The following is a 57,671-nucleotide window of genomic DNA, read 5'->3' on the forward strand; positions in this document are numbered from 1 at the left end:
TTTCTTTATCAACAATCAAAAACTAAGCTATACAGATCGGGACGATATAATAAGAGAAGCAGTGGAAAGTGACTTTGACGTTTTGTCACAATATAGTAACGTAAAAAGCATTTTTTTTGATGAAGAGCCAGTTAATAGAATGGTCAATGAAATGGAAAAGTTCAATTTACGATCTTCAAGAGCTGCAAAAGAGGAGGTATCAGATAATTTCAACGGTAAGGTAGTGAGTTTAGACTCAATTTTATATCTTTCTCCCGATACATGGAAAATATGGGTAAATGGAAAGTTGTTTATAAACACTAAGGATTTAAAAGTGCACTCAGTCACTGAAAATTATGTAACTTTTGTATGGACCGTAGATCAAAAAGCAATAAAAAAGCATGCGAATGATTCTCAAAATGTATATTTTGGATATGGGAGTATTATGTTTACGCTTTATCCAAAACAAAAATTTGACTTGGATAGCTTATCTATTAAATAATTTAGTATATGGCCAAAGTGACTTACGACAATTTGAAAAATCGTCATCCCGCTGCTTGTTAGCTGATGAGATACCGCGGCGGTATGACGGTCCGCTACGTGTTAGCGGGATCTAGAGATACCGCAGGTGGGTAGCTATACATGCGCTTGTAGCTCAGTTGGATAGAGCATTGCCCTCCGGAGGCAAAGGCCGTGGGTTCAAATCCCTCCAAGCGCACTTTTAATAAAATTTGACAATAGTACTTTCATATAAGATAATAAAGGGATTTATTTAGAACATAATTATGTCTGGTGGTACCATAAACAAAGTCATACTAGTTGGTAATTTAGGAAAAGATCCTGAAATTAGGACTACACAAAATGGAAAAGAAATGGCAAGTTTTTCAATAGCCACATCTGAAAGTTGGACTGACAAACTTTCCGGTATGCGCTCTGAAAAGACAGAGTGGCATAATATCGTAATTTTTAGTGAAGGATTAGTAAAAATCGTCAAAGATTTTGCACGTAAAGGCAGTAAAGTTTATGTTGAAGGTTCTTTGAGAACTAGAAAATGGACTGACCAAAACGGTAGTGAAAGATACACAACAGAGGTGGTTCTATATAATTTTAATAGCGCTCTTACTCTCTTGGATTCACGAAATAGTGCGCCAAATCCTGATTACAAGCCAAGTGAATACAAACAAGGTGAAACAGAACAAAAAGATAAACACGAAAGTTTTGACAACGATATAAAAGATGAACTACTCGACGATGAAATACCATTTTAACAATTTAAATTGAAATCTACATTTTTATGGACTGCTTGTGTTACTCCTTTTAATTGCAATGGGGATAGCATAGATTATAGCAGTTTGCAGCGTTTACTGACAATGCAAGTTAAAGCTGAAAATGGCGTAGTGTTGCTAGGTAGCACAGGTGAGAGCCTATCGCTTACTGATTCTGAAAAGCGTACATTAGTTGAATTCGTATGTAAGCTAAAATTAAATACGAAAATTATAATTGGCGTACCAGGAGTGAATCTATATCAGACTCTTGAATGGCTTGATTTTTGCAAGGGTATGCCTATTCACGGCTATCTAATGACAACTCCCATTTATGCAAAGCCCGGAATTATGGGGCAGACTTTATGGTTTGAAAAGCTACTTGAAAAAGCACATGTGCCGGCTATGTTTTACAATATTCCATCGAGAGCAGGAGTGAGTCTTCACGCTGAAACTGTACGCAACTTATCCAGTCACGAAAAATTTTGGGCTATCAAAGATTCAAGTGGCACTGTTGATACTTTAACTCAGTATAAGAAAGTTGCACCAAATATTGAGGTCTTTTGCGGAGATGATAATATGATATCTGATATGGCCGCTTATGGTGCGGCTGGCCTGGTTTCCGTTGCTGCCAATGTTTGGCCACGCATAGCGCATGAATACGTTAAGCAATGTCTGAACGACGAACTCTCTTCACTGTCATTCCAGCGCGTGACGCTGGAATCCAGAAGGAAACCTGTTCAAATGACAGGAAATGACATGAAAAGTTCAACAGATATCTGGCAACAGGCTTGCGAAGCGTTATTTACTGCCAGCAACCCAATACCTACTAAAGCACTTTTGCATGATATTGGTCTTATAGAACATCAAACTGTCCGCCTACCGCTCAGCACAGAAGACTTGCCGTCTGTTGATGAGATAAAAAAAGCAACCGAAATAATTCTAAATTTGGAGAAAGTTAATCATTGTTGTCATCCTATGGCTTGACCCACAACTGTACGAACACTGCAATATGGTACGATATCACATAGTAAACGACGTCATGAAGGTAGCTGACACTGGTTCCTTTATGACGGCAGTGCTTGACACTGGGATGGCTTTGTTGCATCGCACCTTATGCGGTAGTAATTTACGATAAATTCATGTAGGTGTATGGTCCCAGAGTGTGATGGTGTGGATTTAGTATAAATAATTCTGGAGACTGTGTCCACTGATAACATATAAATTCATAAGGAGTAAGACCCTTAAGAGTTTTGAGTCTCTTTGCATAATTATAAGCCATAACAAAGTTATAAAGGTGTTCTTTAAGTTGCTGGTGCGATTGATAGTAATACTTCTTAACTGTAGCATCCTTTAAAGTTTTATTCATACGCTCGACTTGCCCATTCGTCCAAGGATGGCTAACTTTTGTCAAACGATGTTCAATAACATTCTCTTCGCAAACTCTATCAAATATATGTTGTAGCACTGTTACGCAACTCAACATAGGTAAATTTGGATGTCCTATCAATAGCAACAAACAAATGTAATTTGCCCTCCTCAGTTCTAACTTCAGCAATATCAATATGAAAGTAACCGATAGGATATTGTTTGAATTTCTTTTTTGACTTAACTTCTCCATCAACAGTTGGTAATCTGCTAATGTTGTGTCTTTGTAAACAACGATGCAAGCTAGAGCGAGTCAAATGCGGAATTGTAGACTGCAGAGCGTAAAGGCAATCATCTAGTGGCAGTAGTGTATACTTGCGAAATGTAACTATTATAGCTTCCTCTTCTAGCGTTAAAACAGTCGATCTTGGACGCTTTGGACCCATATCAGCATCTTTCGTAAATGAACGTTTTCTCCACTTAATAATAGTTTTTGGATTAAGGTTATAATGCTTGGAGAGTTTTGCTACGCTCTCTTTTCTATTTTGTATTGCTCTACGAATCGTCTGTGTTGTTTTGGCGCACCCATGTAATATTTGTCCCATAACTCCTCCTTTGATGGTATTTTTTTCTCATATTTTATCATACCATCACACTCTGGGACTGTACACCTAGAGGTAGTATTCATATCTTCTGATAATAACTGGGTAGCTTATTGCCATAGCTCCTGTAAAATGACTTCTAAACAAACTATTTCTTAAGTAATTTACACTTCAGAGTTTATCTGCTTTAAAGTTTACTCTATTCTGTTTCAGCATTTGTCATAAATCCTTAATTGTTTCTGACTTTTTAGTTCAGTTTTTAACCATTCTTTCCTTAACTTAATGGCAGTGGACCTCGTCATCCCGCTACTTGTTAGCGGGATCTCTTGTTAGCGGCTGAGATACCGCGAATGAATCGCGGTATGACGGTTCGCGGCGGTATGGACGTAGGAAAACCTTTCTTGGGTCAGCTATAGAGACTCTCATCTTTAGCGAGCTTCAAGGTAATTGGTTGCTATTTGCGAAAATATTCGCATAATTTAAGTAACATTACTTAATAAAAATTAACTATGGAGCTTAATAAGATTGCAGCATCGATTTTACTTTCTGGGCTAATCATTATGATAGTTAGTAATGTAGTTGATATGCTTTACAGTCCAGAAGAATATAAGATTGAACACCAAACGATAGTAGCTGCTGGCAGCAATGAGTTCCAGCAAAAAATCGAGCAAGTGGCGCTTGATATTGGAGCGCTCATGCAGAATGCTAGCTTTGAGAAAGGTAAATCAGCAGCAAAAAAATGTATAGCCTGCCATAGTTTTGAGAAAGGTGGAATGAATAAAGTAGGACCAAACTTATGGAACATAGTTGGAAATAAAAAGGCCCATCTTGGTAACTCATTCAATTACTCAAAAGCAGTGCTTGAAAGAGGTGGAAAATGGGGGTATGAGGAGCTATTTGCCTTTTTAAAGAACCCAAAAGCCTATATAAAAGGTACACGTATGGCATTTGCAGGTATTTCCAATCCACAAGAAATTGCAGATCTAGTTAGTTATTTGCATCAATTGAGTGATAGCCCGGTTGCTTTGCCAAAGTAGTATGGATTATTGTAAATTGTTTGATGGAAATAATGGTCACATAGCATATCGAAAGCTACAAGGAAAGAAAGCTTCTGTAGTTTTTTTCGGTGGATTTGCATCCAATATGGATGGAACTAAAGCAACTGCTATTTACAAATTTTGCCAAGAAAATGACGTAGCACTTGTGCTATTTGATTATTTTGGTCACGGTCATTCAAGTGGTAATTTTATTGATTACACGATAAGTGATTGGCAAAAAAATTGTGCTAAAGTAATGAGTGAATTAACTAGCGATAAACAAATAATTATAGGTTCAAGTATGGGAGGATGGCTGATGTTGCTCACTGCCCTTCAATTTCCAGAAAAAATTGCAGCACTAATTGGTATATCGTCTGCTCCCGATTTTACTGAAGATTTGATATTCAAGCAATTGTCAGGCAAGCAAAAAGAAGAACTAGATTCTAAAGGTGTAATAGATTTTACTTCAGAGCATTGTACATACAAAATAACTAAAAATTTGATCGAAGATGGCAGAAAGAACCTTCTTTTAAACAAAAAGACAATAGATATAAACTGTCCTGTGCGCTTGCTGCATAGCATTAATGATAAAGATGTTCCTTATCAAACTTCATTGAATTTAGCTGAAAAAATTAAGTCAACCGATGTTGAAGTACACTTAATAAAATCAGCAGAGCACAATATGTCTGACAATCATTCACTGGAAGTTTTATTTAAGACCATTAGAGAATTTTGTAACCAGACTGCATTCTGTGATTTTTAGCAAAACACGATTTTTCATTTGAGCTTTCTTCAACTTAAAATAAATACAGAAAATTGCTGCCTATAGCTAAACTGACTTAGATTTACCGACAATTTGAAAAACCGTCATCCCGCTACGTGTTAGCGGCTGAGATACCGCGGCGGTATGACGGTTCGCACCATCACACTTTGGAACCTTACAGATATTGAGCAAATCCAATAATATCCTTGATTTCTTTTATATTATGGGTTGCAATTTCTGCTGCTTTCTTTGTGCCTTTTTTTAATATTTCATGTAAATGGAATTGGTCTTTTAAAAGATCATTCATTTTCTCACGTATGGGTGATATAACACTGATAATTAAATCAGCTAACTCTTTTTTGAAGTGCTTCATGTCATGTTTGTTCACTTCTTCACATACTTTTTCCGCATTTACATTACTAAGCACTGAATAAATGTTTATCAAATTGCTTATTTCTGGTCGGCACTCTAAAGTAGCAAAGCCTAGAATTGAATCTGTTTTTGCTTTTTCTATTTTTTTAACAATTAAGTCATCCGTATCATCAAGGTTAATGCACGAATATTCTGAAGGGTCAGATTTACTCATCTTGCTTGTACCATCTCTTAAGCTCATTATCCTTGATGTGCAATCCAAAGTTAAGATTTCAGGTACGATAAAATGATCCAGCTTATAATGATTGTTAAAAGCTGATGCAATATCACGTGCAAGCTCCAAATGCTGTTTTTGATCATCACCAACAGGAACGTATTTAGTTTGATACAACAATATATCTGCAGCCATAAGTACTGGATAACTATATAATCCAAGAGAGGCTTTTTGTTTATCGCTGCCAGCTTTATCTTTAAATTGAGTCATGCGATTAAGCCAACCAATTGGTGTATAGCATCCAAGCAGCCAGCCCAGTTCTGCATGACCACTAACTGTGGACTGACTAAAAATAATGGACTTTTCTGGATCTATTCCGCATGCAATATAAGCTGCTGCTGTTTTGAAAATATTACTTTTTAATTCACTTGCGGGAAGCTTATTTGCTGTGATTGCGTGTAGGTCGACAATACAAAAAAGAGATTTGTATTTATCCTGTAAGTCTATCCACTGTTTGATTGCACCAAGATAATTACCTAAATGTAGTACGCCACTTGGCTGGATACCTGAAAAGACAATACTTGTCATTATACATTTACCTCATGCTAATCGCTTCCACAATCAGCAGATTTCTTAGAAAGAATAACCATTGCAGGACGGAGCAACCTATTTTTGATAGTATAACCAGTTTGTAGTACTTCTACAATGGTGCCAGGCTTTTTTTCATTGTCTTCTCTTTCCACAACAGCTTGGTGTAAATTACTATCAAAAAGCTCACCAAGTGGATCTACTTCCTCTATTCCATGTTTTTTTAGATCATTTATAATTTTTTGATAAGCTACTTTAATCCCCTCATGAACAGGATCACCGTCTTTCAAAATTTCCATTACTCTTTTTAAATTGTCGCACGAGTCGATCATATCACGTGCAAGTTTTGTGACTGCGTAGTCACTTGCATCGCTAATTTGCTTTTGCATTATACGTTTGATGTTTTCATTATCTGCAACAGCACGGCGTAAATGATCTTCAAGCTGAACTGCACGTTCTTTTAATGTATTGAGATCTTCATTTAAATCATCAGTTTGCTTATGGTTATCACTTTGTTGGTCGTCACCTTTCTGCCTACTTACCATATCAGCAAACTTCTTCTTTTTCTCCTTACTGCTATCTGACATATCATTACCCTTAAGAATCTAATAAATATATAACAATTAATCTGAAAATATCAAGCGCCAGCTACATTCGTCTTTCTATGCTCGCATTTAAAAAGTTAATTAAAGTAGTTTTATAAAAAGAATCAGAAAAAGTACTAATATCATTTTGTGCCATATTAATGTAGTGTCTAGCTTTTTCCATAGAAAGCTGAATGGCATTATGGTGATTAATATAGTGTAATGCTTGGTCAAAATTGTGTCTAGCTGAAGAAAAGCATTTTTCCCAGAATTTTTGCTCTGCTGGACTGCCCTTTTCGTATGCTATAATAGCAGGTAAGGTGACTTTACCTTCGAAAAAGTCTTTTCCGACTTGCTTTCCAGAAGTGCCTTGATTAGCAGTATAATCGAGCATATCATCAACTATTTGAAATGCCATACCAAAATTAAAACCAAAATTCTTTAGCCTCTCTGTTTCGTCATTTGTTGCACCAGATACTGTTGATGCAGCTTCACAGCATGCAGAAAATAAAGATGCTGTCTTTTCTCCAATGATATCAAAATAATTTTCCCTGACTGTGTGGGGGTCAAAGCGTGCTGTCATCTGCTTTATTTCACCCTTCACAAGTAAATGCGATGCTTTAGATAAAATAGAGAGAATATTTAAATTTCCACACTCTATAAGCCATCTAAATGCTAGAGTCAACAATAGATCACCAACTAAAATGCTTGATTTATTTCCCCAAATCTTATTCGCTGTTTTAACTCCATGGCGTGCCTCACTTTCATCGAGCACATCATCATGAAGTAAAGTAGCATTGTGTATAAACTCTACCGATGCAGCAACGTTGATCCTATTCTCCCCAGAATAGTTTAACATTTTACATATAATAAAAACTAGTTTAGGCCTTATTTTTTTTCCACCTGACCTAACAAGATGAGATATAATATCAGTAGCAAGCTTAGCATCTTCATCATTGACATTTTTGAAGACAAAGTCATTCATAGCTGACAAATCAGAAGATACAATATCGTCTAATTTATCGCTGTTTGTTAAATCAGTATTTAGCATTTTAAGAGACTTATGCCTCTTGCCCTTGTGCTTTCTCGTTCTCTACTTTCTTCTTTTCTGTTTTCTTTGGTTCTGTTTCTAAAGTTACTATGCCTTTTTTGATAAACCACAGTACTCTTTCAGTTGCCTGCGCGCCTACACTTAGCCAATGTTTTAATCTATCAGCTTTCACCACAACACGATTTTTATTGTCTTTTGGTAACATTGGATCATATTGTCCTATTTTCTCAATAAAACGCCCATCTCTTGGTGCTCGTGAATCAGCTATAACTATCCTATAAAAAGGGCGTTTCTTTGCGCCAAACCTCGCCAACCTTATTTTAACTGCCATGTTAACCTTTATTCATATATTAGCCACAATTTTATACAATGAGCCGTTTTAAGTCAAATGAATTATACAACTTTTGCACCTTATAATATAATTACCAATAATGTAGGGCAGTGCCGGGTGCACAGCTATACGAACATTCATTTTTGAAGGTAAATTGCACAGCAAATGGTGTCATTCCAGTGCTTGACACTGGAATCCAGCCTTTTTTTAATCATTAAAACGTTGTATTTTAACATAAAACGGCTACTTTTATGCTTACCAACTTAATAAAATTCCTGGATCCCAGTGTCTGGGCACTGGGATGACATCCTTTCTAGTGAAGATTGCTCTCAAATCGCAATGTTCGTACAGTTGGTGCGACCCGAAAGTCGTGATTTTGTGATGGTTAAATTCCATCTTCCCTAGGCTCTGTGGACAAAAAATATGAAAAGAGAGAAAAAGATGGTAGTTTAGCCTAATAGGTAAAAAATGGAGAAACTACCATATGCAATATTACATCAAAGAGGAAAATTGGAAACAAATTTTAGAGTTCATAAAAAGCGTAAAAGGAATGCACAGCAAAGATGAAAAACGTTTAAGAATATTCATAGAGGCAGTGTGGTACATAGTGCGAAGTGGTTGCCAATGGAGACTTTTACCAAAAACTTATGGTAATTACAGGAGTATACATAAGCGATTTAAAAGATGATGTGAAAGAGATGTCTGGAAAAAATTGCTTGAATATACTAAACAAGAGCCTGATTTAGAAGTTGCTATAATCGACGGTACGATCATCCGAGGCCATCCATGTTCATCTGGATATACAAAAAACTCCAAGGATCAAGAAGCTTTAGGGAGGAGCAAAGGTGGCTTTACAACTAAAATACATGCGCTTGTCGATGCACTTGGAAATCCACTTAAATTTACTCTGACTCCTGGTCAAAGAAATGAAATTACGCAGGCACAAGTGTTGACCGAAAGTATCTATAACTCTACTGTAGTAGCTGACAAGGGCTACGATAGCAATGCCTTTGTTACAAGTCTTGAAGACAAGGGATGTACAGTAGTTATTCCGCCAAAACGGAATCGAAAAGTGCAAAGGTATTACGATGAGCATATCTACAAAGAACGTCATTTGATTGAGTGTTTTTTTGGTAAAATTAAAAATTTTAGGCGCATTTTTTCCAGATTTGATAAAACTGCTGAGGTTTTTATGGGTTTTCTCAATTTTGTTGGAGCTCTTGTATGGCTTCTCTAAAATTTTGTCCACAGAGCCTAGACATCGGGGATAATGTATGTCTCACATTTTAGAGAGTGGCAACCTCTAGGATGCAAGCATGAGATAAAAGCAGGTAACACTAAACCTTATAGTGAATCCCTGCAAACAGAGTTAGATATGGTTACGAGAGGAACCAATGCCTGAATTGTCGTAACGAACGATATGCGAAATAAGGTTGGTTAACGCATAGACCAAAAGGTACGGAGAAAGTGGATAATTAGAACTTGACTGGTCTGATTAAGATGTTTCCCATCTCCCGGCAAAAAGTTGGAACCTAAGTCTAACATGAAACAATTTCATGGAACGGAGTAACATTATAGATGCTCTTATTCTTTAAGCAGGGAGCCACCCGTATGCACCTATAATGAGGGATTGTCTAAGAAGCCAAGGCCTAAAATAATGTTTAGGATATGCTGACGTGGACACTGTAATTTGGAAGGTAAAGTTGTGAGTAGTGGTTAATATGTTATGAGCCAACATTAAGTGTTAGGTATGAATGAATACGACTTCTCTAGTAATATAGAGAATGCTGTATTTAAGCTATAAAAACAAATTTACCAAGCTTTGAAATGTTAATTACATGGAGAAGTATGTATGACAAACACCAAGTTAGAGAGAAGCCGGATGTGGTGAAAGTCACAAGTCCGGTTTTGAAGTCGAGTGGGGAGAGGTGACTTTCTCCACTTAGATAACTGTGTCTGGGCACTGGATGCGTTTGAAGCAACTTATAAGATTTTTGATTATATATCATCAAGTATAGCGTGATTAACTTCGACTTTATACTTTGATTCCAGATAGCTAATTAATTGCTCTTTTAGCGATATCATCACACGTTTTCCGGTGTCAAGCGTGTTTAATTTGCCATTTGATGAATGCATTTCTTTTAGAACACCTATTATAATTTCATTATTGTATTGAATAGGATCTGTCACTGAACCAGTTGTTTTCATATTGAAAATCTCTTCTACAAAAGAAAAGGGGTAGTTTTGTTGATCCACTTTATTGCGGTGCATCTGCTGACCTTTAACTAATTCCACACCTTGAATTTCTTCCAAATCTGTTTTTTCTCTTAGTTGAACTGCAACCTCTTGTCCGAATTTAAACATTCTTTCTTTTATAAACTCACTACGCCAAAGCTCTACCGCTAATGCCTTGCCTTCTTCAAAACTTTGCAATTTGGGTGGAACGATATCGACGATTTTTACACTAACAACAGCGTCCCCAACGCCCTTAAAATAACCTTTCTGATCCTTTTCTCGCGAAAAAATGAAAGAAATCAAATCACCAGAATCTCCTACGTTATTACCGCTTTGATCTTTTCCACTCGCATCTACTGGACCAATAGTTTGTATAGGTAAATTATATTCACTCAATATTTCTTCAATTTCTGAACCATTGTATATCTTATAGTTCACTTGGTTTATGAAATCATTGACTCTTTCAAAAGACTTTTGGTTAGTTAGAACTGACTTTATGTCTTTTTTTAAATCAACTAAGTCTTCATCAGAGATTTGATGCGCACTTTCCACTTTTACTATGTGCCAACCAAAACTGCTTGCTAAAACTTCACTTACTTCACCTACTTTGAGAGCAAATACTTTCTCTCTCACGTCTTCTGGTAAAAAATCCTTAGTTATATTATTTACTCTAGTTTCCTCAAGTTTTGCTTTGCCAAACTCTTCTACTATCTGTTCAAAGCTTGTTTTACCCTCCTCAAATGCTCTTCTTGCTGTCTCAGCTTCTTCTTTGGTAGAAAATATTGCATTGAATATATCTCTTTGATCTTTAAGTTCTTGTTGTTCTATTATACCATCAACTTCTTCATCTGAGATCTTGATTTGATCTTCAAAATACTTTTGGCCTAGGGAAATATATTGCGCAGTTCGATACTCAGGATAATAAAAATGGGATTTATTTCTTTCGTACAAATCAAGTAAGGCTTGATCATCTGGTTCAGGAATGTTTGTAACTGCATCTTCAGTTATTTTAACAATATCAACTACTCTAGTTTGGTAGCGACTTTTGTATATCCGCTCATCAATTTTCTCGCCAAAAGTTACTGGATAATTATCTTTAAATAATGAAGTCATGAACATCATTGCAGGCAGGACTTTCTCTAGCTTTGCTATATACTCTTTCTCTGTCATATGCAGGTCATTTAGCGTTTCATAGAATTTATTTTTGTCAAATTCACCTTTATCATTTTGAAAGTATTTGGTGTTTTTAATATGGTTTTTTATAGATTCTTCTCCAACTGTCAACCCCAGCTCACTAGTTAGGTTAAACAATAGTTTTTGCTCTATAAGTGCGTTAAGCAAATCATATTTCAGCTTTTTTACTTGTTCTCTACTCGCATCAGATCCAGAAATTTGCTTTTCATAATTTTGATATAGTGATTTATACTCATCTGACGTTATAACTTCTTTTCCAACCCTAGCTACCTCTTCTTTTTCATCATCACCTGATAAAAGGTTGCCAATTCCCATGAAGATTAACAAGCAAGCTAAAAGGACAACGGTTACTTTAGTGAAAAAATTTTTAATATTCATTTTAAACCCAGTTAATTAATGATTAATTATAGAATAGTGATAATTTAATGCTTGTAAACCTGTTGCTTTATTAGCTAATATATATAATATTACAATATATTAACTTAAAATTTAACTCTCTAATCTTAAATAGGAACATATGTTTAACTGAGTTATACTATACCTTAGGAAGGGGAAATATTTTGTTTGAAATATGCTTAAAGGTAAGCGCATTTAATTAACTTAAGAGGTGGGAAGTGACAAACAAAAAGTTATTGAATGACAAAATTAATGCTTTTTTAGTTTTAATAGCTTATATTTTAGCTCTGTATAACAGTAAGGGATACTTTAAATGGGAGATGCTTTTTTGATGTCAATGGAATCTTCTAAGGGCAATAACGATAGAAATAAACAGTTTCTAATGCAAATAGCTGCTTGGTTAGTAGACAACACTGGTTTAACTTTTAATCAAATAGCACAATGCTGTAGGTTGGCCCTTGAAGAAGTACAAGACATAGCTGATGAGGAAATAGAAGTTGAAAAATATAACCCTATTATTTCTGGGGTAATTACTGAAAAAGAAATCGATGATTGCAAAAAAAATTCAAACCGTGTACCAAATTTGATTATAAAAAATATAAAAAAAAGGAGTAAAGCGATTGGTAGCATTTTTGGCTTTACCTCTACGGCAAGGCGTAGAGATAAACCTGATGCGATTTATTATTTAGTAAAAAAATTTCCTATCTTGGACAATAACGTTATAGCTAAATTAATTAGTACAACAAATTACACAGTTGAGCAGGTAAGAGATGGATCTCATCATAACATGCAAAATATAAAACCCCAAGATCCTGTACTACTCGGCTTATGTAGTCAAGAAAATTTAGAAGCAGAAGTGGAAAAAGCAAAAGTAGAAGAGGAGAAGCAAGAAAGGTTAAAAAAATATAAAGAATAGCTATTGAAAATCCTCAAATTTTTGTGCTTTGTTAACATTAAATTAACTTGACTTGCTAGTGTTTATTAGTATAATGTAAGTAAAGTACGGGGTTTAATGATAATTAAGCTTAATACGCACCGAAACTAACTCAGCCTAATTTATTATCTTATAGTCACATTTTAGGTTAGTAAGCATCAATTAAAATTTTTGGAGGATTATGACAACAATCAATGAAGATGTTTTTGCAAAAGGAAAGGTTACAGCTCAACCTGAAAAAAGTGAGCAAATTTACAATAATGATACAGTAAAACAGATGGTCAATGAAGGTACTGAGAAAAACAGAAAAACATTAGATCTGAGCGAATTAAAAGAGAAAACAGCAGAAGAATTGTTAGAGTTAGCTGAAGAAAGAAAAATTTCAACTAACGGTAAAAGCAATGGTAGAATGCTAAAGCAGGAAATAATATTCAGCTTAATGAAAAAAATGAGTGAAGAAGGAGGCATAACCACAGGGAGTGGAATAGTGGAAATATTGCCTGATGGTTTTGGTTTCTTACGTTCAGCAAGTGCAAATTATGCCCCAAGTACCGATGATGTTTATATTTCTAACGGGCAAATAAAGAAGTTTATTTTACGTACAGGAGATATGGCATATGGAGAAATAAGGCCACCTGGTGATAAAGAGAGATATTTTACTTTAACTAAGGTTCAAAGTATAAACTCTACTGAAGTAAGTGAATTAAGAAAGTACGTCCATTTTGATAATTTGCTTCCTCTTTATCCTGAGGAAAGCATAGTACTTGAGTGTAATAATGGTGATGATAAAAAAGGCTTAAGCATGCGTGCTATAGATATAGTAGCTCCTCTTGGAAAAGGGCAAAGAGCGTTAGTAGTTGCTCCACCTCGCACAGGAAAAACTGTATTGCTTCAGCAAATGGCTAACTCTATAGCTATAAATCACCCTGAAGTAGAATTAATAGTGTTACTTATAGATGAAAGACCTGAAGAAGTAACAGATATGATACGTTCTGTAAAAGGTGAGGTAGTAAGTTCTACGTTCGATGAGCCTGCTTACCGTCACGTACAGCTTGCTGAAATAGTAATAGAAAAAGCTAAAAGAATGGTTGAGCATAAAAAAGATGTGGTAATTCTACTTGACAATATTACTAGACTTGCACGTGCTTATAATGCGGTTATTCCTTCGTCTGGGAAAGTTCTAACTGGTGGTGTAGATTCAAACGCACTGCAGAGACCAAAACGCTTTTTTGGAGCAGCTCGTAATATTGAGAATGGGGGTTCTTTAACTATAATCGCCACAGCTCTTATAGAAACTGGCTCAAAAATGGATGAAGTTATTTTTGAAGAGTTTAAAGGTACAGGAAATGCTGAGATCATACTTGATAGAAAACTTTCTGATAAACGTATATTTCCAGCTATTGATATTACAAAATCCGGAACAAGGAAGGAAGAGCTATTAGTTGATAAGGCTATACTAAATAAAATATGGGTGGTGCGTAGGATACTCAATCCTATGGGACCCGTTGAAGCAATGGAATTTTTACGTGACAAACTACTTTTAACAAAGAGCAATGCTGACTTTTTTAACTCCATGAATCACTAAAAGTAAGCCAGTTATGATGGATATGCTGAGCAAAAAGTAAAACGCTCTTATAGCTAAAATAATTTGGATTTACCAAAATATATTTATAGTTAAGTTGGCAATTTACCTTAAGTTAGCGCGTGACACTGGAATGACACCCTTGGTGGCAGACAGCTAAAGGAAAATATCAACTAGGTTTATAATCTATCACTACCGTGTTTGCAATTTTGTCGTGAAAAGCTTGTTTATGTTCATCACCTACTGCACATACTAAAACTAAGATTAGTATAGCTAAAAGTAAAATAGGATTATAAAGCGATATGCAGTAAATTAAGAAAAAAGCGATGGTTCTTTTTATTGCTTGTATTAGAGTGATCTGCTCAAGTGTATCTTTGTCTTTTACACGCATGCTAAATAACAAGTGTCCTGGAGTGCCGCCAAATTTTACTAGCATGAATATATGAAATATACATGGTATCATTAAAAATAAAGAAAATACAATCGTGGTGATTACAATTATTGCACCCATGATCCCTTGTATTGCGTGTGTAAGTGAGAAACCCACCACCATTAAACCAAATGGTATTGCGATAAATAAAATACAATCAACTATAAATGCTAGAGTACGTCTTGTCATCGTTGAGTAGTTTACTTTTTTATCCATGTACTACCTATAAAGAAAAATATCAACTAGATTTATAGTCTATCACTACTGTTTTTGCAATTTTATCGTAAAAAGTCTGTTTGCGTTGATCAAATACTGCAAACAAAAATAAAATTAGCACAATTAAAAGATATAGAAAAGTATAACCATGATAATGCAGATGAAGCAAAAAGCGAAAAATAATCCAGATGCTTCCCTTAGAAATACATCTTATTGTTGCTTGCATAAGGGTAACATTTGTAAATGTATTAGCATCTTTAATATGCATACCACACAATAGTTTTCCTGGGGTACCACCAAGTTTTGTTACCATTAATATTTTGGATATTGTTAGTACTAATGTTGCGACTACTGTAGAAACTATAAATGGTATTTCTGTTGCTAGTTGTGCAAGTTCCTGAAAAGAGTCTTTATCTTGATCTTGTAATGATACGATGAATACACCATAGATAAAACCGAAGATAAAATGAGGGGAAAATATGATGAGGTCAAGTATTTCTGCTACAATACGCCTTGTAAATCCTACATAATTTACTTTAACATTTATTTCAGTATTCATAACCCCACCTATATTTCATAATATCATCATATAATATAAAAATACGTTATTAAATAACCGTAAATATACTAACTTGGGTAATATTAGCTACTTGTGCCATTCTATTATTTAAATTAATATTAAATCATTTATAACTAGGGAAGTTATGTCAACACCAATCACAGTTGCATATGGCGACGGTATCGGACCAGAAATCATGGAAGCGGTGCTGTCGATATTGCGCGAAGCAGAAGCGGAAATCTCAATAGATATTATTGAAATAGGGGAGCGTGTTTACAGTAAAGAATGGTCTCACGGAATTTCTCCAAGTGGTTGGGAATCAATTGAAAGGACAAAAATATTATTAAAATCTCCGACAACAACTCCTCAAGGTAAAGGCCACAAAAGCTTAAACGTTGCACTCAGAAAAAATCTAGGGTTGTATGCAAATATCAGACCATGCATTTCATATCATCCTGTTATAGAAAATAAATTCGATAAGTTTGATATCGTAGTGATACGCGAAAATGAAGAGGACGTTTACACCGGAATAGAGCATAGGCTCACTGGTGACTCTTACCAATGCACTAAAATTATTACTAAGTCTGGCTCAGAGAAGATATGCAGGTACGCTTTTGAATACGCGAAAAAACACAACAGAAAAAAAGTAACTTGCCTGACTAAAGATAACATCATGAAAATGACTGACGGAACTTTCCATGCCGCGTTTGATCGCATTGCAAAGGAATACCCAGATATAAAGGCAGAACATTATATAGTTGATATTGGAATGGCGCGTGTTGCAACAGAACCGGAGAATTTTGATGTTATAGTAACCGAGAACTTATATGGCGACATATTATCAGATATAGTCGCACAAACCTCTGGATCTGTGGGGCTTGCCGGAAGTAGCAACATCGGGAATGAATACGCAATGTTTGAAGCAGTGCACGGTTCTGCCCCTGATATTGCAGGAAAAAACATAGCCAATCCTTCTGGTCTTTTAAATGCTGCAGTGCATATGCTAATTTACATAGGTCAAGTGGGTACTGCAAAACTAATCTACGATGCATGGCTCAAGACTTTGGAGGATGGAATACACACTGCCGATTTATATAAGGAGAAAAGAAGTAAACAGAAAGTTGGTACCAAAGAATTTGCAGAAGCTGTTATAGATAATCTAGGAAAGAAACCTGCTGAGCTTATAATTGGCAGTAGTTCGGATAGTAAAATAAATAAAGTACAAGATAATTACGAACAAGATTACAAAGTTAAAAAGCTAGTGGGTAGTGATATAACTCTCGCTTGGGACAAATCCAGTAATGTTGATCAAATAGTAGGATTATTTGAATCAAGTAATCTGCAAATGATAGCAATATACTCAAAAGGACTTGCGATTTGGCCAGGAAACTCAAAACCTTCAAGTGACCAAATAACCTGTAGGTTTATCGCAAATAATGAAAAGCAAGCTATTACAAATAGTGATGTAAATAACTTGCTAATCAAACTCGAAGAACACAATTTTGACGTGGTGAGAATGGACAAATTGTATTTGTATGATGGGAAAGAGGGGTTCTTCGTTTAAATATTTAAAAGAGGTGTGGTAAATGAAATGGACTCAAAAAAAGTAGAACTAATATTTGAAAAGTTTCAACAATCAAATCCTGCGCCAAAAATAGAGCTAAATTATACCAATCATTTTACGTTACTGGTTGCGATAGTTTTATCAGCGCGGACAACTGATGTAAGCGTTAATAAAATTACAAGAGAACTATTTAATATCGCTGATACGCCAGAAAAAATGCTGAGCTTTGGGCAGAGTGAGCTGAAAAAATGCATAAGCAGTATTGGTTTATATAATTCCAAAGCAAAAAATATAATCGGGCTTAGTAAAATATTGGTAGAACGATACGACAGCAAAGTGCCTACTGATTTCGATGATTTGGTGTCTTTGCCGGGAGTGGGGAGAAAGAGCGCTAATGTGTTCTTAAATTCGGGGCTTGGCATTCCAACATTGGCAGTTGATACTCACGTTTTTAGAGTGAGCAATAGAATCGGGCTTGTGAAAGAAAAAGATGTGTTTAAAACAGAACAATCTCTTTTAAATGTGGTTCCCAAAAAATACCTGCTTTATGCTCATCATTGGCTAGTTTTGCATGGTAGATATGTTTGCAAAGCACAGAAACCTTCGTGTGAAACGTGCATAATTCATGATTTATGTGAATTTGAGTGCAAAAGGTATAAAGTCTAGTATTTCTTTTTTTGTCATCCAAGTAGCTATAGAAACGAAAAAACTTACTTGACACATTTTGCTGGAATGATACAAGTTATTATTCAAACAACAGTTATGCAAGAGATCTGATTACATCTAAGCTAACAATGGACCACTAGATATATTACTAATCACGTTGACCTGATTTAATATTTTATTAGTGGGATTGAAATAATTTTCTATAAATTCCTTATATATAGCTGTTAACTTGTGTATATCGTCTACTAATACGCATTCATTTGTCTGATGTGCGGTTTTGTTGATTATACCAAATTCAATCACTGGACAAACATCTTTGATAAACGCAGCGTCAGATGTGCCACCACTTGTGCTAAGTATAGCATCAATGTTGGTAACCTTACTTATTGCATCAAGCATAATATCAGTATTTCTATCGGGAGTAGAGAGGAAAACGTCCCTGCTGCTATGCACAGAAAGTTTATAATCGCTAGTTACACTGGAGCATATTTCATCAATCAGCTTATATAAGCCACCCGGTGTTTGTTCATTGTTATATCGAATGTTAAAACGTGTAGTTGCTGAGCCAGGTATTAGATTGCTAGTATTATTTCCAACATCAATAGTAGTAACTTCGCAATGTGAAGGCTGAAAATATTTATTACCATGATCAAAAGTAGTATTTTTTACCTTACTCAATATCGATATTACCTTATATATTGGATTATCTGCTAGGTCTGGGTAGGCAACGTGCCCTTGTTTTCCATGGCAAATTAATTCAAATGTTACAGAACCTCTTCTGCCTATTTTTATGGTATCACCTAATTTCTCACTACTGGTTGGTTCGCCAACCACACAAAAATCTATCTTTTTCTGCTTATTTTTCATCCATTCCAAAACTGCCTTTGTTCCATATTCTTCCATGCTTTCTTCAGCACTGGTAATCAATGCACTTATCGAACCATTAAATTGAAACTTCTCTGCAATCAAATTTACCATAGCAGCAATAAATGCAGCTACTCCGCTTTTCATATCAGCGGCCCCTCTTCCATATAGCATTCCATCCCTCACTTCTGGATTAAATGGACCAAATGCCCAATCTTTTAACTGACCCGGTGGTACAACATCAACGTGCCCAGCAAAGCACAAATTTGGTACTCCATTTATATATTTCGCATAAAGATTTTTAACTTTATCACCAAATTCTAAAATCTCACAATCAAAGCCGCTCTTCTTGAAGATTGTTGCTATATACTCTATTGCCCCGCTGTCTTCTGGTGTTATACTCTCAAAAGAGATCAATTTCCTAGTTAGCTCTACAGGGTCAATTTTCATGTCAATCTTAAAATACTTATACTGCTATATTGTAAACACTCTATGCACTATTTAAAACAAATATTACATCAAACCGAACAAACTTTTCTAAGGGAAGTAATAACAGATTACTACCTTGCTGATGATATCTATGAAATATGCACACGACACGGAAATGACGTCTTTCTAGTTGCAGATAAAAATACAGCAAAACTTTTAAACAAAAACGTACTTAATAAAATTCCTAACTTAATTATTCCAGCTCCACCTGTCATTCCAGCGCGTGACACTGGAATCCATAAGTTGTTTTCCTGGATCCCAGTGTCAGCTACTTGCATGACACCAAGCAGAGCTGCCTCTCTTGAAACCGTAAATCTAGTTAGAAACAAAGCAAAAGACAGTGACTTAATAGTTGCATTTGGTAGCGGCACTGTTAACGATATCTGCAAATATGCAAGCTACCTCGAGAAAAAAGATTATATATCGTTCCCAACAGCCGCTTCTATGAATGGATATACCTCTGCAAATGCTTCAATATTAGTAAATGGATATAAAAAATCGTTCAAAGCACATCTTCCAAGAGCAGTATATATAGATATAGACATACTTGCCAATGCACCACTGCGTCTCACATTAAGCGGATTTGCAGATTTCATTTGTCGTTCAACAGTTCAGGCTGACTGGCTACTATCTCATTTGTTGCTTGGCACAGAATACAATGAATTACCTTTTACACTTGTTCGCGATTTGGAGCAAATTTTGCTAAGAGAGTATACGGCGCTTACTAAAAGAAGTAGAAAAGTGGTCCTATTACTTATGGAAGTTCTACTAATTTCAGGACTTGGAATGGTAATATCAAAAGGCAGCTATTCTGCAAGCCAAGGAGAGCATATGATAGCTCACGCAATGGAAATGGTAACAAGAGATCATTCCTTACTACATGGCGAAAAAATTGCTGTTACGACGATTACCATGGCTAATTTGCAGGAAAAGATATTATCAATACAAAACCCGATTATCAAACCGACCACTTTAGATGTAAAACATATAACTCAGTGCTTTGATAATATCGAATTTGTAAGAACTTTTGAACAGAAGCAAATTATGCAGCAAAAAATCCAAGAGATTATTTGTAAAGAATGGCATAATATTTCCAGTTTAATTAAGCAAAATTTACTACCTGCAAAACACCTGCAAAAAATATTTGAAGATCTATCAATTCCACACTTACCAGAGCACCTCAGTTGGAATAAAGAACAATATTGTAAAGTGGTCGATCTTGCGTTTACAACAAGAGATAGATTCACCTTTCTTGACTTAGCTAACTGCATAGAAGAAAGTTAAGTTTTGTAGTGAAATTCTGTCATTTAAAGAGATCATAGGCCAAAAGCTAAACCCTTTTCACAATCTCTTATCCATTGTCTCCTCACCTGGGTGGATATACAACTCATTCCAAGTAACTAACACTGGGTTTCACCAATAGCACTGCTTTGCTAAACATAGTTTAGTTCGAGTGGCTGAGGAGGGACTTGAACCCCCGACCAAGAGATTATGATCCTCCTGCTCTATCAACTGAGCTACTCAGCCTAATTAAAAACCTTATTATACACACGATCTATATGTTTCGTATAATACTTCAAATCAAACAAAGATTCAAGTTTTTCCGAGTTAATAACCTTAAGTAAGGGTTTATCTTGTTTCAATTCGGCCAGAAAATCACTGTTGTTTTGTTTCACTTTCATTGCATTGCTCTGAACAATTTTATACGCCTCTTCCCTCGCCAAACCACTATTTACTAACTCAAGCAATACACGCTGTGAGAAAACTAAACCTTTTGAAGAATTTAAGTTCTTTTCAATGTTTTCCTTATTGATCACCAATTTATCTATCAAATCTGTTAATCGCACTAAAGCAAAATCCATTGTTATACAAGCATCAGGAGCAATGCATCTTTCCACAGACGAGTGTGATATATCACGTTCGTGCCACAATGCAACATTTTCTAACGCAGGAAAAACATAACTGCGTATTAAACGTGAGAGTCCAGTCAGATTTTCACTTAAAATAGGATTACATTTGTGTGGCATAGCAGAGCTTCCCTTCTGCCCAGTGGAAAAATGCTCAGAAATTTCGCCGATTTCAGTTCTTTGCAAATGACGAATTTCAACAGCAACATTTTCTATTGAGCTTGCAATCACTCCCAAAACCGAAAAGAACATGGCATGTCTATCACGAGGAATGACTTGAGACGATATGGTTTCAGGTATGAGTCCCATTTCTTTCGCTACATACTCTTCAACAAACGGATCAACATTTGCAAAATTACCTACTGCACCTGATATTTTACAAATTGAGATCTCTTTTTGCGCGCTAATTAATCTCTGATAATTGCGTTTAAATTCAGCATAAAATCTAGCAAATTTTAATCCAAGAGTTGTTGGTTCTGCATGCATTCCATGACTGCGCCCAACACAAACAATATCTTTATAATCCTCAGCTTTTTTTTTCAATGCTGCAAGTAAATTTTTTAGATTCTCGAGTAAAATATCACATGACTCTTTCAACTGCACCGCAAGGCATGTATCCAAAACATCAGAACTTGTCATTCCATAATGAAGATAACGAACATCAACTCCCGCTTTTTTAGCAATATATGTCAGAAAAGCTATAACATCGTGTTTTACAATGGATTCAATTTCGTTGATACATTCAACATCAAATTCAATAGCACCAGAGAGGTTCTCAGCAATATTATTCGGAATCACTCCTAACTTTGCTTGAGCTTCACACGCTAATTTTTCTATTTTAAGCCATATATTAAATTTATTATTTTCCTCCCAAATGGAAGACATTTCTTTTCTGCTATAGCGGGGAATCATTTTTGATTTATTCCAATAATGGTGTCATTCCAGTGCGTGACACTGGAATCCAGATATAAAAGTATTTGCAAATTATTCAATGGACAACGGATTCTAGAAGCATAAAATAATGTCCATGATGAAATAAACTGGATCCCAGTGTCACGCATTGGGATGACACCAGCTTAGCCATGGCAGACATTTCTTTACGACTATAACAAGGGATCATCTTTGATCAGCTATCATCACCATCAGTAGCTTCTTTATTCGCATCTTGCTCTGCTTCTTGTTGCTCAGACTTCTGATTTTGCAATTTTACTTGCCTTAGCTCATTTGCATCTGTTTCGGATTTCACGACGTATATAGTAATTGGTACTACTACTTCACTATGTAATTCTACGTTTACTTGGTATTCACCCAAGTTTTTGATGCTTACTCCACCAAAAGATAAACTACGGTGATCTATCACATGTCCTTCTTGTAGTAAAATTTTCGCAATTTCACGTGTTGTTACAGAACCAAAAATTTTACCATCCTCTGAAGCTTGCTTTATCAATACCACAAACTTATCATGTAGTGACAATGCAAGCTCTTTTGCTACATTTAATCTTTTTATATTCTCTTCTTCCAGTAATAAACGTTGCTCCTCTAGCTTTGTTAAATTTTCCTTGGTAGCTTTCACCGCTTTTCTTTGTGGAAAAAGAAAATTACGTGCATAACCTGGTTTAACTTTGACAACTTCACCAAGCTTACCTAAAGTCCTTATATTTTCCTTTAAAATTATCAACATAAATTACCTAAACTTTTTTAGTACAGTAAGGAATAAGAGCTAAAAAACGTGCCCTTATGATCGCTAAGCGTAACTTCCTTTGTTTTTTTGCACATACGCCTGTTAATCTTCTAGGTAATATCCTACCATAGTCAGAGGTAAACTTGGATAATAAATCTGTATTCTTATAATCTATGTCTTCATCTTTAGACGCAGCAAGAGGGCAAACTTTAGAACGCCTAAAGCCAGTCCTGTTATTTACAGATACGTAAGAATTATTAAAACTATTTCGTCTTTTCATCATTATGCGCTTTGCTCCTCAATTTGTTTATTCATCATATAAGATTTACCTTCAAAAAATTTATCAACTCGCACAGACAAGTGGCGAATAACGTTCTCATTAAGTTTCATTCTACGCACAAATTCATCCAAAATGCTTGCAGTAGAACTTATGCACATTATACAATAATGACCGCTCTTCATTTTATTTTTGTGATATGCAAAATCCAAAAGACCCCAATGTTCATACTTGATTAATCCTGATGCTTCAATGTTTTTCAAAAGCATTTCCAACGCTTTGCTCGATTGAGTTGGACCGTTTATTCTAAAATCTTTCAAAATATCTTGAAAAATCTTTATTAGATGTTCTGAAATATTTCTCTTCAAAGCATTTACTGCGTTATGGATAAACGCACTTTTAGTACTGCCTCCTAGAAATTTTGTAAAATCTTGCGTTATTCCTAAATCTTTTAGGTCATCTTTCAACTCTTTATCGATTTTTGACTTCACTTCTTTCAAATTTGAAAGATCTTCTTCCAATTCAACCCATAAAATTTTTGTAAGATCTTCCAAGAAATCAGAGTAAGCAACTAGACCTTCTTTAATGTTTTCAGCACGCACTTCTACCTCTTGTGTTGTAAGCTTGTCATTTCCTTTTTTCAGAATATCCCTGATTTGCTGGAACATAACATCTGCTTTAATATTTTTCAATGAAACAGCTAGCTCTTGGACCATCTCCTCTACTTCTTGCTGTAATAATCCTTGTTGTGTTATAAAAGTAAATTCATAAAGATTCACTATATCTTCCTTTAATACCGATTAAATATTTCATTATATAAAGCTTTTTTATATAAGCAAGTTATTTGTATTAATTTCTACGCCTTTAATCCAGCTTAAGTGAGATATTTCATAAATAACTTGAGGAGCAATTGAATATGCACCTGGTAATAAGATGCTCACTTTATGTTTTTCGAGAAGAAGTTTTAGCATTATTTTGGTTCTGCCTTCATCTTTCAATATTGTGTTTAATTCCATAGCGGCTTTTTGCGAATCCGTGCACTCAGTGGTGAGAACTAATTCTTTTATTGTAGAAGTGACTCTTTTTGTAAACTCAGATATATCCTTGCCTGCTAATCTTGTCGTATTTTCCGAAGCTTCAAGATCAATTATCACAAATGTTCCTGGTGAAAATAAATCTCTTTTTTCTTCTATTATTTCATTATTATAGAATGCTATTTCAGAAACGTTATGGGGATCAGAAAGTGTGAGGATAACAAACCTTCCACGCTCTGAAGTTCTCATACGTGCATTTAATATTACCCCAGCAGTTTTTGCTGTTCTATTTTCTCCGATAAACCCAATATTTAACTTTTCCAGAAGAGTTCTAAATTTTTCAAGTGGATGGTTAGTTAAATAAAATCCTAGTGAAAATAACTCATGTTCTAATTTTTCCTCCTCATCAAAATCTTCCACATTCTCAAGTTTCGGTTTGAGGACATCAAGACTACCAAACAAAGCAGCTTGACTTGATTCTCTATCCTGTTTGTTTTTATTTGCAAAGTAAATCAGCGTGTCCATTGACTCATATAGCTGCTTTCTGTTCTTATGCACGCTATCGAATGCTCCGGATTTAATCAGGCTTTCTAGCGCTCTCTTATTTATTGTATGACCTGAATTTTGAATGAATTCCCATATGTCCTTACAAGCGCTTGAACGTACGTTCACTATTCCTTCCGCTATAGAAAAACCAACATTCCTCAAGGCAGCAATACCATAACGTATGCGTTCATCCTCTATTGAGAATTCAGCTTGAGACTTGTTTATATCAGGTGAAAGAACGGTAACGCCACTAAACTTTGCTGCATGATAAAATAAATTCAGTTTATCTCTATCATCAATATTCAGATTCATTAGTGCTGTAAAAAATTCTAATGGATAATTAGCTTTAAGGTAAGCCGTTTGATAAGATATCACCGCATATGCTGCAGCATGAGATTTATTGAACCCATAACCAGCAAATTTTGCAACAAGGTCAAAAATATAACTTGCCCTGTCATAATCAACGCCATTCTTTGTTGCCCCTTGGATGAAAAGTTCACGTTGTTTATCCATCTCTTCCTTGATTTTCTTACCCATGGCACGTCTCAGCAGATCTGCTTCCGCTAAGCTATACCCGGAAAGAATACGGGCTATTTCCATCACTTGTTCTTGGTAAATTATTACCCCAAATGTCTCTTTTAATACTTCCTCAAGTAACGGATGAATATAATCTGGCTTTTCAAGTCCGTGTTTTCTTGCAACATAAGTTGGAATGTTATCCATAGGTCCTGGACGATAAAGGGAAATTAAAGCGATAATATCTTCAATGCAGTCCGGTTTTAGTTTAATTAAAGCTTCTCTCATTCCCGAACTTTCAAGCTGAAACACTCCAATTGAATCACCGCTTGAGAGTATCTCATAGGTTTTTTGGTCATTCAAAGGAACTGAAGAAATATCAATCTTTTTTCCATCACGATTAATTAAACGACATACATGATCTATTAGCGTTAGCGTACCAAGCCCAAGAAAATCAAATTTTATTAGCCCAGCTTTCTCCACATATTTCATGCTGTATTGAGTGATTGGCAAAGCTGAATTTGGATCATAATACACAGGAACAAAATTTTCCAACTTTTGATCACATATTACAATTCCAGCAGCATGGGTTGAAACGTGACGATATATTCCTTCAAGCTTAAGAGATATATCAAGAAGCTTTGCAATTACCTCATCACTATCCCGCTCTTTCTGCAGGTTTTGATCAAACTCTATCGCTTGTGATAAAGTTACAGGATTTACTGGATTAAATGGAACCATTTTAGATATTTTATCCACTTGAGAGTAAGGCATTTGCAATACTCTACCAACATCACGCAATACTGCCCTTGCCTGCAATTTACCAAAAGTGATTATTTGAGCAACATAACCGTACTTTTTCTGAACATAATCAATAACCAGGTCCCTTTTCTCTTGGCAGAAATCGATATCAAAGTCAGGCATCGATACACGATCAGGATTCAAAAATCTTTCAAATATTAGGCCAAACTTTATTGGATCAAGGTCTGTAATCTGCAAGCCCCAAGCAACAATTGATCCAGCACCAGAGCCTCTTCCTGGACCAACTGGAATGCCATTTGCTTTGCTCCAACGAATGAAATCAGAAACTATCAAAAAGTAGCCAGCGTAGTTCATCGAAGTTATCACACTCAGTTCGTAATTCAGCCGATCGTAGTATTGTTTAAGGTCTATGTCTGTCTCATTCGCAATACGGAATTCTAATCCTGCAACTGCCTGCTCCCTCAGTTCTTCATTCTCAGTTTTATTTTCTCGACAAGGAAATTTAGGCAAAATAGGCTGCCTGCTTCTTGGCATGTAAGAGCACCGCTTAGCTATCACTAAAGTGTTATGAATTGCTTCGGGAATGTCGCTGAACAACTCCTCCATTTCTGCCACAGATTTGAAGTAATGCTCGGTAGTTAACTTCTTTCTGTTATTCTCCAGGGCATAACTCCCCTCCGATATACACGTTAATATATCATAAGCCTCATAGTCAGACCTATTTGGAAAAAATACATCGTTCGTTGCAACTAGTGGTATATTGCGCTGATAAGCAAAGTCTATCAAAGCTTCTTCAAGCTCTAGCTCTTTATTCAACCCATGACGCTGCAATTCAACATATAAATGACCATTGAATGCTGAAAGCAGTTTTTCAACCGTTTCTTTATCTTGCCCCAACAATAGTTGAGCCAAACATCCACCGGTTAAAGCGATCAGACCCGTACTTAAATTCAATAGCTCATCAAAATCAACGTAAGGAATATCGCTGTTATTCTTGCGCTTTCTAAAAGACTCACTCACCAAAGTGACTAAATTAGTGTACCCTTGCTCATTTTTTGCAAGCAATAATATAGGTAAATTTTGTTCTGAATGTTTAACTATAATATTGCATCCTATTATTAGCTGTATTCCCCTACTTGCCGCATATTCTGAAAACTCGAGCGAGCCAAACAAGTTACCTGAATCAGTAATTGCAACCGCTGGCATTTTATTTCGCAAACAAAGGCCGATCAGCTCCTCAATTTTAACCGAGCTTTCAAGCAGCGAATAAACACTATGAACACGTAAGTGTATGAACATAAGAAACTTTAGATCAACAAAAAAGGATAACATTAATTTACTCATGAGAACATAATTTTCATGAGAACAAAAGCCTATAAGATTTCTCAAATCTAAGGTTAAAATACAAAAAACTTACTTGACAAACTCTGCCAGCCCCCTTATCATGATGCTGAAGGTATTGTATTTGCTTTCGCCAATCTGCAGATTAAAAGGTAAGGATTACTTAATGTATCGGCGTCTTATGTTTAATTTTTTGCAGTATATAGATACTGTATGTCTTTACAAAACTTCATCTACATCTAGATTTTTATCTAAATAAGCTGAACGCGCTTATAAAGCGTTACAAGACATCAAAAAATGCCAATACTCGACAGAGATAGTAAAAGACTAGCTAACTCGGGGATTCTTTGTCTTTTTTTCTGCTTAGTAAATTTCTTAAACATTTGCAGCGTAGGTTAGTTGCAATTAAAAGCAGCTGAATTTCGCTTGTCAAGCGTTTAAAACATAAAAAACGCCAATATTTTAAAGCGGATAATAACCCCAGGGCTTCTTTTGCCTTTTTTTTCATTTGGTAAATTTCTTAACGTTTGTAGCTAAAAGAGCCCAAGAGAGGTCAGTGCTCCTTTTTTTGTCATCCAAGTAGCCTCCTATGGTGTCATCCCAGTGCCCAGACACTGGGATCCAGTTGAGCTATTTCAACAAAAATACTGCATTTTGAGATGAACGTTTATTTTCACCAGATTATTTACAAGTATAACAATTAAAGTCTGGATTCCAGTGTCAAGCACTGGAATGACACCGTCTTGGATGGAAACCAGTGTCGGCTACTCGGATGACATCATAGGGGCGCTGGAGTGACACCCTGACAATCGTCATCCCGCTGCTTGTTAGCGGCTAAGGGATACCGCGAATGAATCGCGGTATAATGTAGGGATTGCATTAGCTATAATTCTTTAGTTTTCACTTTTCTTTTAACCTTGCAATGATATTTTCTTTGCCGATAAAAATTAATAGTTTAGCGAGCTCTGGTCCTGTTTCTGTTCCTGTTAAAGCTGAACGCAACTGCGTAAATAGGTTTTTTGCCTTTATATCCACTGTTTGTCGAATAGTTTTGACCCATTCTGACAACGTGTTTTCATTACAATCACCTTGGGGCAATGCATTGAACGCAATTTTTATAAGCTCCTTATCAAGAATCACAGGCTCTATATCAGATTTGCATATTTTCCACCACTTGGCCACCTCAGAAAACCTTTCTATATTGTTCCTTATAAAATACCAAAACTCTGAGGAGTCCACTCCAATTTGATTTAAACGGTCTTGCACCATTTCAAATGGCATTTGTTGCAGAACTTTGCTATTTAGCTTATATATTTCACTCAAGCTGAATTGTACAGATGCTGAGCTAAATTTTTTAATGTCAAATGAGTCAATTAAAGACTGTATGTCAACATAAGCTTCTATCGGATCAGATGTTCCGAGCTTCACTAAATAGCTAGTTAGCGCCATTGGTTCAATTTCATCTTCTCTTATGGACTTGATATCCAGCCCGCCTTTCCGTTTCGATATCTTGCTATCATCAAAATGTAGCAGAGAAAGGTGAGCAAACATAGGAATTTTCGCTTTTAATGCTTTAATCATTTGGATTTGCACTGCGGTATTAGTTACATGATCTTCCCCACGTACAACATGGGTTACATTAAAGTCAACATCATCGATAGCAGAAGGTAACATGTATGTGTACATTCCATCTTCTCTTTTTACCACAGGGTCGCTGATGCTATTGGTTGCAATATTTATTTCGCCTTTAACTTTATCATTCCATTTAACAACCTCATTTCTATCCAACTTAAATCTAAAATGTGGTCTTCTTCCTTCTTGCTCATAACTAATTTTCTCTTGCTCAGTTAGAAGTAACGCGCTTCTGTCATATACAGGGGGAAGTCCTTGTTTTAACTGCAATTTTCGTTTAATGTCTAACTCTTCTCTTGTTTCATAGCATGCATAAATATGCCCTTCTTTTATTAACTGCAAAAACACCTCATTGTAACGCTCAAAGCGCTCTGATTGCTTGAAACTTGCATCCCAATTGATACCAATCCATTTCAAATCTTGTATGATATCATTTATATATTTGACATCTGAACGCTGAAGGTCAGTATCATCAAAACGGAGTAAAAATTTTCCATTTTGATTGCGTGTGTACATCCAACAAACCAAGGCAGTTCGTACGTTTCCTACGTGGAGGTAGCCAGTTGGGCTTGGAGCGAATCTTGTTAGCATTTAAACAACAATATTGTTTACTCTAATTTATTTTAATTTTATATAAATATATGGCTAAAGCAAGTGAGATCTGCTAATACAATTGAGCGAGAGAAGAATAAGTATGGCTATAGCATTGTGGCACCTTTGATATTTGATGGATTAAGACCATATGATAAATTCAAGAAAATTCACAGCTTGACGACAAAGGCTAATGTAGCATTATATTGGTATCATGACTAACTTAGAAAAGATGAGAGAAAAACTGCAAGATCAAATAAATTATCATAATGTTTTGTATCACCAAAAAAATAAGCCAGAAATAAGTGATGCTGAATATGATGAACTGAAGAAAAAGTTAGCTGAAATAGAGCCAGAAATTTATGCAACACAAGATAGTGTTGGTGCTCCACCTGATGAGAGGTTTTCTAAGGTGGAACATCAAGAACCTATGCTTTCCCTTGAGAATGCTTATGATGAACAAGGTGTAGAGAAATTTTTGTCTAAAATAAAGAGGTTTTTAATTGAGGACAAAATAGAGATATTATGTGAACCAAAAATTGATGGGTTGTCGTTTTCTGCAATTTATGAGGATGGAAGATTTGTTAAAGCTGCAACTCGAGGCGACGGTTTTGTAGGAGAAGATGTCACTCACAATGTTGCAACAATAAAAGGCTTTCCTAAGTTTTTGCAAGGTGTGCAAGGAAGACTAGAAGTAAGAGGTGAAATATACATCAGTAACAGCGACTTTTTAAAGTTAAATGAAAACGATGAATTTGCCAATCCTCGAAATGCAGCCGCTGGTTCTCTAAAGCAATTGGATGCAAACATTACAGCAAGTAGACCTCTTAGATATTTTGCTTATTCTTTAATTGGTGGGGCAGAGAAAAGTCAAAGTGAAATACTAAATAAGCTTGAGGCACTTGGTTTTTGCGTAAATGAGCATCAGTCCTTAACGAGTAGTTTAGATGGAATGCTGAAGTTCTATAACGAGGTCTATAACTGTCGCTATAACTTGGATTATGATATTGATGGAATAGTCTATAAAGTAAATGATTTGGTACTACAAAATCGTCTAGGGAATACTCACAAAGCACCGCGCTCAGCACTTGCATACAAGTTTTCTGCGGTTTATGCAAAAACAAAGTTAAACAAGATATTTATACAGGTGGGCAGAACAGGGGTTTTAACTCCAGTTGCAGATTTAGTGCCAGTCAATGTTGGTGGGGTGCTAGTTAGTAGAGCAAGTCTGCATAACCAAGATGAGATAAAACGTAAAGACATAAGAGAGGGAGATATTGTAACAATTAAAAGGGCAGGTGATGTAATTCCCCAGATCGTTGAAGTAAGCAGAGATTCTCGTCTTCCAAATACACCTGAATTTGTGTTTCTTGAAGTATGCCCTGAATGTGGTAGTAAAGTACGTCAGGTTGAGGGAGAGGCAGCAGTAAGATGTCCTGAGGAATTTGCCTGTAAAGCTCAAATGATAGAAAAACTAAAGCATTTTGTATCGAAAGATGCATTTGACATTGTTGGCCTTGGTGATAAGCAGATAGAGTTTTTTTACGACCTTGGTCTGATAAAACAAATCCATGATATTTTTACTTTAGAAGAAAAATTGGATGAATTTAATCTGGAAGAACAGTCTGGTTGGGGCAAGAAATCAATAGCTCATTTATTAAATGCTATACAAAGCAGAAGGGTAATAACTCTAGATAGGTTTATATTTTCTTTAGGTATTAGATTTATTGGCCAAGTTGCAGCAGAATTGCTTGCAGATTATTATGTTTCTTATGATAATTGGTATAATTCGATGATTGAACTGTCATCAGATAATACTGAGCTAGTAGGTATAGACGGCATAGGAAAAAAAGTAGCTGAATCTTTGGAATCATTTTTTTCTAAGGAACATAACATCAAAATGTTAAATGATCTTACTGCTTGTCTTCAAATTCTTCCTGTGAGCTCCAACTCTAGTAACTCTGTTTTAAATAATAAAATTATAGTGTTTACTGGTAAGCTACTTGCTATGAGTAGAGGAGAGGCAAAAGTAAGAGCCAAAACTCTAGGAGCAAAGGTCAGCTCACATCTTTCTGCTAAAACTGACTACCTAATTGCAGGAGAAAAACCAGGATCCAAATATAAAAAGGCAGTGGAATTAGGTGTAGAAATTTTAGATGAAGACCAGTGGCATAAAGTGATAAGTTTGGGAGTGTTCAAATGATACTTGGATGTATCCGTTCAGGATAGCGGCAAGACCATAGAGTAAAAGTGAGTTTACAACAAATGGTGTCATGCAAGTAGCTGACACTGGAATGACACCATTTGTTGTACAAACTACCTTTGCAAACAAATGTTCGTACATCTGTGTGTCATGCACTTTGCTTCAATATTTGTACATTAGCCACTCCCCTGAACAGACAATGGCGTCAACTTAAGGACACATTTTAGACTTCTTTGTTGAAATAAAACAGAAACAAAAGTGCTGTTTATCGCACTCTTTGGATAATTTAATGATAAAAAATTTAGAGAGAAATTTTATACACTATCGCTGATATTTTTCCTTAAGTTGACGCCATTGCCTGAACAGATACAATCAATTTACTGACATTGGTATGGCTAAATTCGAAATGGCTAGGTGTACAGTCCCAGAGTGTGATGGTATGATAAAATATGAGAAAAAAATACCATCAAAGGAGGAGTTATGGGACAAATATTACATGGGTGCGCCAAAACAACACAGACGATTCGTAGAGCAATACAAAATAGAAAAGAGAGCATAGCAAAACTCTCCAAGCATTATAACCTTAATCCAAAAACTATTATTAAGTGGAGAAAACGTTCATTTACGAAAGATGCTGATATGGGTCCAAAGCGTCCAAGATCGACTGTTTTAACGCTAGAAGAGGAAGCTATAATAGTTACATTTCGCAAGTATACACTACTGCCACTAGATGATTGCCTTTACGCTCTGCAGTCTACAATTCCGCATTTGACTCGCTCTAGCTTGCATCGTTGTTTACAAAGACACAACATTAGCAGATTACCAACTGTTGATGGAGAAGTTAAGTCAAAAAAGAAATTCAAACAATATCCTATCGGTTACTTTCATATTGATATTGCTGAAGTTAGAACTGAGGAGGGCAAATTACATTTGTTTGTTGCTATTGATAGGACATCCAAATTTACCTATGTTGAGTTGCGTAACAGTGCTACAAAACCCATAGCTGCTGAGTTCTTACGTAATTTGATTAGAATTTTACCGTATAAAATCCATACTATTTTGACAGATAACGGTATACAATTTACAAACCAGAAGCGTCATAAGTATGCTTTCCAACATATATTTGATAGAGTTTGCGAAGAGAATGTTATTGAACATCGTTTGACAAAAGTTAGCCATCCTTGGACGAATGGGCAAGTCGAGCGTATGAATAAAACTTTAAAGGATGCTACAGTTAAGAAGTATTACTATCAATCGCACCAGCAACTTAAAGAACACCTTTATAACTTTGTTATGGCTTATAATTATGCAAAGAGACTCAAAACTCTTAAGGGTCTTACTCCTTATGAATTTATATGTTATCAGTGGACACAGTCTCCAGAATTATTTATACTAAATCCACACCATCACACTCTGGGACCATACACCTAGAGTTCTCTGATATCTGTAACCATTAGTATTTGTCCTATTCTCTCCATAAAGCATATTAAACCTACCTAATAATTTACTAATATAATTATGTAAAAGAAAAGGAAAATTGCAAGCGATTTATCTATAGCTAACCCAAGAAAGGTTTTCCTACGTCATACCGCGATTTATTCGCGGTATCTCAGCATAGATTCCGCTAACAAGTAGCGGAATGACGAATTTTTGTTTTTAAAATTATCGGTAAACTTAAGTCACTTTAGCTATAAAATCCTAATTCTGAGTTAATTAATTACGACTCCAAAAACTTCTCTGCATCAAGTGCAGCCATGCACCCTGTTCCTGCTGCAACTACTGCCTGACGATATACCTTATCTTGAACATCACCTGCAGCAAACACTCCTGCCCTACTAGTTAAAGTTGTTCCAGGTTTTGTAATGATGTAACCCTGCTCATCCATTTCAACAAAGCCTTTAAAAATACCCGTATTTGGTGCGTGTCCAATTGCAATAAACACTCCATCCACTTTTAATTCTGTTGATTTAATTATAATACCAGTAACTTTTTTCGGATTTTCTTCTCCAAGAATCTGCTCTACGGTATGGTTCCACATTACTTTTATTTTATCATTTTTAAAGAGTCTATCTTGCATTACTTTTTCCGCTCTTAATTTATCACGCCTGTGTATTAATATCACTTCTTTGGCAAATCGAGTTAAAAATATTGCTTCTTCAACAGCGGTATTTCCACCACCAATCACGGCTACAACTTTATTCCTAAAAAATGCACCATCACAAGTTGCACAAGCTGAAACTCCGTAACCTTGAAATTCCTTTTCACTCTCCAAACCAAGCCATTTTGCTTGCGCACCGGATGCAATTATAATTGCATCCGAGTAGTAGTCATTGATATTACCAGAAGATCTAAATCTATACTCATTAAAGTCCTCAAGTTGTTCAACGCTTTTTATCTCATCATCTATTATTTTTGCTCCAACCTTCTCTGCATGCAACCTCATCTGCTCCATTAGTTCTGGACCCTGTATTGAAACAAAACCAGGATAATTTTCAACATCTGTAGTAATTGTAAGCTGACCACCAGGCTGCATTCCCGTTACTACAACTGGCTCTAAGTTTGCACGTGCTGCATATATAGCAGCAGCATAACCCGCTGCCCCGGATCCAATAATAAGAACTTTTGTACTAAATCTATAATTCTTCACTGTATGAGTTTAGATAATCAGCTACTCCTTCATCGCTTGCCTGCATTGCTGGCTTACCTTTCTTCCACCCTGCTGGACATACTTCACCATGCTCCTCATTATGTTTAATTGCATCAACGATTCTAACGAATTCATCGATATTACGCCCTAAAGGCAAATCATTTATCGATTGATGACGTACAATAAATTTATCATCAATAACGAAAGTTGCTCTCAGCGCAATTGAGTCATCATATAAAACCCCATAGTCTCTTGATATAGACTTTTTGATATCAGACACTAAAGTGTAGCTAATCTCTCCAATACCACCATCATTAACTGGAGTGTTTCGCCATTTATAATGTGAAAATTTTGAATCTACACTTACTCCTATAACTTCAATACCACGTTTTGAAAAATCCTCTATTTTATTACTAAATGATATCAACTCAGTTGGACAGACAAAGGTAAAATCAAGTGGATAGAAAAAAAGGACAGCATACTTATTTTTTATGCGCTTACTCAGACAGAAATCATCAACAATTTCTCCGCCAGAGAGAACAGCTGAAGCAGTAAAATCGATAGCAGATTTTGTTACAAGATTCATAATTAACCTATTCTTTTAAAATAACTTTAATTTTACATCTTGATGAACTTATATGCAAGTTTTCTTTGGTTTTAGCCCTATAAAAACTTTCTAAAATAGCTCTTCTTTTTTACCGATAAGATACAATCCAGATTGGAATACTGAGTTGGTGAGTATAAAAGTATAGCTAACATGTCATACCGCCGCGGTATCTCTTAGCCGCTAACAAGCAGCGGGATGACGAGCTTATCGTCATGCCACCGCGAACCGTCATACCGCCACGAATCGTCATACCGCGATTCATTCGCGGTATCTCTAGATCCCGCTAACAAGTAGCGGGATGACGGTTGTTGTTTAGCTATAAATGTTAAAAAATTTACCAAACAAAAAAAAGGCAAAAGAAGCCCTAGTCATTGTCTATTTTCAGTATTGGCGTTTTTAAGTCTTAAACGCTGCAATTTAGCTGCTTTTAAGTGCAACTAACCTTAGCTATAAATATTTAAGAAATTTACCAGGCAGAAAAAAAAGGCATAGAAAACCCACAGTAGCTAGTTATTCACTCTCTATTTTAAAATTTGACGTTGGGTGATGTCTTGAACGCTTTATAAGCGCGTTTCAGCTTGTATAGGTAAAAACCTAGAAATTTGATAAAGACATAAGGTACACATAGTGCAAAAATTTAAGCATAGTACGCCAAATACAAGTTTTCTTGTCGTTTTAATCTGCACAGATTGCGAAGTTAAATGAAATAGCTTCAGTATCATAATAAGGGGGCTGGCGAAGGGTGTCAAGTAAGTTTTTCGTTTCTGCGGGCTACTTGAATAACGGCTACAATGTTCATACAGCTAGTGCGACCCGAAAGTCGTGATTTTGTGATGGTTAAATTCCATCTTCCCTAGACATCGGGGATAATGTATGTCTCACATTTTAGAGAGTGGCAACCTCTAGGCTCTGTGGACAAAATTTTAGAGAAGCCATACAAGAGCTCCAACAAAATTGAGAAAACCCATAAAAACCTCAGCAGTTTTATCAAATCTGGAAAAAATGCGCCTAAAATTTTTAATTTTACCAAAAAAACACTCAATCAAATGACGTTCTTTGTAGATATGCTCATCGTAATACCTTTGCACTTTTCGATTCCGTTTTGGCGGAATAACTACTGTACATCCCTTGTCTTCAAGACTTGTAACAAAGGCATTGCTATCGTAGCCCTTGTCAGCTACTACAGTAGAGTTATAGATACTTTCGGTCAACACTTGTGCCTGCGTAATTTCATTTCTTTGACCAGGAGTCAGAGTAAATTTAAGTGGATTTCCAAGTGCATCGACAAGCGCATGTATTTTAGTTATAAAGCCACCTTTGCTCCTCCCTAAAGCTTCTTGATCCTTGGAGTTTTTTGTATATCCAGATGAACATGGATGGCCTCGGATGATCGTACCGTCGATTATAGCAACTTCTAAATCAGGCTCTTGTTTAGTATATTCAAGCAATTTTTTCCAGACATCTCTTTCACACCATCTTTTAAATCGCTTATGTATACTCCTGTAATTACCATAAGTTTTTGGTAAAAGTCTCCATTGGCAACCACTTCGCACTATGTACCACACTGCCTCTATGAATATTCTTAAACGTTTTTCATCTTTGCTGTGCATTCCTTTTACGCTTTTTATGAACTCTAAAATTTGTTTCCAATTTTCCTCTTTGATGTAATATTGCATATGGTAGTTTCTCCATTTTTTACCTATTAGGCTAAACTACCATCTTTTTCTCTCTTTTCATATTTTTTGTCCACAGAGCCTAGTTTTGACACTGGTTTCCATCCAAGACGGCAGTAGCCCCTTCGGTGTCATTCCAGTGTCAAGCACTGGAATGACAAAGGAGAGCAGTGTCAGCTACTTGGATGACACCTTTTTTCTACTTAGTGTGGGTTATACAAGAAGTCTATTGTATGGCTATTGCTGGTCGTATATTACTTATAGCTTATCTATTCAAATTTTGACTTTATTTTTCATAATTCATTATTGACAGAAATTATTAATTGGGTTATTATTAGATTATCGTTAACAAATGAGGCAAAGAAATGACGACATCCAATAATTCTTCATTGCTAAAAGATAGTCAGGAGCTTACTAAAACTAAGGGGACTATATGGAAACCTTTAATTATTGTCTGTATTTAGTTTCACATCTGGTCAATATCTTCCTTATGTTATTGCAGCAGTTTCTGGTTGTGGTGCCATTGCAGCAGTTCCTTTAGCAATCTTTGCTGTTTCTGCGGTTGTTGCACTTATTTCAGTGACATATCTTGTTAAACTGGCTATTTCTAGAGATGATAATAAGAAAGAAGTAGGTCTTAATGGACAGAAATTCGGCCATACTCCATCTCAAGAACCACAAAAATTTGTGTGTAAAAATTGTACTAATCTGGAGAATAAATCAAATGTACCTACTCCTCAATCACCTCCAGTAACGTTTGGAACACAACCAAATCCAAGTGCCAATATGCTACAGCCGCCGCCTCCTCCTCTATCAAGCTGTGCACCACCACCTCCTCCTCCTCAAAATTCATCAACTCAACAGGGTAGTAATGATTTACTTAATAGTATAAAAAAAGCTGGCGGTAAGGCAGGTGTGAGCAAAGAACAGAAAAAAGCACGCGATGAAAAATTAAAACAAAATAGGGAAAAACGAGAAAAGAATAGTGAAGGTGAGCAAACAGATTCCAAAAATGCTTTATTTGCAGAAATAAGAGGAGGTTTTAAATTGAAACCAGTTAATAAAAATCAACAAAGCCCTGAGAAGAGTACTCCAAAAACAAAGTGTGATATGGCTTCTATTCTTGCAAGGAGAATAGCCATTGAATTCTCAGATAGTGAAGCATCTGATTCTATTAGCGATTCAGGTTGGATTACAGATGAAAGCAAAGACAAACAGAAAGAGATAGAGCAGAAAAAGAAGGTGCTGACAAAAAGCAGGAAAAAATCTACGCCTTCAAATTCCCAATCAGACAATAAAAAAGGAACAAGCACTCCCGAGAGTGGTTATAGATCTGATGATGATCAACAATATCCTGAAACTGCAGCTCCGCCAAGCCACCAACCAAATACAAAAAAGCCACCGATACCGCCTAAGCCTGTTAATTCAAAAACGAAACCTCAAGCTCCTCTTGCAACAACAGCGACTGAAGTGAAAGACTCATTTACTCGTTCTGTTAAGGAACGTTGTGGCATGTTTGGTAGAGCGGCTACTAAATTTGAGAGGGAATCGGTGTTACGATACGTTAAGGAAAGCACCACGCACTTCTCTTCTTTTTCAAAATAAGTTTACCTACAGGTCTGATTATATTAAGATTGTTTAATACAATCAGATCTATTATATGCGTTTATCCAAGTATTACTTACCAACTCTAAAGGAAAAGCCTGCCCATGCTAAAATTATCTCCCATCAATATTCTTTACGTGCAGGTTTAATAAAGCAGATAGCATCTGGCATTTATTCCTGGTTACCACTTGGTCTGCGCGTGCTTAAAAATATTGAAGACATCATCAGAGATGAAATGGATAAATCTGGCGCTATTGAAGTGTTAATGCCTTGTGTGCAACCAGCAAATCTTTGGCGAGAATCAGGGCGTTACGATGATTACGGTAAGGAAATGTTGCGTATAAAGGATAGGCATGAGGAAGATATGCTTTTTGGTCCAACGCACGAGGAGATAGCAACTGATTTAATTAGAGATGTGGTAAAAAGTTACAAAGATTTGCCACTTTGTTTATACCAAATTCAATGGAAGTTTCGTGATGAGGTAAGACCACGTTATGGTGTTATGAGGGGCAGGGAATTTTTGATGAAGGATGCGTATAGTTTTGATGTGGATTACGAAAGTGCACAGAATTCATATAATTTGATGTACAAAACTTACATAAAAATCTTCAAACGCATGGGACTTACCCCCATTGGAGTGAGAGCTGATACGGGGCCAATTGGAGGAAATTTGAGCCACGAGTTTCATATATTGGCAAACACTGGTGAAAGCACTTTATATTACGACAACAAATTTTCTGAGTTGCTAGAAAGCGAAGATGTTGAAAGTTTGAAGAGTATATACGCAGTTGCAGATGATATGCATGATCCTGAGACTTGCCCTATATCACAAGAGCAGTTAAATGTTAGTAAAGGTATTGAAATAGGGCATATTTTTTATTTTGGCGACAAATATTCAAAGCCTATGAAGGCAAGTGTTACTTCTCAAGATGGAAAAAATGTCAATATACATATGGGTTCGTATGGTATTGGGGTTTCAAGGCTTGTTGGTGCAATAATAGAAGCTTTTCATGATGATAAGGGAATTATCTGGCCGGAGGAGGTAGCTCCTTTCAGAATTGGTTTAATCAATTTACAAACGAAAGTAACGGAGGCTGCAGATAAAATATACAAAGCTTTAAAAAGCGATGAAGTGCTTTACGATGATACAGAAGGAAGTGTAGGAGTAAAATTTGCTAGGATGGATCTGATAGGCTTGCCGTGGCAAATAATTGTCGGAAAAAAGGCAATAGATGAAAAGATAGTTGAAGTAAAAAATAGAGCGACTGGAGAGGTAAAGGAAATGCAGATTGAGGAAGCAATAAATCACTTTAGCACAAAATGATAAGCGGTATCGGCACTGACATAGTATATATACCAAGAGTATTGAGAATATTACAAAAATACGGGGAAAAATTTCTCAATAGAATCTACACTGAAAAGGAAATAGAGCTAAGTAGAAAGTATAATAGTCAAGAAATGCGAGCAAGGTATTTCGCTAAGCGTTTTGCGGCAAAGGAGGCTTTTATTAAAGCACGAGGTACTGGATTTAGTCAGGACATTACAATGAAAGATATAGAAATATACAATGATGTGAGAGGCAAGCCGTATCTTACCGTTAGCAAGGATTTTATCTCCAAAATTCATCTTTCTCTAAGTGACGATGGAGATTACGCTACTGCATTTGTTGTAATTTGCATCTATAGCTCACACAGATAAAGTTTACTCTTTTGTCATCCTATGCAGTTATCTAAGTGGAGAGAGGTGACTTTCTCCACTTAGATAACTGGAATGAATCGCAGTATAGCTATAGCATACACAAACAACTAGTTTGCCAAAAAAACATAGCAGTTTTTCTATGATTTGAGTATAATTCCAGCTTTACCTAAACAGAAAATTTAATGGACTATATCTTAATGTATCTTTCCTTACCATTTTCAATTACCGAGAATTATTTATTAATTACTGCGTTGATTCCACTTTTAAGTGGGTTAGCTATTTTTTTTACTGGTAAATGGCCCAGAGTGAACAATAGTATTACTGTCACTTCTTCTGTACTTCTGTTTACGTATACGTGTCTGTGCACTTTATATTGGGTATATGGTGATCATTCTCAATTTATTCTCATGGATTTTGGTAATAATTTGCACATTAGTTTAAAGCTAGAGTCTACTGGAGTAGTATTCAGTTTATTAATATCGTTTTTATGGATACTAACCAGTGTATATGCAATATGTTATATGCAGAATAACTATGCTGATAGCAATCACTCAAGTTTTCTATGCTTTTTTTCAATATCGATTAGCTGTGCAATGTTTATTGCTTTTTCTGGAGACTTGCTCACTACATTTGTCTTTTATGAGCTTCTAACTATTAGTACATACCCTCTGGTTACTTACAACTCAACAAATGAATCAATGATTGCAGGACGCTATTACTTTGGCGTGCTATTTTTCTCTTCTTTGGTATTATTTTTTCCTGCGATAGGCCTTTTATATAATGAATTTCATACTTTAGACTTTGTAAGTGGTGGAATATTCAAATTTGATACTTCACTAATCACTTTTGTTGCAGTGTGTTTTGCTATGCTGATTTATGGAATAGGAAAAGCTGCATTAATGCCAATGCATTTTTGGTTACCAAAAGCAATGGTTGCACCAACTCCTGTAAGCGCACTACTGCATGCTGTTGCTGTTGTGAAATCCGGAGTTTTCATCATCATAAAAGTTATATTATACACTTTCGGCGTCGATAACATGCAACGTTTTGTGCAGCAAAATTGGTTTGCTGGAGGGTGGCTTCCGTACGCTGCTGGATTTACTATTATTACTGCATCATTGATTGCACTAAAGCAAAAAGAATTAAAGAAGTTGCTTGCTTACTCTACCATCTCTCAATTGTCGTATATTATATTATTCGCTTCAATTTTTAGTGATCTCAGCATGAGGGTTGCAATTTTTCAATTAGTTTGCCACGCATTTGCAAAAATCACTTTGTTTTTCGTTGCCGGAGCAATAATAACGAGAGCAGGTGAGAAATATATAGATAAGATTTACGGTATAGGACGCAGTATGCCAATTAGCATGACAGCATTTGCTATAGGTGCATTGTCTATGATAGGGGTGCCGCCTGCTCCGACTTTTTGGGGTAAATTTCTCATTTTTCAAGCTGTTTTCAACTCTGGCAATGTAATACTTTCTGTGTTTGTAACTCTAGTGTTAATTGTTAGTACTATACTCAACGCTCTGTACTTTTTACCGATAATTTACAATGCCTTTTTCTTAAAACCTTCTCAGAATTACTTTATTAAAAAAACACCAATTCTTCTAGTTTTACCTCCAGTTATTACTGCTATGTGCACTTTGGTTATTTTTTTTAGCTACCAAGTAATATTTTAAAATCTGTATTTATAACCATTAACAATAAATTTAAATGGTATTATACCAGCCAGAGTTGCTTTTATATTCGACAAAGTGAAGCTAATCTCCACAGTATCCTCCTTATTTTGCTCGGTTGTAAAAACTACAGTAGCATTTCCAGCAAATGTAACTAAGTCCTTGGTCGATCGATCAATAGATAATGTTATTACATTTATGTTGGGGATTTTTCTTTTAGATAAAGACAAATTACCAGCTTCATTATTCGTTTTTTCCTGAAAGCCTTGATAGATTTTATGTATAGAATTGTTTCTTATAAAATTTTCTTGGTACTTCGGTTCAACGATCTTAATGGACTCGTATATTTCAATGTATTTACTTATTAAGTACCTCGCTGTGGAAGTGTATTCATCTTCCTTTTTACTGAAACTAAGCTTATGCATTGCAGAGAACTCATCTTCTGTGTGGTTCATATACTTCACAAAATTTAAATCTTTTTTAATAGGAAATAACAGGTATATGTTTAATGTTAATAAACATAAGCATACTAGGAGAAGCGATACTATTAATGCCATCCAAGATCTTTCTGCTACACAAAACAGATACCTATGGCAGTACCATTCGACTGCTTTACTGAAATAACTTTTGTTTTTTACTGATTCAAGCAATTTATCTTCCATAACACAATGCTACCAAATCCAATTATAATAACAACAAGATTAGATACTCTAAAAAACTTTAAAATATGTCTAAATTTTCCAAAATAGGATGAATGATTATATCACCTTGTTCCGCAATAAGGTAGAATTTGTCGATTTTGCTCACATCTATATTTATCATTTTTATACTGAAATTTTCAGGATTGTAAATATTACTTTCAGCACTTTTGTGATAATTATAATAATGTAATTTATTTTGATCATCAAAATAACCAAATTCATCAGCGAGGGTTCCCACTTTGCTACCTTTACCATCTTTGACTAGCCTAAATAGATCAATTGCATGGTTTTGAGATCCAGGCTCAATAGGACCTTCTGCAGCAAAAAACTTAGGTGCATGACCAACATATTCCTTAAATTTTAGATTATGAGTCTTTTTTACACTACCAAAATCCACAAATTTATATTCATCTGAAACGCCAGAATATTGTGGATCATACTTTTTATATTCAAAAAACTCATTACCTAAAAAATTACAAAACGTTAATTTATAATTATCATGATCGGATTTAACGACTTTAAGGTAACGAAAATCTCTAGGCTCTGTGGACAAAAAATATGAAAAGAGAGAAAAAGATGGTAGTTTAGCCTAATAGGTAAAAAATGGAGAAACTACCATATGCAATATTACATCAAAGAGGAAAATTGGAAACAAATTTTAGAGTTCATAAAAAGCGTAAAAGGAATGCACAGCAAAGATGAAAAATGTTTAAGAATATTCATAGAGGCAGTGTGGTACATAGTGCGAAGTGGTTGCCAATGGAGACTTTTACCAAAAACTTATGGTAATTACAGGAATATACATAAGCGATTTAAAAGATGGTGTGAAAGAGATGTCTGGAAAAAATTGCTTGAATATACTAAACAAGAGCCTGATTTAGAAGTTGCTATAATCGACGGTACGATCATCCGAGCCCATCCATGTTCATCTGGATATACAAAAAACTCCAAGGATCAAGAAGCTTTAGGGAGGAGCAAAGGTGGCTTTACAACTAAAATACATGCGCTTGTCGATGCACTTGGAAATCCACTTAAATTTACTCTGACTCCTGGTCAAAGAAATGAAATTACGCAGGCACAAGTGTTGACCGAAAGTATCTATAACTCTACTGTAGTAGCTGACAAGGGCTACGATAGCAATGCCTTTGTTACAAGTCTTGAAGACAAGGGATGTACAGTAGTTATTCCGCCAAAACGGAATCGAAAAGTGCAAAGGTATTACGATGAGCATATCTACAAAGAACGTCATTTGATTGAGTGTTTTTTTGGTAAAATTAAAAATTTTAGGCGCATTTTTTCCAGATTTGATAAAACTGCTGAGGTTTTTATGGGTTTTCTCAATTTTGTTGGAGCTCTTGTATGGCTTCTCTAAAATTTTGTCCACAGAGCCTAGGAATCTTTACTTCCTCTTCCGTAATATGATTACGTACAACAAGTTCATCATTTAGCATATGATAGCCAATTTTTGGCAAAGTAGCTATATTGATTGTCTTGTTTAGCTTAAAATTTGCTTCATAAATGCCACTTAACAACTCCTTTCCTTTTTCTAGGGTTACGTCTTGATCTGAAGCTATATTCTTAATTAAGCTTAATTTTTTCTGCATGTTCAATATGGCTTTCGTCAAAACTTCTATTGATTGCCATACAGTTAATTTATTATCAGTCAAATTATATACTTCGAGTATTAAATTAACAGAATTTTATCATAAATTTATGTTAAAAGTATTATACTTCGTAAACTTATGTCATGATATTAACTACATTAGCTAAAACATGCTTTTTATCTAAGTGAAGTTGCTTAGCAACAACGAAAAGTTCATCTATTTTTTTCCACTGACCTAGTAAAATTTCAACACCATTTACCTCTCTCTTTATGCTTTCTAAAATGAAGGCCTGAATTATATATGATGCTAGTTCTAGTTCGATTTCGCTATTAATTACTTTATTAATCATATTGGGATTCTTTAAATCATGAAGAAATTTATAAAAGCATTTGTATGCTTCATAAGCATCACTACTTATTGTATTTATTATCATTCCTGGCATTCCAGGAAATAAAGTAATCATTTCGTCAAACGTTTGATTATCAAATTTACATTGAGATGAAGCAACTTGCTTTGTTTCATCATAAGTTAATGGGAGTAAATTTAGCTGAAAGCACCTACACCGGATAGTGGTTTGTATATCATATGGCTTATGGCTAATTATAAATATCTTAGAATTTTTTGGCGGCTCTTCTAATATTTTCAATATTGCGTTTTTAGCGTTATTAGTCATTGCCTCTAAGCTATCTATTATAGCTATTTTGTGTTCTGATTGAATGGGACTTAAGTGTAGAAAGTTTTTCATTTCTCTGACTTTTTCTATTCCGATAGTATCACCTTCAATAATGTGTAAGTCCAATGCTGCTACGTCATAGTTTTTTGTAAGAAACCAATTGGAGAAGGATTTTGCAAGTGTTGCTTTTCCTATACCTTTTTTACCACAGATCAGCCAAGACTGAACAGATAAGTTGTTCATTATTTTTTTTTTGGCTTGGTTGTGGCCTATTACTTTTTTCATTCTTTCTCCTATAGATTTTAGTTTGAAAATGCGTTGTTTACTGTTTGTAATGAAATTGCACCTTCCCTTAAAACCTTAATCTTATCTTCGGTTAAGTCAATAATAGTAGATTCTATACCAGAAACTAGTTCGTCATCTTCAATCACTACAGATAAATGTTGCTTAATGGATTGTGGTATATCGTTTGCCTTACATACACTTTTTTTTCCTGAAATATTTGTACTAGTTGCAACTATTGGAACTTTCAGTTTGTTTAGTATTGAAATTGCAATAGGATGCTCAGGAATTCTGATACCTATACTATCTTTAAAGAATTCGTTTGGCAATATGTTGTTGTTTTTAAGTGGTAAAATATAGGTAATTGGTCCAGGAGAAAAGTGGTTTATTAAATCAATATATCTTTCCTTTACCTTTGCTATTTTTGTCAAATTGTAAATATCACTAACAAATATAGACAGTGGTTTATTTTGAGAGCGTTTCTTTATCTGATATATTTTTCCTATAGATTCATTATCTAGTGCATTACAAGCAAGAGCATACACTGTTTCTGTTGGAAAACACACTAACAAGTTGTTCTGTATTGCATTTATTATTTTAGATACCATATAGCTCAAAACTTATTTATAACAACTAGATCAGTTTTGTTGCATTGTATCTTATATAGTAACTGCTAGTTTGTATCCGTTCAGGATAGCGGCAAGACCATAGAGTAAAAGTGAGTTTACAACAAATGGTGTCATCCCAGTGCTTGACACTGGGATCCAGGAATTTTATTAAGTTGGTAAGCATAAAAGTAGCCGTTTTATGTTAAAATACAACATTTTGATGATTATGAAAAAGCTGGATTCCAGTGTCAAGCACTGGAATGACATCGTTTACTATGTACCATATTGCAATGTTCGTACAGCTGTGTGTCACGCACTTTGCTTCAATATTTGCACATTAGCCACTCCTCTAAACAGATACGCTAGTTTTTGTGAATATAATACAACGCAGCTTACCATTTGTTATGCAGACTTGCTACAACCCAAACTCTTCATTGACTTTATCAACTATTGCCTGTGGTGGATCCTCTCCCCATCCTGAATACAAAATCTCTCCATAGTCTGCAACATCTATAGAGCCAGTTCTGCTTTTTGCTAGAAACATTTCTCTTTTCTCTTTATCAACTAATACATAATGCCACGCTGATTTTCCACGATCTTTACCACGGACTAAATATATAAGATCTGACCTGCTTCTTTTTGTTGCATCAGCAAAAGATCTTTCATTGACAGTTCTGCTTTTACTTTTTATGCCGCCACTTTCAGAAAAAGCTTCCTTGGATTCAGTTTTTTTGTTTGCTAATTCAGAAATTTTCCCTTTTTCCCCTAATGCCCGTTCTTTGGTGTTTTGAGACGAATACTTACTGTAAAAACCTTCCCCTGTACCGCCAGGAGTTCTGTTTGTGAAACGCTTAGTAAATGAATTATTGTCGTTGTTTTCTGCCATAAAAATCTCCAAACTTTAGATTATAGAATCCAAATTTTTACTACACTTTATCATATGTTAATTAAATTAATATAAATGAAAAATAATATAGTAATTATTACAGGAATTACGGCCTCAGGTAAATCAGAATTATGCGATAACCTGATAGAAAAATATGGAAATATTAGTATAATAAATTGTGATTCAAAGCAGGTATATGAAGGAATTCCCATAATTACCGCTCAACCACCAAAGCAAGAAGTATTTTATAAACTATATGGTTATGTTTCAGCAAAAGAAAATTATTCCGTGGGCCTATGGTTAGAGGATTTAGAAAAAGAAGTTAATCACGCATTAGAAAATGCTCAAATACCTATCATCACTGGAGGAAGCGGGCTTTACATAAGCAGTTTAATCAAAGGCTTATCATCAATGCCACAAATAAGTCAGGAAGTGAGGAAAAATGTAAGCGAATTAAGGAAAAATTTAAGTAAAGAGGAGTTTTACAAATTAGCGCTAAGCAAAGATCCAAGGATTCAAGGTAAAGTGTTCATGAATGACTCGCACCGCCTTTCAAGGGCACTTGAAGTTATCACTGAAACTGGCAAGTCAATTTTTGTATGGCAAGAGAATAGACAGCCTCCTTTATTCAATAATTTTAAGATATATACAATTCTGCCTAAACGTGAAGATGTATACCGAAAAATAAATTCTCGTTTTATCAAAATGATCGAAAATGGAGCAATTGATGAAGTAAAAAAGCTACTTAGTATGAACTTAGCTCCACATTTGCCAGTTATGAAAGCACATGGAGTGCCAGAAATTGTAAAGTATTTGAAAGGTGAGATTACTTTAGACGAAGCGATACAGATTGCTCAAACAAACACAAGACACTACGCAAAACGCCAGTACACTTGGTTTAAAAATCAATTTCCAAATGCTGAAGTGATTGATTTTGTGGAAGAATTTTCACTTTTCTTTTGAATAGGTGCAGTTTTTTTACTACTATTTGTCCAATATAGTCTCAATGCTATTAATTGGTGGCTTGATTTCTTTTAGGGTACTATTTACTTTCAATGGTTTACTAAAGCTGCTTATCATTGTAATTGTACCGTCCTCTTCTGTTACTTTTATGTCATTAGTATGGCCAAAAACTTTCTCAATCAATTGAAGGAAAATCTCTTTAATGACATCAAATAAACTTTTACTTTGTTGCATTTCATTGACAACTGGAAAGTTTTTTAGTTCTTCAGGAATAGTAAGGGATAATTTACCATCTTCATATGTTACATTTTTATCACCTTGAGACTTAAGTGTGAATTCTAGTGAGCTGGACAGGTCACATACCTTATCACCGAATGTACCGTCACTCCTTTGGAAAAATATTGGTAATGTCATATCAGATTTAACACTCACATTATTTTGGCTAACACAGTCAATACTTATTACTTTTTCAGGGCTTTCTATTATGAATGAATGCTGGCTAAGTGCACCTTGAAACTCTATATGTACACCAGCTTCATATCCTGCCTGATTACAATTGGTAACTAGTTCTTCTAGGCTCTGTGGACAAAATTTTAGAGAAGCCATACAAGAGCTCCAACAAAATTGAGAAAACCCATAAAAACCTCAGCAGTTTTATCAAATCTGGAAAAAATGCGCCTAAAATTTTTAATTTTACCAAAAAAACACTCAATCAAATGACGTTCTTTGTAGATATGCTCATCGTAATACCTTTGCACTTTTCGATTCCGTTTTGGCGGAATAACTACTGTACATCCCTTGTCTTCAAGACTTGTAACAAAGGCATTGCTATCGTAGCCCTTGTCAGCTACTACAGTAGAGTTATAGATACTTTTGGTCAACACTTGTGCCTGCGTAATTTCATTTCTTTGACCAGGAGTCAGAGTAAATTTAAGTGGATTTCCAAGTGCATCGACAAGCGCATGTATTTTAGTTGTAAAGCCACCTTTGCTCCTCCCTAAAGCTTCTTGATCCTTGGAGTTTTTTGTATATCCAGATGAACATGGATGGGCTCGGATGATCGTACCGTCGATTATAGCAACTTCTAAATCAGGCTCTTGTTTAGTATATTCAAGCAATTTTTTCCAGACATCTCTTTCACACCATCTTTTAAATCGCTTATGTATACTCCTGTAATTACCATAAGTTTTTGGTAAAAGTCTCCATTGGCAACCACTTCGCACTATGTACCACACTGCCTCTATGAATATTCTCAAACGTTTTTCATCTTTGCTGTGCATTCCTTTTACGCTTTTTATGAACTCTAAAATTTGTTTCCAATTTTCCTCTTTGATGTAATATTGCATATGGTAGTTTCTCCATTTTTTACCTATTAGGCTAAACTACCATCTTTTTCTCTCTTTTCATATTTTTTGTCCACAGAGCCTAGGATAGAATCACTTGGAACTTTAGCTCCAGCATGTTCGAACATCTCCTTAAAAACTTTTCTTGCAAATGGGCGGTAGTTTTCATTTTTACCTTCACTTTTTGGCAGTAAACTATCATGTTCTTTGTATAGCTCGGCAATCAAATCTCTACTTATACTTTTGCCGTTAATAACAAAATCCATTCTCTGAAAATCTAAGAACGCTGTATTACCAGAATTCGCTTCAGCATTGTCTTTACCAGCTCTTAACTTGCTAAAACCAAACTTTTCTGCTTGAGCTCTTAATGTAACTACTGGATTTTTCTTTTCTTCTGGTTCAGAGTTGTTCATTATTAATATTTTAATATGAGCTGCTAATAGTATAATAATACACAAAAATAGTTAATAGGTTAATAAAATGTTTAATATAGATAGTAAATATTGCATAGCTTGACTATAGGGTGACAAGATCTTAAGAAGGCTCTATAACAGTTTTACACATGTATGAATCTCAATGAGCAATCAGATTTTTCTAAATAGCAGGCTGGAGAATATACCTAAATTTCATTCCACAATATTGCCTAAACTTTGTGGTGGGGACAAAGTGGTGGACCTGCTATTTTATAGGCCATTTAGTTATGTAGACAGAAGTAAGCCGCTACCTGATGCTCAAGTTGGAGAATTTACAACTTTCATGGCAAAAGTTTATGAGCATCAGCCACCCACTTTTAGAGGTAGGCCATATAAAATAGTTGTTGAAAGTGAGAGTCAGTATGTATTCATAGTCTTTTTTAATTACTCAGTTAAGTATTTATATAAACTATTTCCAATTGGAGCTTCTGTAATCATCAGTGGTAAACTCGAAAAGTTTGCTGAACATTGGCAGATTACTCACCCAGATTACGTGTCGCTTGACATCAACCAATTTAAAGAAATAGCTCGCATAGAGCCAGTCTATCAATTATGCCGTGGCATTACTAATAAGAGCATTGGGAACATAATAAGCTCTAACCTGAAAGAATTGCCTGATTTGCCAGAGTGGATAGATGATACATTAATCAAGCAAAAAAAATGGCTAAGTTGGAGGGAAAGCATCATAAAGTTGCACAGACCAAGCTCATTGGCGGAAGCCGAGGTTTGTAGAAAAAGGCTTGCTTATGATGAATTGTTTGCGTATCAGCTAGCGCTGAAACTTGCAAGAAAAAATCATGTGAAAGAAAGGGGAAGAGAATTTATAGTATTGAGTAAGTATAAAGAGCAAGTTTTAAATGAATTGTCGTTTCAATTAACAAATGATCAAACTCGTGCAATAGATGAGATCTCAGAGAGACAAAAATCCAAGTATCGCATGATAAGCTTGCTGCAAGGTGATGTTGGTAGTGGCAAAACCGTAGTTGCACTTTTTGCGATGCTGAGTGTGGTAGAAAACAACATGCAGGCAGCTCTAATGGCACCTACTACTATCTTAGCGGAGCAACATTATAATTGGATTGAGGAAGTTTTATCCTGTACCGATATAAAAGTTGCTCTGCTTACTGGTAAAACTTCGCGCAAGGAAAGAAAGATTATTATGAACGAACTTGCAAGTGGTGTTTTAAATATAGTGATTGGCACTCATGCACTATTTCAAGCTAACGTTACATTTAAAAATTTAGGGCTTGCAGTCATAGACGAGCAACAGCGATTTGGAGTGATGCAGAGAAATCGCTTGGTAGGAAAAGGAGAAAATGCCGATATACTTTTCGTTACTGCAACTCCCATTCCAAGAACTTTGCAGCAAGCTATGTATGGTGACGTTGAATGTTCAATTTTGAAAGAAAAACCAAAATCCAGATTGCCAATAAAAACTGTAACTATGAACATTAGTAGGGTGCCAGATGTTATTGAAAAGCTAAAAGGTGCTATAAACAGGGGCGAAAAAGCATATTGGATTTGTCCATATATAGAAGAAAACGAAGAGACCAATATTGCTGCAGCAGAGATGCGTTTTCAGGAATTACAAAAAACATTTCTTGATAAAGTTAGCATAATACATGGAAAATTGACTCAGGAGCAGAAAGATCAAGTTATGTTTTCCTTCAAAAGGAATGAATTTTCTCTGCTTGTTGCAACCACTGTGATAGAAGTTGGTATAGATGTGCCAGATGCAACCATCATGATTATAGAAAATGCAGAGCAATTTGGGTTATCACAATTGCATCAGTTAAGAGGCAGAGTAGGGCGAGGAAACAAGCCATCTTTTTGTGTATTATTATACGATAATTTAAGTAAAAGCTCATCTTCAAAGTTAAAGATCATGTGTGAGTCACAAGATGGATTTTACATTGCTGAAAGGGATATGATGCTAAGAGGCAGTGGAGATATTTTAGGCACAAAACAATCAGGATGTATGGAATTTAAATTTGCTGATTTATATCAGGACAAAGAGCTGCTCAATCTCGCGTATAATAACGCAAAAGGCGCAATGGCTGATTTTGAATTACTGCTTGATATATTTGAATATAGAAGTAGATTACATTTTTCAAAATTTCAGTAGGAAAATCAGGTAACCCGCAGAAACGAAAAAACTTACTTGACACCCTTCGCCAGCCCCCTTATCATGATACTGAAGGTATTCAGTTATCTTCATCTGTGCAGATTAAACAGCAAGAAAACAACGTAGTTGGCGTCTTATTTTTAATTTTTTGCACTATGTGCACCTTATGTCTTCACAATATTTCTGGGTTTTTACCTATATAAGCTGAAACGCGCTTATAAGTCGTTTAAGACAGTATAGTACGCCGATTTGCAGGATTAGAGAGTGACAACTAGCTAACACGGGGTTTCTTTTGCCTTTTTTTCTGCTTAGTAAATTTCTTAGCATTTAAGCTAAGGGTCTGTTGCAGTTTAAAAGTCGCTAAATTGCAGCGTTTAGAATAAAAAACGCCAATATTTTGAAGTACATATAAATAACTAGTTATAGCTCTTTTCATAATGGTCCAAACGGGTTAAAATAAGAGTTTATAGTAGTGAAGGTAAGTATGCCAGCAGCATATAGTTATGATTTAAGAAAAAAAGCAATGGAAGTGCTAGACGAAGGGGAAAGCAGAGAAACGGTAGCAGCAAGATTTAAAATTGGAAGAACTACATTATGGGAGTGGCAGCAAAGAAAAAAAGAAACAGGAGATTTTCAGTCGAAAAAACTTGGAAATGGAGGTTATAATCACAAAATTACCGACTGGAATAAATTTACTGAATTTGCCAAAAAACATGGTGGAAAAACTCTATCGGAAATGGCTAAGCTTTGGAGTAATGTTAGTATCCCAACGATTCATCGAGCTCTTAAAAAAATTGGACTCACACGCAAAAAAAGACATATGGATACAAAGAAAGGAATGAAGAAAAACGTGCTGAATTTTTGAAAATTATAGCAACAAAAGAACCTCAAAACTTAGTATATATAGATGAATCTGGTATTGATAATACCGAAGACTATCCCTATGGATATTCTCAGAAAGGACAGCGGTTTTATGCTCTAAAATCTGGTAAAAAAATTCAACGAATCAGTATGATTGCAGCCTTAAACGGCAGAAAAATAGTTGTTCCGTTAACATTTGAAGGCCACTGTAATATGGATATCTTTAATAAATGGTTTGAGCAGTTCCTAACACCGATTTTGGAACCTGGACAAACTGTTATCCTTGATAATGCTACTTTTCATAAGTCTAATAAGATTACTGAACTTGCTAAAGGAGTTGGTGCAGAAATTTTATATCTACCGCCTTATTCTCCCGATTTTAACAAAATTGAGCATCATTGGTTTGCTATAAAAAACAGAGCTAGGAAAAACATTCCTCTATTCACATCTTTTCGTCATGCTGTTGATTCTGCTTTTCTATGAACTTTCCGGACTATTATGAAAAGAGCTATAACTACGGGACTTCTTTTGCCTTTTTTTTCATTTGGTAAATTTCTTAAATATTTAGATTAGTTGCAATTTAAGAGCCCGTAAAGGGTGTCATTCCAGTGCTTGACACTGGAATCCAGGAATTTTATTAAGTTGGTGAGTATAAAAATAGCTGTTTTACGTTAAAATACAATGTTTTGATGATTATGGAAGGGCTGGATCCCAGTGTCAAGCACTGGGATGACATCATCATAAAGGAACCAGTGTCAGCTACTTGAATGACATCATAGGGGCGCTGGAATTACACCCTGACAATCGTCATCCCGCTACGTGTTAGCGGAATCTGCTGTGGCAACATAAACTCAAATCATTCAAATTTCAATCCAAAGAGGTATCATTATGTTAAACAACTTCAATTTTAAAGAATTTTTTAACCACTATGAAACAAATAGTACGTCAGATGATATACAAAGGTATTATTTGCTGTGGAAATCAGTAATAGCGCAGGCGATGACTGATGCAGCAAGTAACTGTAAAAAAACAGAAAGCTTGGTAGAAAAACGTAAGGCAATTTCTTGGTTGTCAGACTTTAGTCAAGATTTTGTGCACACATGTATATTGGCTGATTGTGATCCGGTATACGTAAAAAATAAAATACAGCCAACCTTAAAAAGCCTTACTAGATAAAGCCTTTTTATATACTTAATGAGGTTTACTCCTTTTACCGAAAAAAATATAATTCAATCTCCTATCTATAGTTGCCTCTATATCTTTGATTAATAGCTGCTTTATCATGTTTACTTTTCGCTTTGCATCTTGAGCTTGACGCTCATTGTTACCACTGTTATTGCTGTAATTATTCTTATCACTATAACTACTGCCACTTGGTTTGCTACTGTTACTGAACTCACTACCCTTTTTTCTTCTTGTGTTGAGTATCTGTATTATCTTTTCCTTTAAAAAGGACTTCCAGCCTGTGCCAAGTAATAATTTATAGAGAAAATGCGGAGTAAGAAACGCCACTAATATTCGAATAGAAATTCCGTAACCGAGATCTTCCCTATTTTCATAATACCACTTGCAATATTGAAACAAACGGTAAAACGCATTTTTGAAAGAGCAAAATTCTACAGCATACCAAAAACCATTGCTGAGAAACATGAGCACAATGCTGAATGTGTAAAGATACATTGTGAAGAGAAACAGTTTCACAATTATATCTTTTAGACTACCTAATATATAATTCAATAATCTTAATTTATAGAAAAGTGATATCATTTCACACCCACTTCAATATGGCTGGGGTGGAAGGATTCGAACCTTCGCGTGGCGGTATCAAAAACCGCTGCCTTACCACTTGGCTACACCCCAATACTACTTACATCAATAACACTATTAGCCCAATTAGTAAAAGATTTATTTGCTTTTTCTATGGGCATCACAGCAATAGCTGGCTGATCATAAGAATGCATTGCTTCGATTTTTTCTACAATTTTATCAACTTGATCATTCCTGCTCTTCATAATTGCCACTACTTCACAACTATTACTAATTTTACCTTCCCATAAATACAGAGAATTCACTTCGGGAAATATATTTACACATACAATTAATTTCTCGTTTAACAATTCTTCAGAAACAGTTTTAGCCTCCTTCAAACTTGAAAAAGTTGTATAAATCAAAACTAAATTATTCATTAGAATCTACATAAATGCATTGCTACTATACTCTACCGAGATTTATTCATCAAGAGAAAATAGATGAGATTTTTCTGTCATTCCAGCACTCTCTTCTGTCATTCCAGTGCCTCCTTCCCCTGTCATCCCAGTGCCCTCTCTTGTCATCCCAGTGCGTGACACTGGGATCTCATTTCTTAATTTCACAATATAAATTATTCCAAATTGCACCTATTTGCAAGTATATAAATATAATAATTTTGCATAAAAACTTAGATCCCAGTGTCACGCACTGGGATGACAAGAGAGGGCACTGGGATGACAAAAAAAGGAGGCTCCTGGGATGGCAAGAAAGGAGCAGCAGGATGACACCTCACCATGTCATTCCAGCGCGTGACGCTGGAATCCAGCCTTTTCATAATCATCAAAATGTTGTATTTTAACATAAAACGGCTACTTTTATGCTTCCCAACTTAATAAAATTCCTGGATCCAAGTAGTCAAGGCACTGGGATGACACCTTCCCTAGTGAAGAAATCACAATGTTCATACGGTTGGTGCGACCCGAAAGTCGTGATTTTGTGATGGTTAAATTCCATCTTCCCTAGACATCGGGGATAATGTATGTCTCACATTTTAGAGAGTGGCAACCTCTAGGTGTACAGTCCCAGAGTGTGATGGTATGATAAAATATGAGAAAAAAATACCATCAAAGGAGGAGTTATGGGACAAATATTACATGGGTGCGCCAAAACAACACAGACGATTCGTAGAGCAATACAAAATAGAAAAGAGAGCATAGCAAAACTCTCCAAGCATTATAACCTTAATCCAAAAACTATTATTAAGTGGAGAAAACGTTCATTTACGAAAGATGCTGATATGGGTCCAAAGCGTCCAAGATCGACTGTTTTAACGCTAGAAGAGGAAGCTATAATAGTTACATTTCGCAAGTATACACTACTGCCACTAGATGATTGCCTTTACGCTCTGCAGTCTACAATTCCGCATTTGACTCGCTCTAGCTTGCATCGTTGTTTACAAAGACACAACATTAGCAGATTACCAACTGTTGATGGAGAAGTTAAGTCAAAAAAGAAATTCAAACAATATCCTATCGGTTACTTTCATATTGATATTGCTGAAGTTAGAACTGAGGAGGGCAAATTACATTTGTTTGTTGCTATTGATAGGACATCCAAATTTACCTATGTTGAGTTGCGTAACAGTGCTACAAAACCCATAGCTGCTGAGTTCTTACGTAATTTGATTAGAATTTTACCGTATAAAATCCATACTATTTTGACAGATAACGGTATACAATTTACAAACCAGAAGCGTCATAAGTATGCTTTCCAACATATATTTGATAGAGTTTGCGAAGAGAATGTTATTGAACATCGTTTGACAAAAGTTAGCCATCCTTGGACGAATGGGCAAGTCGAGCGTATGAATAAAACTTTAAAGGATGCTACAGTTAAGAAGTATTACTATCAATCGCACCAGCAACTTAAAGAACACCTTTATAACTTTGTTATGGCTTATAATTATGCAAAGAGACTCAAAACTCTTAAGGGTCTTACTCCTTATGAATTTATATGTTATCAGTGGACACAGTCTCCAGAATTATTTATACTAAATCCACACCATCACACTCTGGGACCATACACCTAGGATTTTTCTATAGTTTAAAAACAAAAAAAGGACGTTACTCATTGAGTAACATCCTTTTGGAGAAGGTAGAAGTTTTACTTATTACACTGTTCCTGGAGTTGCTGTAGCTCTTGAGTTGACAGGTTCTGCACTAGGTTGATCTAGAGATGCGCGTCGTTTTGCCAACTTTTCTTCGAGTTCTCTGTCAAAAGGAAGAACTTGTTTTCTTGTTGGCGTAGAAGAACCAGAACCCATTCCACTATCAGTAGAATTACTGTGAGTTAGAGTTCCTTTATCCGGTAATGTAGTAACAGCATCGTACCAGACCTCATTATCCGCCCTAATAGGATTACTGCCAAACTCTTCACTGAGAGAATTCTGTGAAGATGCATTCAACTCATTCAAGTTAGTCAATGAGGCACTTCTAGTTGATACTTCTGGAGTTCCTACCCTAGTAAGGTTGCCAGTACTACCACGTCGTGCAACTCCTGGTCTTCCTCCTATTGTTGCAGTTTTATTAGTATTCTCAATTGGAGTAGGAGTATCAACGTAAAAAGTGCTATTTCCTACTTTTATAGGTGGCTCTGTACTATCAGTCCTTACAGAATCTAGTGAACTGCTTTTTGACAAGCTGTTTTCAATAGATTGCGTTGCACCTTCTCTGATACTATACTTTCCTGCCACTTTATTAAGGTTCTCTATAGAGTTAGAAAGTTTATGCTCTATTTTGCACTCTTTAACAATCCTCTTAATTTCATCGTGATGTTCAGAAAAAATTTCATAGAGACTGTTATTATCTTTAGACAACAAATTTTGCAACTTCTTAGCGTCTAATTTATTGACAAAATCTGCTTGCTGTTTCAACTGATTGATCAACTGGTCCTTTTGGAAACCTGATTGACCATCAACAGAGTAAGCTTTCTCTAATATTTTTTCTCCCAGCTTAGAAAATATTTCCTTAGTTAAAGCAGAGCTATTCACGGCTTTGTCTTCAAGAACTTCCTTAATAAACATCTCCTTTACACTATTGAAATTTCTTGTTTTTTCTTCTGTTTTCAAAACAACAGTTTGACCTTCATTACCTATTGAATATGGGATGGCGTCTAAACTAGACATACTTTCACTTAAATTACTTAAACTGCGCCCCATTTTTCCTAACGTAGCACCAGCTCCCTCTCTTGTTGCTCGTCCCACAGAACTTATAGCTCCTTTTACTGAATAATAACCTTCTCTTGCTTTTTCTGCAGTATATACTGACGCGTCCTTAACTTTCTCGGCAGTATATTTCGCCCCTTCAACTGTTTTCTCAGCTGACCACTTGAGCCCTTTGAATGTGTATTCAACTGCTTTATAAGCAAAAAATAGAGTAAGGGCAACTATTGCACCTGTTGCAGCAACCGGTAAAGCAACTGCCACAAATGGAAGTAATGCACCAACCATCACACCTACTGCACTTACTGCTAATATTTTTTCCTTTGAAGACAAAGAAGAGAATCTATCAAACATGTTGCTCTCTTTATTCTCTTTGAATAACTTACTAAAAGTTTCAGCAAATATACTTTGTTGCTTCCCACTAGAAACTAAATTTGTTTTATTACCTGGCATTTTTAACCTCACTATTAATTAAATATATTATATTGTACACCCTCGATTCTTAAG

At 35.5% G+C, this 57,671-nt stretch carries 52 protein-coding genes, 3 tRNA genes and 3 pseudogenes (1 of these 58 cut by a window edge); 25 read left to right on the forward strand and 33 right to left on the reverse strand.

Annotated features, from left to right (window positions below):
- The 4 genes from OOK85_RS06215 to dapA all read left to right on the forward strand — a co-directional run.
- A protein-coding gene (locus OOK85_RS06215; RefSeq protein ID WP_264704215.1) for a hypothetical protein crosses the window boundary here: on the forward strand, positions 1-481 show its 3' portion. 335 nt of this gene lie to the left of the window's left edge; only the last 481 of its 816 coding nucleotides appear in the window; the start codon falls outside the window, past its left edge; its stop codon occupies positions 479-481.
- 142 nt (positions 482-623) lie between these two features.
- A tRNA-Arg gene (locus OOK85_RS06220) sits at positions 624-697 on the forward strand.
- A gap of 67 nt (positions 698-764) precedes the next feature.
- Complete coding sequence (gene ssb, locus OOK85_RS06225; RefSeq protein WP_064125083.1) at positions 765-1,247, forward strand: single-stranded DNA-binding protein; 483 nt, start codon at positions 765-767, stop codon at positions 1,245-1,247.
- A 9-nt stretch (positions 1,248-1,256) separates the two neighbouring features.
- The gene (gene dapA, locus OOK85_RS06230; protein WP_264702803.1) at positions 1,257-2,228 is read left to right on the forward strand and encodes a 4-hydroxy-tetrahydrodipicolinate synthase; all 972 of its coding nucleotides are present in this window, start codon (positions 1,257-1,259) and stop codon (positions 2,226-2,228) included.
- A 142-nt stretch (positions 2,229-2,370) separates the two neighbouring features.
- On the opposite strand, the pseudogene OOK85_RS06235 reads toward dapA, so the two are convergent.
- Positions 2,371-3,214 (reverse strand): annotated as a pseudogene (locus tag OOK85_RS06235) (integrase core domain-containing protein).
- Between the two features lie 506 nt (positions 3,215-3,720).
- Between OOK85_RS06235 and OOK85_RS06240 the strand changes: the two are divergent.
- Complete coding sequence (locus OOK85_RS06240) at positions 3,721-4,248, forward strand: c-type cytochrome (RefSeq protein WP_010082469.1); 528 nt, start codon at positions 3,721-3,723, stop codon at positions 4,246-4,248.
- A 1-nt stretch (position 4,249) separates the two neighbouring features.
- Positions 4,250-5,011 (forward strand): alpha/beta hydrolase, encoded by a 762-nt coding sequence (locus tag OOK85_RS06245; protein WP_012673268.1) that lies wholly within the window; start codon positions 4,250-4,252, stop codon positions 5,009-5,011.
- 175 nt (positions 5,012-5,186) lie between these two features.
- Here the strand turns inward: OOK85_RS06245 and trpS are convergent, their stop codons facing one another.
- From trpS to rpsP, 4 genes are all read right to left on the reverse strand, one after another.
- The gene (gene trpS, locus OOK85_RS06250) at positions 5,187-6,185 is read right to left on the reverse strand and encodes a tryptophan--tRNA ligase (protein WP_264702807.1); all 999 of its coding nucleotides are present in this window, start codon (positions 6,183-6,185) and stop codon (positions 5,187-5,189) included.
- Between the two features lie 17 nt (positions 6,186-6,202).
- Positions 6,203-6,772, reverse strand: a complete 570-nt coding sequence (locus OOK85_RS06255; protein WP_264702809.1) for a nucleotide exchange factor GrpE — start codon at positions 6,770-6,772, stop codon at positions 6,203-6,205.
- 61 nt (positions 6,773-6,833) lie between these two features.
- Positions 6,834-7,820 (reverse strand): polyprenyl synthetase family protein, encoded by a 987-nt coding sequence (locus OOK85_RS06260; protein ID WP_010962840.1) that lies wholly within the window; start codon positions 7,818-7,820, stop codon positions 6,834-6,836.
- A 10-nt stretch (positions 7,821-7,830) separates the two neighbouring features.
- Positions 7,831-8,151, reverse strand: a complete 321-nt coding sequence (gene rpsP / locus OOK85_RS06265) for a 30S ribosomal protein S16 (RefSeq protein ID WP_264702812.1) — start codon at positions 8,149-8,151, stop codon at positions 7,831-7,833.
- Positions 8,152-8,635: 484 nt separating this feature from the next.
- Between rpsP and OOK85_RS07915 the strand changes: the two genes are divergently transcribed.
- Positions 8,636-8,839, forward strand: coding sequence for a transposase (locus OOK85_RS07915; RefSeq protein ID WP_406719976.1), 204 nt, complete (start codon positions 8,636-8,638; stop codon positions 8,837-8,839).
- Between the two features lie 24 nt (positions 8,840-8,863).
- The gene (locus tag OOK85_RS06270; RefSeq protein ID WP_406719978.1) at positions 8,864-9,388 is read left to right on the forward strand and encodes an IS5 family transposase; all 525 of its coding nucleotides are present in this window, start codon (positions 8,864-8,866) and stop codon (positions 9,386-9,388) included.
- Between the two features lie 761 nt (positions 9,389-10,149).
- Here the strand turns inward: OOK85_RS06270 and OOK85_RS06275 are convergent.
- Entirely contained in the window at positions 10,150-11,958 is a 1,809-nt protein-coding gene (locus OOK85_RS06275; RefSeq protein WP_264702814.1) for a peptidylprolyl isomerase, read from the reverse strand.
- 331 nt (positions 11,959-12,289) lie between these two features.
- Here OOK85_RS06275 and OOK85_RS06280 point away from each other — a divergent pair, with 331 nt between their 5' ends.
- Positions 12,290-12,892, forward strand: coding sequence for a cell cycle transcriptional regulator TrcR (locus tag OOK85_RS06280; RefSeq protein ID WP_319803666.1), 603 nt, complete (start codon positions 12,290-12,292; stop codon positions 12,890-12,892).
- Positions 12,893-13,091: 199 nt separating this feature from the next.
- A complete protein-coding gene (rho, locus tag OOK85_RS06285; protein ID WP_264702818.1) occupies positions 13,092-14,495 on the forward strand; it encodes a transcription termination factor Rho in 1,404 nt (467 codons plus the stop codon).
- A gap of 166 nt (positions 14,496-14,661) precedes the next feature.
- Here the strand turns inward: rho and OOK85_RS06290 are convergent, their stop codons facing one another.
- Positions 14,662-15,138: an RDD family protein gene (locus OOK85_RS06290; protein ID WP_264702820.1), complete on the reverse strand. Its 477-nt coding sequence runs from the start codon at positions 15,136-15,138 to the stop codon at positions 14,662-14,664.
- A gap of 22 nt (positions 15,139-15,160) precedes the next feature.
- Complete coding sequence (locus OOK85_RS06295) at positions 15,161-15,697, reverse strand: RDD family protein (protein WP_006279799.1); 537 nt, start codon at positions 15,695-15,697, stop codon at positions 15,161-15,163.
- Positions 15,698-15,842: 145 nt separating this feature from the next.
- Here OOK85_RS06295 and icd point away from each other — a divergent pair, with 145 nt between their 5' ends.
- Together icd and nth are read left to right on the forward strand one after the other, a co-directional pair.
- Positions 15,843-17,261, forward strand: a complete 1,419-nt coding sequence (gene icd / locus OOK85_RS06300; RefSeq protein WP_264702824.1) for an isocitrate dehydrogenase — start codon at positions 15,843-15,845, stop codon at positions 17,259-17,261.
- A 27-nt stretch (positions 17,262-17,288) separates the two neighbouring features.
- Positions 17,289-17,927: an endonuclease III gene (gene nth, locus OOK85_RS06305; protein ID WP_182319529.1), complete on the forward strand. Its 639-nt coding sequence runs from the start codon at positions 17,289-17,291 to the stop codon at positions 17,925-17,927.
- Between the two features lie 117 nt (positions 17,928-18,044).
- Here the strand turns inward: nth and dapE are convergent, their stop codons facing one another.
- On the reverse strand, positions 18,045-19,241 hold the full coding sequence (dapE, locus tag OOK85_RS06310; protein WP_264702826.1) for a succinyl-diaminopimelate desuccinylase: 1,197 nt from the start codon (positions 19,239-19,241) through the stop codon (positions 18,045-18,047).
- 42 nt (positions 19,242-19,283) lie between these two features.
- On the opposite strand from dapE, the gene OOK85_RS06315 reads away from it, so the two are divergent.
- Positions 19,284-20,564: an iron-containing alcohol dehydrogenase gene (locus OOK85_RS06315; RefSeq protein WP_006279794.1), complete on the forward strand. Its 1,281-nt coding sequence runs from the start codon at positions 19,284-19,286 to the stop codon at positions 20,562-20,564.
- Positions 20,565-20,734: 170 nt separating this feature from the next.
- Here the strand turns inward: OOK85_RS06315 and OOK85_RS06320 are convergent.
- The 7 genes from OOK85_RS06320 to gltX form a co-directional block, all read right to left on the reverse strand.
- Positions 20,735-20,807 (reverse strand) — tRNA-Met (locus tag OOK85_RS06320).
- Positions 20,807-22,099 carry an adenylosuccinate lyase gene (purB, locus tag OOK85_RS06325; RefSeq protein WP_264702830.1) on the reverse strand — a complete coding sequence of 431 codons (1,293 nt, stop codon included), beginning with the start codon at positions 22,097-22,099 and terminating at the stop codon, positions 20,807-20,809. Before purB ends, OOK85_RS06320 begins: the two co-directional genes overlap by 1 nt.
- A 214-nt stretch (positions 22,100-22,313) precedes the next feature.
- Positions 22,314-22,868, reverse strand: coding sequence for a 50S ribosomal protein L9 (rplI, locus tag OOK85_RS06330; RefSeq protein WP_006279792.1), 555 nt, complete (start codon positions 22,866-22,868; stop codon positions 22,314-22,316).
- A gap of 7 nt (positions 22,869-22,875) precedes the next feature.
- A complete protein-coding gene (gene rpsR, locus OOK85_RS06335; protein ID WP_264702838.1) occupies positions 22,876-23,151 on the reverse strand; it encodes a 30S ribosomal protein S18 in 276 nt (91 codons plus the stop codon).
- A complete protein-coding gene (gene rpsF, locus OOK85_RS06340) occupies positions 23,151-23,924 on the reverse strand; it encodes a 30S ribosomal protein S6 (protein WP_264702840.1) in 774 nt (257 codons plus the stop codon). Before rpsF ends, rpsR begins: the two co-directional genes overlap by 1 nt.
- 48 nt (positions 23,925-23,972) lie before the next feature.
- Positions 23,973-27,302 (reverse strand): DNA polymerase III subunit alpha, encoded by a 3,330-nt coding sequence (gene dnaE / locus OOK85_RS06345; RefSeq protein ID WP_264702843.1) that lies wholly within the window; start codon positions 27,300-27,302, stop codon positions 23,973-23,975.
- Between the two features lie 942 nt (positions 27,303-28,244).
- A complete protein-coding gene (gene gltX / locus OOK85_RS06350) occupies positions 28,245-29,567 on the reverse strand; it encodes a glutamate--tRNA ligase (protein WP_264702845.1) in 1,323 nt (440 codons plus the stop codon).
- A gap of 214 nt (positions 29,568-29,781) precedes the next feature.
- On the opposite strand from gltX, the gene ligA reads away from it, so the two are divergent.
- Together ligA and OOK85_RS06360 are read left to right on the forward strand one after the other, a co-directional pair.
- Positions 29,782-31,770: an NAD-dependent DNA ligase LigA gene (gene ligA, locus OOK85_RS06355; RefSeq protein WP_264702847.1), complete on the forward strand. Its 1,989-nt coding sequence runs from the start codon at positions 29,782-29,784 to the stop codon at positions 31,768-31,770.
- A gap of 480 nt (positions 31,771-32,250) precedes the next feature.
- Positions 32,251-33,201, forward strand: a complete 951-nt coding sequence (locus OOK85_RS06360) for an IS481 family transposase (RefSeq protein WP_264702189.1) — start codon at positions 32,251-32,253, stop codon at positions 33,199-33,201.
- 286 nt (positions 33,202-33,487) lie between these two features.
- On the opposite strand, the gene trxB is transcribed toward OOK85_RS06360, so the two are convergent.
- From trxB to OOK85_RS06375, 3 genes are all read right to left on the reverse strand, one after another.
- Positions 33,488-34,417: a thioredoxin-disulfide reductase gene (trxB, locus tag OOK85_RS06365; RefSeq protein WP_264702849.1), complete on the reverse strand. Its 930-nt coding sequence runs from the start codon at positions 34,415-34,417 to the stop codon at positions 33,488-33,490.
- Entirely contained in the window at positions 34,404-35,003 is a 600-nt protein-coding gene (locus OOK85_RS06370) for a peroxiredoxin (RefSeq protein WP_264702851.1), read from the reverse strand. The genes trxB and OOK85_RS06370 overlap by 14 nt, the downstream gene beginning before the upstream one ends.
- A 944-nt stretch (positions 35,004-35,947) precedes the next feature.
- On the reverse strand, positions 35,948-36,700 hold the full coding sequence (locus OOK85_RS06375) for an IS5 family transposase (protein ID WP_264702853.1): 753 nt from the start codon (positions 36,698-36,700) through the stop codon (positions 35,948-35,950).
- Positions 36,701-37,147: 447 nt separating this feature from the next.
- Between OOK85_RS06375 and OOK85_RS06380 the strand changes: the two genes are divergently transcribed.
- The 4 genes from OOK85_RS06380 to OOK85_RS06395 all read left to right on the forward strand — a co-directional run bounded on the left by OOK85_RS06380 (position 37,148) and on the right by OOK85_RS06395 (position 41,679).
- Entirely contained in the window at positions 37,148-38,302 is a 1,155-nt protein-coding gene (locus OOK85_RS06380; protein ID WP_264702855.1) for a WH2 domain-containing protein, read from the forward strand.
- 55 nt (positions 38,303-38,357) lie between these two features.
- Positions 38,358-39,626, forward strand: a complete 1,269-nt coding sequence (proS, locus tag OOK85_RS06385) for a proline--tRNA ligase (RefSeq protein WP_264702857.1) — start codon at positions 38,358-38,360, stop codon at positions 39,624-39,626.
- A complete protein-coding gene (locus OOK85_RS06390) occupies positions 39,623-40,000 on the forward strand; it encodes a holo-[acyl-carrier-protein] synthase (RefSeq protein WP_264702859.1) in 378 nt (125 codons plus the stop codon). The genes proS and OOK85_RS06390 overlap by 4 nt, the downstream gene beginning before the upstream one ends.
- Positions 40,001-40,182: 182 nt before the next feature.
- Positions 40,183-41,679, forward strand: coding sequence for a proton-conducting transporter transmembrane domain-containing protein (locus OOK85_RS06395; protein ID WP_264702861.1), 1,497 nt, complete (start codon positions 40,183-40,185; stop codon positions 41,677-41,679).
- Here the strand turns inward: OOK85_RS06395 and OOK85_RS06400 are convergent.
- Together OOK85_RS06400 and OOK85_RS06405 are read right to left on the reverse strand one after the other, a co-directional pair.
- Positions 41,676-42,338 carry a conjugal transfer protein TraJ gene (locus tag OOK85_RS06400; protein WP_264702862.1) on the reverse strand — a complete coding sequence of 221 codons (663 nt, stop codon included), beginning with the start codon at positions 42,336-42,338 and terminating at the stop codon, positions 41,676-41,678. The genes OOK85_RS06395 and OOK85_RS06400 overlap by 4 nt on opposite strands.
- 58 nt (positions 42,339-42,396) lie before the next feature.
- A pseudogene (locus tag OOK85_RS06405) lies at positions 42,397-42,918 on the reverse strand (hypothetical protein); the annotation flags it as partial.
- Positions 42,919-42,996: 78 nt separating this feature from the next.
- Here OOK85_RS06405 and OOK85_RS06410 point away from each other — a divergent pair.
- Entirely contained in the window at positions 42,997-43,749 is a 753-nt protein-coding gene (locus tag OOK85_RS06410) for an IS5 family transposase (RefSeq protein ID WP_264702866.1), read from the forward strand.
- A 16-nt stretch (positions 43,750-43,765) separates the two neighbouring features.
- Here OOK85_RS06410 and OOK85_RS06415 read toward each other — a convergent pair.
- The 4 genes and pseudogenes from OOK85_RS06415 to OOK85_RS06430 all read right to left on the reverse strand — a co-directional run.
- Positions 43,766-44,044 (reverse strand): annotated as a pseudogene (locus tag OOK85_RS06415) (hypothetical protein); the annotation flags it as partial.
- Between the two features lie 73 nt (positions 44,045-44,117).
- Entirely contained in the window at positions 44,118-44,939 is an 822-nt protein-coding gene (locus OOK85_RS06420; protein WP_264702870.1) for an AAA family ATPase, read from the reverse strand.
- 17 nt (positions 44,940-44,956) lie between these two features.
- Positions 44,957-45,544: an L-threonylcarbamoyladenylate synthase gene (locus tag OOK85_RS06425; RefSeq protein ID WP_264338125.1), complete on the reverse strand. Its 588-nt coding sequence runs from the start codon at positions 45,542-45,544 to the stop codon at positions 44,957-44,959.
- A 415-nt stretch (positions 45,545-45,959) separates the two neighbouring features.
- Complete coding sequence (locus OOK85_RS06430; protein WP_264702873.1) at positions 45,960-46,430, reverse strand: hypothetical protein; 471 nt, start codon at positions 46,428-46,430, stop codon at positions 45,960-45,962.
- 75 nt (positions 46,431-46,505) lie between these two features.
- Between OOK85_RS06430 and miaA the strand changes: the two genes are divergently transcribed.
- Positions 46,506-47,393: a tRNA (adenosine(37)-N6)-dimethylallyltransferase MiaA gene (gene miaA / locus OOK85_RS06435; protein ID WP_264702875.1), complete on the forward strand. Its 888-nt coding sequence runs from the start codon at positions 46,506-46,508 to the stop codon at positions 47,391-47,393.
- Positions 47,394-47,414: 21 nt separating this feature from the next.
- On the opposite strand, the gene OOK85_RS06440 is transcribed toward miaA, so the two are convergent.
- The 3 genes from OOK85_RS06440 to OOK85_RS06450 are packed head-to-tail and all read right to left on the reverse strand — an operon-like array spanning position 47,415 to position 49,149.
- Positions 47,415-47,999, reverse strand: a complete 585-nt coding sequence (locus OOK85_RS06440; RefSeq protein WP_264702877.1) for a hypothetical protein — start codon at positions 47,997-47,999, stop codon at positions 47,415-47,417.
- Positions 47,987-48,739, reverse strand: a complete 753-nt coding sequence (locus tag OOK85_RS06445) for an IS5 family transposase (protein ID WP_264702879.1) — start codon at positions 48,737-48,739, stop codon at positions 47,987-47,989. Before OOK85_RS06445 ends, OOK85_RS06440 begins: the two co-directional genes overlap by 13 nt.
- 26 nt (positions 48,740-48,765) lie before the next feature.
- Entirely contained in the window at positions 48,766-49,149 is a 384-nt protein-coding gene (locus OOK85_RS06450; RefSeq protein ID WP_264702881.1) for a hypothetical protein, read from the reverse strand.
- Positions 49,150-49,312: 163 nt separating this feature from the next.
- Here OOK85_RS06450 and recG point away from each other — a divergent pair, with 163 nt between their 5' ends.
- The 3 genes from recG (at position 49,313) to OOK85_RS06465 (ending at position 53,371) form a co-directional block, all read left to right on the forward strand.
- A complete protein-coding gene (recG, locus tag OOK85_RS06455) occupies positions 49,313-51,334 on the forward strand; it encodes an ATP-dependent DNA helicase RecG (RefSeq protein ID WP_264702883.1) in 2,022 nt (673 codons plus the stop codon).
- Between the two features lie 484 nt (positions 51,335-51,818).
- A protein-coding gene (locus OOK85_RS06460) for an IS630 family transposase (RefSeq protein WP_264702431.1) occupies positions 51,819-52,678 on the forward strand; the annotation gives its coding sequence in 2 pieces (ribosomal slippage) (positions 51,819-52,143 and positions 52,143-52,678; 861 coding nt in all).
- 405 nt (positions 52,679-53,083) lie between these two features.
- The gene (locus tag OOK85_RS06465; RefSeq protein WP_065094527.1) at positions 53,084-53,371 is read left to right on the forward strand and encodes a hypothetical protein; all 288 of its coding nucleotides are present in this window, start codon (positions 53,084-53,086) and stop codon (positions 53,369-53,371) included.
- 15 nt (positions 53,372-53,386) lie between these two features.
- Here the strand turns inward: OOK85_RS06465 and OOK85_RS06470 are convergent, their stop codons facing one another.
- The 4 genes from OOK85_RS06470 to OOK85_RS06485 form a co-directional block, all read right to left on the reverse strand.
- Entirely contained in the window at positions 53,387-53,779 is a 393-nt protein-coding gene (locus OOK85_RS06470; RefSeq protein ID WP_244263371.1) for a hypothetical protein, read from the reverse strand.
- Between the two features lie 201 nt (positions 53,780-53,980).
- Positions 53,981-54,055: transfer RNA gene (locus tag OOK85_RS06475), tRNA-Gln, on the reverse strand.
- On the reverse strand, positions 54,046-54,381 hold the full coding sequence (cutA, locus tag OOK85_RS06480; protein WP_264338120.1) for a divalent-cation tolerance protein CutA: 336 nt from the start codon (positions 54,379-54,381) through the stop codon (positions 54,046-54,048). Before cutA ends, OOK85_RS06475 begins: the two co-directional genes overlap by 10 nt.
- A 42-nt stretch (positions 54,382-54,423) precedes the next feature.
- On the reverse strand, positions 54,424-54,567 hold the full coding sequence (locus OOK85_RS06485; RefSeq protein ID WP_264702887.1) for a hypothetical protein: 144 nt from the start codon (positions 54,565-54,567) through the stop codon (positions 54,424-54,426).
- A gap of 515 nt (positions 54,568-55,082) precedes the next feature.
- Between OOK85_RS06485 and OOK85_RS06490 the strand changes: the two genes are divergently transcribed.
- Positions 55,083-56,033, forward strand: coding sequence for an IS481 family transposase (locus OOK85_RS06490; RefSeq protein WP_264702189.1), 951 nt, complete (start codon positions 55,083-55,085; stop codon positions 56,031-56,033).
- 81 nt (positions 56,034-56,114) lie between these two features.
- Here the strand turns inward: OOK85_RS06490 and OOK85_RS06495 are convergent, their stop codons facing one another.
- A complete protein-coding gene (locus OOK85_RS06495) occupies positions 56,115-57,617 on the reverse strand; it encodes an actin-bundling T4SS effector WalE1 family protein (RefSeq protein ID WP_264702889.1) in 1,503 nt (500 codons plus the stop codon).
- Between the last annotated feature and the right edge of the window lie 54 nt (positions 57,618-57,671).

Origin of the sequence: Wolbachia endosymbiont (group A) of Volucella inflata (assembly GCF_947250665.1) — a bacterium.
Classification (GTDB): domain Bacteria; phylum Pseudomonadota; class Alphaproteobacteria; order Rickettsiales; family Anaplasmataceae; genus Wolbachia; species Wolbachia pipientis.

Excerpts from the sequence above, each read along its gene's own strand:
- ssb (WP_064125083.1), top strand. The coding sequence starts at position 765 with ATGTCTGGTGGTACCATAAACAAAGTCATACTAGTTGGTAATTTAGGA.
- OOK85_RS06240 (WP_010082469.1), top strand. The coding sequence starts at position 3,721 with ATGGAGCTTAATAAGATTGCAGCATCGATTTTACTTTCTGGGCTAATC.
- OOK85_RS06245 (WP_012673268.1), top strand. The coding sequence starts at position 4,250 with ATGGATTATTGTAAATTGTTTGATGGAAATAATGGTCACATAGCATAT.
- trpS (WP_264702807.1), bottom strand. The coding sequence starts at position 6,185 with ATGACAAGTATTGTCTTTTCAGGTATCCAGCCAAGTGGCGTACTACAT.
- OOK85_RS06255 (WP_264702809.1), bottom strand. The coding sequence starts at position 6,772 with ATGTCAGATAGCAGTAAGGAGAAAAAGAAGAAGTTTGCTGATATGGTA.
- OOK85_RS06260 (WP_010962840.1), bottom strand. The coding sequence starts at position 7,820 with ATGCTAAATACTGATTTAACAAACAGCGATAAATTAGACGATATTGTA.
- rpsP (WP_264702812.1), bottom strand. The coding sequence starts at position 8,151 with ATGGCAGTTAAAATAAGGTTGGCGAGGTTTGGCGCAAAGAAACGCCCT.
- OOK85_RS07915 (WP_406719976.1), top strand. The coding sequence starts at position 8,636 with ATGCAATATTACATCAAAGAGGAAAATTGGAAACAAATTTTAGAGTTC.
- OOK85_RS06275 (WP_264702814.1), bottom strand. The coding sequence starts at position 11,958 with ATGAATATTAAAAATTTTTTCACTAAAGTAACCGTTGTCCTTTTAGCT.
- OOK85_RS06280 (WP_319803666.1), top strand. The coding sequence starts at position 12,290 with ATGGGAGATGCTTTTTTGATGTCAATGGAATCTTCTAAGGGCAATAAC.
- rho (WP_264702818.1), top strand. The coding sequence starts at position 13,092 with ATGACAACAATCAATGAAGATGTTTTTGCAAAAGGAAAGGTTACAGCT.
- OOK85_RS06290 (WP_264702820.1), bottom strand. The coding sequence starts at position 15,138 with ATGGATAAAAAAGTAAACTACTCAACGATGACAAGACGTACTCTAGCA.
- OOK85_RS06295 (WP_006279799.1), bottom strand. The coding sequence starts at position 15,697 with ATGAATACTGAAATAAATGTTAAAGTAAATTATGTAGGATTTACAAGG.
- icd (WP_264702824.1), top strand. The coding sequence starts at position 15,843 with ATGTCAACACCAATCACAGTTGCATATGGCGACGGTATCGGACCAGAA.
- nth (WP_182319529.1), top strand. The coding sequence starts at position 17,289 with ATGGACTCAAAAAAAGTAGAACTAATATTTGAAAAGTTTCAACAATCA.
- dapE (WP_264702826.1), bottom strand. The coding sequence starts at position 19,241 with ATGAAAATTGACCCTGTAGAGCTAACTAGGAAATTGATCTCTTTTGAG.
- OOK85_RS06315 (WP_006279794.1), top strand. The coding sequence starts at position 19,284 with ATGCACTATTTAAAACAAATATTACATCAAACCGAACAAACTTTTCTA.
- purB (WP_264702830.1), bottom strand. The coding sequence starts at position 22,099 with ATGATTCCCCGCTATAGCAGAAAAGAAATGTCTTCCATTTGGGAGGAA.
- rplI (WP_006279792.1), bottom strand. The coding sequence starts at position 22,868 with ATGTTGATAATTTTAAAGGAAAATATAAGGACTTTAGGTAAGCTTGGT.
- rpsR (WP_264702838.1), bottom strand. The coding sequence starts at position 23,151 with ATGATGAAAAGACGAAATAGTTTTAATAATTCTTACGTATCTGTAAAT.
- dnaE (WP_264702843.1), bottom strand. The coding sequence starts at position 27,302 with ATGTTCATACACTTACGTGTTCATAGTGTTTATTCGCTGCTTGAAAGC.
- gltX (WP_264702845.1), bottom strand. The coding sequence starts at position 29,567 with ATGCTAACAAGATTCGCTCCAAGCCCAACTGGCTACCTCCACGTAGGA.
- ligA (WP_264702847.1), top strand. The coding sequence starts at position 29,782 with ATGACTAACTTAGAAAAGATGAGAGAAAAACTGCAAGATCAAATAAAT.
- OOK85_RS06360 (WP_264702189.1), top strand. The coding sequence starts at position 32,251 with ATGGGACAAATATTACATGGGTGCGCCAAAACAACACAGACGATTCGT.
- OOK85_RS06370 (WP_264702851.1), bottom strand. The coding sequence starts at position 35,003 with ATGAATCTTGTAACAAAATCTGCTATCGATTTTACTGCTTCAGCTGTT.
- OOK85_RS06375 (WP_264702853.1), bottom strand. The coding sequence starts at position 36,700 with ATGCAATATTACATCAAAGAGGAAAATTGGAAACAAATTTTAGAGTTC.
- proS (WP_264702857.1), top strand. The coding sequence starts at position 38,358 with ATGCGTTTATCCAAGTATTACTTACCAACTCTAAAGGAAAAGCCTGCC.
- OOK85_RS06390 (WP_264702859.1), top strand. The coding sequence starts at position 39,623 with ATGATAAGCGGTATCGGCACTGACATAGTATATATACCAAGAGTATTG.
- OOK85_RS06395 (WP_264702861.1), top strand. The coding sequence starts at position 40,183 with ATGGACTATATCTTAATGTATCTTTCCTTACCATTTTCAATTACCGAG.
- OOK85_RS06400 (WP_264702862.1), bottom strand. The coding sequence starts at position 42,338 with ATGGAAGATAAATTGCTTGAATCAGTAAAAAACAAAAGTTATTTCAGT.
- OOK85_RS06410 (WP_264702866.1), top strand. The coding sequence starts at position 42,997 with ATGCAATATTACATCAAAGAGGAAAATTGGAAACAAATTTTAGAGTTC.
- OOK85_RS06420 (WP_264702870.1), bottom strand. The coding sequence starts at position 44,939 with ATGAAAAAAGTAATAGGCCACAACCAAGCCAAAAAAAAAATAATGAAC.
- OOK85_RS06425 (WP_264338125.1), bottom strand. The coding sequence starts at position 45,544 with ATGGTATCTAAAATAATAAATGCAATACAGAACAACTTGTTAGTGTGT.
- OOK85_RS06430 (WP_264702873.1), bottom strand. The coding sequence starts at position 46,430 with ATGGCAGAAAACAACGACAATAATTCATTTACTAAGCGTTTCACAAAC.
- miaA (WP_264702875.1), top strand. The coding sequence starts at position 46,506 with ATGAAAAATAATATAGTAATTATTACAGGAATTACGGCCTCAGGTAAA.
- OOK85_RS06440 (WP_264702877.1), bottom strand. The coding sequence starts at position 47,999 with ATGGCTTCTCTAAAATTTTGTCCACAGAGCCTAGAAGAACTAGTTACC.
- OOK85_RS06445 (WP_264702879.1), bottom strand. The coding sequence starts at position 48,739 with ATGCAATATTACATCAAAGAGGAAAATTGGAAACAAATTTTAGAGTTC.
- OOK85_RS06450 (WP_264702881.1), bottom strand. The coding sequence starts at position 49,149 with ATGAACAACTCTGAACCAGAAGAAAAGAAAAATCCAGTAGTTACATTA.
- recG (WP_264702883.1), top strand. The coding sequence starts at position 49,313 with ATGAGCAATCAGATTTTTCTAAATAGCAGGCTGGAGAATATACCTAAA.
- OOK85_RS06465 (WP_065094527.1), top strand. The coding sequence starts at position 53,084 with ATGTTAAACAACTTCAATTTTAAAGAATTTTTTAACCACTATGAAACA.
- cutA (WP_264338120.1), bottom strand. The coding sequence starts at position 54,381 with ATGAATAATTTAGTTTTGATTTATACAACTTTTTCAAGTTTGAAGGAG.
- OOK85_RS06490 (WP_264702189.1), top strand. The coding sequence starts at position 55,083 with ATGGGACAAATATTACATGGGTGCGCCAAAACAACACAGACGATTCGT.
- OOK85_RS06495 (WP_264702889.1), bottom strand. The coding sequence starts at position 57,617 with ATGCCAGGTAATAAAACAAATTTAGTTTCTAGTGGGAAGCAACAAAGT.